The 57671-nt window shown below is 37.4% G+C and carries 50 protein-coding genes and 1 tRNA gene (1 of these 51 running past the window's edge); 15 read left to right on the forward strand and 36 right to left on the reverse strand.

Annotated features, from left to right (window positions below; genetic code table 11):
• Positions 1-105 precede the first annotated feature (105 nt).
• Positions 106-747: a hypothetical protein gene (locus tag ACXAGS_RS08510; RefSeq protein ID WP_474906133.1), complete on the reverse strand. Its 642-nt coding sequence runs from the start codon at positions 745-747 to the stop codon at positions 106-108.
• Positions 748-871: 124 nt separating this feature from the next.
• Between ACXAGS_RS08510 and ACXAGS_RS08515 the strand changes: the two genes are divergently transcribed.
• The 4 genes from ACXAGS_RS08515 (at position 872) to ACXAGS_RS08530 (ending at position 4441) form a co-directional block, all read left to right on the forward strand.
• Positions 872-1348, forward strand: a complete 477-nt coding sequence (locus ACXAGS_RS08515; RefSeq protein ID WP_474906134.1) for an OsmC family protein — start codon at positions 872-874, stop codon at positions 1346-1348.
• A gap of 51 nt (positions 1349-1399) precedes the next feature.
• A complete protein-coding gene (locus ACXAGS_RS08520; RefSeq protein ID WP_474906135.1) occupies positions 1400-2086 on the forward strand; it encodes an NUDIX hydrolase in 687 nt (228 codons plus the stop codon).
• A 64-nt stretch (positions 2087-2150) separates the two neighbouring features.
• Positions 2151-2981, forward strand: a complete 831-nt coding sequence (gene prs / locus ACXAGS_RS08525) for a ribose-phosphate diphosphokinase (RefSeq protein ID WP_474906136.1) — start codon at positions 2151-2153, stop codon at positions 2979-2981.
• A gap of 11 nt (positions 2982-2992) precedes the next feature.
• Positions 2993-4441, forward strand: coding sequence for a nicotinate phosphoribosyltransferase (locus ACXAGS_RS08530; RefSeq protein WP_474906137.1), 1449 nt, complete (start codon positions 2993-2995; stop codon positions 4439-4441).
• A 50-nt stretch (positions 4442-4491) separates the two neighbouring features.
• Here ACXAGS_RS08530 and ACXAGS_RS08535 read toward each other — a convergent pair whose 3' ends face one another.
• The 7 genes from ACXAGS_RS08535 to ACXAGS_RS08565 form a co-directional block, all read right to left on the reverse strand.
• Positions 4492-5289, reverse strand: coding sequence for a metallophosphoesterase family protein (locus ACXAGS_RS08535; protein ID WP_474906138.1), 798 nt, complete (start codon positions 5287-5289; stop codon positions 4492-4494).
• 108 nt (positions 5290-5397) lie between these two features.
• Positions 5398-5703 (reverse strand): metallophosphoesterase, encoded by a 306-nt coding sequence (locus tag ACXAGS_RS08540; protein WP_474906139.1) that lies wholly within the window; start codon positions 5701-5703, stop codon positions 5398-5400.
• A 50-nt stretch (positions 5704-5753) separates the two neighbouring features.
• On the reverse strand, positions 5754-8159 hold the full coding sequence (locus tag ACXAGS_RS08545) for a glycoside hydrolase family 2 TIM barrel-domain containing protein (RefSeq protein ID WP_474906140.1): 2406 nt from the start codon (positions 8157-8159) through the stop codon (positions 5754-5756).
• A 7-nt stretch (positions 8160-8166) separates the two neighbouring features.
• On the reverse strand, positions 8167-9789 hold the full coding sequence (locus ACXAGS_RS08550; protein ID WP_474906141.1) for a glycoside hydrolase: 1623 nt from the start codon (positions 9787-9789) through the stop codon (positions 8167-8169).
• Positions 9790-9793: 4 nt separating this feature from the next.
• Complete coding sequence (locus tag ACXAGS_RS08555) at positions 9794-13102, reverse strand: VCBS repeat-containing protein (RefSeq protein WP_474906142.1); 3309 nt, start codon at positions 13100-13102, stop codon at positions 9794-9796.
• A 234-nt stretch (positions 13103-13336) separates the two neighbouring features.
• On the reverse strand, positions 13337-15049 hold the full coding sequence (locus ACXAGS_RS08560) for a RagB/SusD family nutrient uptake outer membrane protein (RefSeq protein WP_474906143.1): 1713 nt from the start codon (positions 15047-15049) through the stop codon (positions 13337-13339).
• A gap of 5 nt (positions 15050-15054) precedes the next feature.
• The gene (locus tag ACXAGS_RS08565) at positions 15055-18162 is read right to left on the reverse strand and encodes a SusC/RagA family TonB-linked outer membrane protein (RefSeq protein ID WP_474906144.1); all 3108 of its coding nucleotides are present in this window, start codon (positions 18160-18162) and stop codon (positions 15055-15057) included.
• Positions 18163-18550: 388 nt separating this feature from the next.
• On the opposite strand from ACXAGS_RS08565, the gene ACXAGS_RS08570 reads away from it, so the two are divergent.
• The 4 genes from ACXAGS_RS08570 (at position 18551) to ACXAGS_RS08585 (ending at position 24805) form a co-directional block, all read left to right on the forward strand.
• Complete coding sequence (locus ACXAGS_RS08570) at positions 18551-22657, forward strand: two-component regulator propeller domain-containing protein (RefSeq protein WP_474906145.1); 4107 nt, start codon at positions 18551-18553, stop codon at positions 22655-22657.
• Between the two features lie 94 nt (positions 22658-22751).
• Positions 22752-23183: an META domain-containing protein gene (locus ACXAGS_RS08575; RefSeq protein WP_474906146.1), complete on the forward strand. Its 432-nt coding sequence runs from the start codon at positions 22752-22754 to the stop codon at positions 23181-23183.
• 1 nt (position 23184) lies between these two features.
• Positions 23185-23679 (forward strand): META domain-containing protein, encoded by a 495-nt coding sequence (locus tag ACXAGS_RS08580; RefSeq protein WP_474906147.1) that lies wholly within the window; start codon positions 23185-23187, stop codon positions 23677-23679.
• Between the two features lie 166 nt (positions 23680-23845).
• A complete protein-coding gene (locus ACXAGS_RS08585; RefSeq protein WP_474906148.1) occupies positions 23846-24805 on the forward strand; it encodes a sugar kinase in 960 nt (319 codons plus the stop codon).
• Positions 24806-24906: 101 nt separating this feature from the next.
• Here the strand turns inward: ACXAGS_RS08585 and ACXAGS_RS08590 are convergent.
• The 15 genes from ACXAGS_RS08590 to ACXAGS_RS08660 all read right to left on the reverse strand — a co-directional run bounded on the left by ACXAGS_RS08590 (position 24907) and on the right by ACXAGS_RS08660 (position 40976).
• Positions 24907-24980, reverse strand: a tRNA-Arg gene (locus tag ACXAGS_RS08590).
• A 10-nt stretch (positions 24981-24990) separates the two neighbouring features.
• Entirely contained in the window at positions 24991-25443 is a 453-nt protein-coding gene (locus ACXAGS_RS08595) for a GatB/YqeY domain-containing protein (RefSeq protein ID WP_474906149.1), read from the reverse strand.
• A gap of 87 nt (positions 25444-25530) precedes the next feature.
• Positions 25531-27540 (reverse strand): cell division protein FtsZ, encoded by a 2010-nt coding sequence (gene ftsZ / locus ACXAGS_RS08600; protein ID WP_474906150.1) that lies wholly within the window; start codon positions 27538-27540, stop codon positions 25531-25533.
• A 23-nt stretch (positions 27541-27563) separates the two neighbouring features.
• Positions 27564-28925, reverse strand: a complete 1362-nt coding sequence (gene ftsA, locus ACXAGS_RS08605) for a cell division protein FtsA (protein ID WP_474906151.1) — start codon at positions 28923-28925, stop codon at positions 27564-27566.
• Between the two features lie 3 nt (positions 28926-28928).
• A complete protein-coding gene (locus tag ACXAGS_RS08610) occupies positions 28929-29648 on the reverse strand; it encodes a cell division protein FtsQ/DivIB (protein WP_474906152.1) in 720 nt (239 codons plus the stop codon).
• Positions 29638-30990, reverse strand: coding sequence for a UDP-N-acetylmuramate--L-alanine ligase (murC, locus tag ACXAGS_RS08615; RefSeq protein ID WP_474906153.1), 1353 nt, complete (start codon positions 30988-30990; stop codon positions 29638-29640). Before murC ends, ACXAGS_RS08610 begins: the two co-directional genes overlap by 11 nt.
• The gene (gene murG, locus ACXAGS_RS08620; RefSeq protein ID WP_474906154.1) at positions 30987-32075 is read right to left on the reverse strand and encodes an undecaprenyldiphospho-muramoylpentapeptide beta-N-acetylglucosaminyltransferase; all 1089 of its coding nucleotides are present in this window, start codon (positions 32073-32075) and stop codon (positions 30987-30989) included. The genes murC and murG overlap by 4 nt, the downstream gene beginning before the upstream one ends.
• Positions 32062-33261, reverse strand: coding sequence for an FtsW/RodA/SpoVE family cell cycle protein (locus tag ACXAGS_RS08625; protein WP_474906155.1), 1200 nt, complete (start codon positions 33259-33261; stop codon positions 32062-32064). Before ACXAGS_RS08625 ends, murG begins: the two co-directional genes overlap by 14 nt.
• A gap of 11 nt (positions 33262-33272) precedes the next feature.
• Positions 33273-34607, reverse strand: coding sequence for a UDP-N-acetylmuramoyl-L-alanine--D-glutamate ligase (gene murD / locus ACXAGS_RS08630; protein ID WP_474906156.1), 1335 nt, complete (start codon positions 34605-34607; stop codon positions 33273-33275).
• Positions 34608-34609: 2 nt separating this feature from the next.
• Positions 34610-35830, reverse strand: a complete 1221-nt coding sequence (gene mraY / locus ACXAGS_RS08635) for a phospho-N-acetylmuramoyl-pentapeptide-transferase (RefSeq protein ID WP_474906157.1) — start codon at positions 35828-35830, stop codon at positions 34610-34612.
• Complete coding sequence (locus ACXAGS_RS08640) at positions 35830-37293, reverse strand: UDP-N-acetylmuramoyl-L-alanyl-D-glutamate--2,6-diaminopimelate ligase (protein ID WP_474906158.1); 1464 nt, start codon at positions 37291-37293, stop codon at positions 35830-35832. Before ACXAGS_RS08640 ends, mraY begins: the two co-directional genes overlap by 1 nt.
• The gene (locus ACXAGS_RS08645) at positions 37290-39299 is read right to left on the reverse strand and encodes a penicillin-binding protein (RefSeq protein ID WP_474906159.1); all 2010 of its coding nucleotides are present in this window, start codon (positions 39297-39299) and stop codon (positions 37290-37292) included. The genes ACXAGS_RS08640 and ACXAGS_RS08645 overlap by 4 nt, the downstream gene beginning before the upstream one ends.
• Complete coding sequence (locus ACXAGS_RS08650; protein ID WP_474906160.1) at positions 39299-39616, reverse strand: FtsL-like putative cell division protein; 318 nt, start codon at positions 39614-39616, stop codon at positions 39299-39301. Before ACXAGS_RS08650 ends, ACXAGS_RS08645 begins: the two co-directional genes overlap by 1 nt.
• A 3-nt stretch (positions 39617-39619) precedes the next feature.
• On the reverse strand, positions 39620-40513 hold the full coding sequence (gene rsmH / locus ACXAGS_RS08655; RefSeq protein ID WP_474906161.1) for a 16S rRNA (cytosine(1402)-N(4))-methyltransferase RsmH: 894 nt from the start codon (positions 40511-40513) through the stop codon (positions 39620-39622).
• Positions 40503-40976 carry a division/cell wall cluster transcriptional repressor MraZ gene (locus ACXAGS_RS08660; RefSeq protein WP_474906162.1) on the reverse strand — a complete coding sequence of 158 codons (474 nt, stop codon included), beginning with the start codon at positions 40974-40976 and terminating at the stop codon, positions 40503-40505. The genes rsmH and ACXAGS_RS08660 overlap by 11 nt, the downstream gene beginning before the upstream one ends.
• 259 nt (positions 40977-41235) lie before the next feature.
• On the opposite strand from ACXAGS_RS08660, the gene ACXAGS_RS08665 reads away from it, so the two are divergent.
• From ACXAGS_RS08665 to ACXAGS_RS08675, 3 genes are all read left to right on the forward strand, one after another.
• Complete coding sequence (locus ACXAGS_RS08665; RefSeq protein ID WP_474906163.1) at positions 41236-42000, forward strand: alpha/beta fold hydrolase; 765 nt, start codon at positions 41236-41238, stop codon at positions 41998-42000.
• Between the two features lie 50 nt (positions 42001-42050).
• Positions 42051-42671 carry a ribosome biogenesis GTP-binding protein YihA/YsxC gene (gene yihA / locus ACXAGS_RS08670; RefSeq protein WP_474906164.1) on the forward strand — a complete coding sequence of 207 codons (621 nt, stop codon included), beginning with the start codon at positions 42051-42053 and terminating at the stop codon, positions 42669-42671.
• A 92-nt stretch (positions 42672-42763) separates the two neighbouring features.
• Positions 42764-43261: a hypothetical protein gene (locus ACXAGS_RS08675; RefSeq protein ID WP_474906165.1), complete on the forward strand. Its 498-nt coding sequence runs from the start codon at positions 42764-42766 to the stop codon at positions 43259-43261.
• 8 nt (positions 43262-43269) lie between these two features.
• Here ACXAGS_RS08675 and gldC read toward each other — a convergent pair whose 3' ends face one another.
• Both gldC and gldB read right to left on the reverse strand, forming a co-directional pair.
• Positions 43270-43605, reverse strand: a complete 336-nt coding sequence (gene gldC, locus ACXAGS_RS08680; protein ID WP_010519126.1) for a gliding motility protein GldC — start codon at positions 43603-43605, stop codon at positions 43270-43272.
• Positions 43605-44573 carry a gliding motility lipoprotein GldB gene (gldB, locus tag ACXAGS_RS08685; protein WP_474906166.1) on the reverse strand — a complete coding sequence of 323 codons (969 nt, stop codon included), beginning with the start codon at positions 44571-44573 and terminating at the stop codon, positions 43605-43607. Before gldB ends, gldC begins: the two co-directional genes overlap by 1 nt.
• A gap of 66 nt (positions 44574-44639) precedes the next feature.
• On the opposite strand from gldB, the gene nadE reads away from it, so the two are divergent.
• Positions 44640-45437, forward strand: a complete 798-nt coding sequence (gene nadE, locus ACXAGS_RS08690; protein WP_474906167.1) for an NAD(+) synthase — start codon at positions 44640-44642, stop codon at positions 45435-45437.
• 165 nt (positions 45438-45602) lie between these two features.
• Positions 45603-46232, forward strand: a complete 630-nt coding sequence (locus ACXAGS_RS08695; RefSeq protein ID WP_474906168.1) for a response regulator — start codon at positions 45603-45605, stop codon at positions 46230-46232.
• A 55-nt stretch (positions 46233-46287) separates the two neighbouring features.
• Here ACXAGS_RS08695 and dnaG read toward each other — a convergent pair whose 3' ends face one another.
• Positions 46288-48261: a DNA primase gene (gene dnaG, locus ACXAGS_RS08700; RefSeq protein WP_474906169.1), complete on the reverse strand. Its 1974-nt coding sequence runs from the start codon at positions 48259-48261 to the stop codon at positions 46288-46290.
• A 69-nt stretch (positions 48262-48330) separates the two neighbouring features.
• On the opposite strand from dnaG, the gene ACXAGS_RS08705 reads away from it, so the two are divergent.
• Positions 48331-48576, forward strand: coding sequence for a zinc-ribbon domain-containing protein (locus ACXAGS_RS08705; protein ID WP_474906170.1), 246 nt, complete (start codon positions 48331-48333; stop codon positions 48574-48576).
• A gap of 2 nt (positions 48577-48578) precedes the next feature.
• Here ACXAGS_RS08705 and ACXAGS_RS08710 read toward each other — a convergent pair whose 3' ends face one another.
• From ACXAGS_RS08710 to rsgA, 10 genes are all read right to left on the reverse strand, one after another.
• A complete protein-coding gene (locus ACXAGS_RS08710) occupies positions 48579-49658 on the reverse strand; it encodes a hypothetical protein (RefSeq protein ID WP_474906171.1) in 1080 nt (359 codons plus the stop codon).
• Between the two features lie 83 nt (positions 49659-49741).
• Positions 49742-50476 (reverse strand): hypothetical protein, encoded by a 735-nt coding sequence (locus ACXAGS_RS08715; protein WP_474906172.1) that lies wholly within the window; start codon positions 50474-50476, stop codon positions 49742-49744.
• Between the two features lie 11 nt (positions 50477-50487).
• Positions 50488-51054 (reverse strand): RNA polymerase sigma factor, encoded by a 567-nt coding sequence (locus ACXAGS_RS08720; RefSeq protein WP_474906173.1) that lies wholly within the window; start codon positions 51052-51054, stop codon positions 50488-50490.
• A 115-nt stretch (positions 51055-51169) separates the two neighbouring features.
• Positions 51170-52147 (reverse strand): polyprenyl synthetase family protein, encoded by a 978-nt coding sequence (locus tag ACXAGS_RS08725; RefSeq protein ID WP_474906174.1) that lies wholly within the window; start codon positions 52145-52147, stop codon positions 51170-51172.
• A gap of 116 nt (positions 52148-52263) precedes the next feature.
• A complete protein-coding gene (gene rlmN, locus ACXAGS_RS08730) occupies positions 52264-53301 on the reverse strand; it encodes a dual-specificity RNA methyltransferase RlmN (RefSeq protein ID WP_474906175.1) in 1038 nt (345 codons plus the stop codon).
• Positions 53302-53384: 83 nt separating this feature from the next.
• Positions 53385-54434: a tRNA preQ1(34) S-adenosylmethionine ribosyltransferase-isomerase QueA gene (gene queA / locus ACXAGS_RS08735; protein ID WP_474906176.1), complete on the reverse strand. Its 1050-nt coding sequence runs from the start codon at positions 54432-54434 to the stop codon at positions 53385-53387.
• A 77-nt stretch (positions 54435-54511) separates the two neighbouring features.
• Complete coding sequence (locus ACXAGS_RS08740; RefSeq protein ID WP_474906177.1) at positions 54512-55741, reverse strand: 3-phosphoshikimate 1-carboxyvinyltransferase; 1230 nt, start codon at positions 55739-55741, stop codon at positions 54512-54514.
• 44 nt (positions 55742-55785) lie between these two features.
• Positions 55786-56112: a nucleotide pyrophosphohydrolase gene (locus ACXAGS_RS08745; RefSeq protein ID WP_474906178.1), complete on the reverse strand. Its 327-nt coding sequence runs from the start codon at positions 56110-56112 to the stop codon at positions 55786-55788.
• Between the two features lie 7 nt (positions 56113-56119).
• Positions 56120-56572 (reverse strand): D-aminoacyl-tRNA deacylase, encoded by a 453-nt coding sequence (gene dtd / locus ACXAGS_RS08750; protein WP_474906179.1) that lies wholly within the window; start codon positions 56570-56572, stop codon positions 56120-56122.
• The gene (gene rsgA / locus ACXAGS_RS08755) at positions 56572-57525 is read right to left on the reverse strand and encodes a ribosome small subunit-dependent GTPase A (protein ID WP_474906180.1); all 954 of its coding nucleotides are present in this window, start codon (positions 57523-57525) and stop codon (positions 56572-56574) included. The genes dtd and rsgA overlap by 1 nt, the downstream gene beginning before the upstream one ends.
• A 104-nt stretch (positions 57526-57629) precedes the next feature.
• On the opposite strand from rsgA, the gene ACXAGS_RS08760 reads away from it, so the two are divergent.
• Positions 57630-57671, forward strand: partial view of a hypothetical protein gene (locus ACXAGS_RS08760; RefSeq protein ID WP_474906181.1) — the start only. The gene runs 399 nt beyond the window's last position; 42 of the gene's 441 nt are visible here — the first part of the coding sequence; its start codon is at positions 57630-57632; its stop codon lies off the right edge, out of view.

Consider the following 57671-nt stretch of genomic DNA (forward strand, 5'->3'; position numbering starts at 1 on the left):
TTTGCCATTGCAAAATCCGGAATTCCTTATGATGAGAAATATGTGTCGAAATTGAACTAAAAGAACTTGTTTTTTAACTCAGTTCTTTGTTACCTGCTGGCTTTTTTATTTATTCATTTTTAATAATCCACTTTTAAAGTAGATTTTCATATTATTTCTTGTCTTTTTTCTTTTTGGTTCTTCTCCTTCAAGAAAAGCTCCTGATGCTGAATAGAAATCATTACTCTTAAATTCCACAAGTCCATAAATAATCTGGTTTTTTGTCGAATCAGGAATTTCGGATAGCACAATTTTTGTATCAGAACAAGGAACTTCCAATCTCATTATCAAGCTGTCATTTTCTTTATAGGCATAAGTTGGAAAATCATCCGAACTCAACATATGAAATAATTCCGCTTTTTTATCGGCTATTTTTATATAAAATCCTGTTCCTCCAAAAAGTCCATATGCGCCATTAATTCCGAGTGTATCTTTATCCCACAAGTAGAATGATTTGAAAGGAAGTTTTTTTGAAAAGTCCGTACTTGAAACTACAAGACTGTCATTTTCATAACTATCCACATATAGACTATTCCCATAAACTTGCATAAAGTCGCCAAATCTTTCAAATTCAGGTTGTTCAACTATATATTTTTCTACTTCACTTTTTATGTTTGGGTTTATTGTCAGTCCGTCAATATCGCTTTTCTTTTGTCCATTTGAACAAGAGCATAATGTTAAGACCAAAATTAAAGTTAAGTACTTCATTTTTTCAGCTTGCAGGTAACAATTCAATATCCGCCCTATAACGCATATCTGTTTTGTATAAAACTACTAAAACTTTGTTTAAGTTAACCGCTTTTAATACGCATACTTATAGTAGCTTTAGCATATGAAAATGCACAACTACACCCTTTTTCTAGAATGGACCGGTAACAAAGGTGAAGGCACCAAAAATTACCGCAGCTATGAACGCAGCCACCGTATAAGTACTGCCGTGACCAACCAAGTAATAGAAGGCAGCTCTGATCCCGCTTTTTTAGGAGACAAAACCAAATACAACCCAGAAGAATTGTTCGTGGCCTCATTGGCCTCTTGCCATATGCTCTGGTACCTGCATTTATGTGCCAGCAACAACATTGTGGTACTAGAATACACAGACGAACCACAGGGAAAAATGGTAGAAGAAAAAGATGGTAGCGGCCATTTTACGGAGGTTATTTTAAAACCTACGGTTATCATAAAACATAAGACCAACAAGCAGATGGCCAAAAGCCTACATGCCGAAGCGCAAAAGATGTGCTTTATAGCCAATAGCTGTAATTTTCCGGTACTGCACCAACCGGAGATTTTAACGGCCAAGTTGTAAGCATAGAATTCTTAACAGAAAGTGTAATTTTGTGTTGTTTAAACGCAAAATATGATTTCGCAAAACATAAAAGTAGCCGTAGACGCTGTGGTATTTGGGTACGTAGAAAGGCAATTGCAATTACTGCTCATAAAACAGAAATACGGAAGCGAGAAAAACAAATGGGCCTTGCCGGGTGGTTTTGTCCTGGACCATGAAGATTTAGATACAGCAGTAACAAGGGAACTACAAGAAGAAACCGGTATAACTGTAGCTTACCTAGAGCAATTGTACACCTTTGGTGCCGTAAAAAGAGACAACAGGCAACGAGTAGTAAGTATTGCCTATTTGGGATTGATAAATCCTAAAAAATTTAAGCTCACCGCCAGTACGGATGCGCTAGAAGTAGGCTGGTTTGCCATAGATGCCCTGCCCCAGTTAGCATTTGACCATCAAGAAATAGTAGCCAAAGGTCTAGAGCGACTACAAAACAAAATAAGCTACAAACCCATAGGATTTGAATTGTTGAATACGGAATTCCCCTTTTCTGATATAGAAAACTTATACCAGACCATTCTAAACAAACCCATAGACCGTAGAAACTTTAGAAAAAAGCTGATGAGTTTTGGAATACTAGAAGAAACCGATAAGATTAGTAAACCAGAAAGTGGCAGACCGGCTAAGTTATTTCGCTTTAACACTAAAAAATACAAGTCCTTGGAACAAAAGGGTTTTCATTTTGAAATTAAGTTTGCGTAAAATAAACACAAAATAATTTTGTTTACCGAATTCAATATCGTACTTTGCGTAAAAATAACGCAATATGAATTTAAATCTCGACCCAACTTTTGGCCCTAAAGCGCACCAAATTGCATTTGAGGCATTTACTTTTAATGGCGGCGAGCCCCACATAAAAATTAAAAGTAATATTCCTAAGAACCAAGAGGTAGTTATTTACCACAGGATCAATTCGTTCAACGATCTAGGATTGCTTTTGGTAGCTACTGATGCCCTAAGACAAATGGGCGTAAAAGACATAGCTTTGTTTTTGCCCTACTTACCAGGTGCTAGACAAGACCGTTTAATGATTCCCGGAGAACCATTGACCGTAAAAGTATACACCCAACTGATTAACGCACAACAATACAGCAGCGTAACCCTTTTTGACGCACATTCTGAGGTAGGCCCCGCTTTATTGAACAATTGTATTGCAGTTAACAACCATGCGTTTATCCAAAAGGTTTGTGAGGAAATAGAAAAAGATGCTTTTTTGATTTCCCCAGATGGTGGCGCACTAAAGAAGATATATAAATTGGCCGCGCATCTGCAAGATTACCCTGTGGTAGAGTGTTCCAAATCTAGAGATGTAAAAACCGGACAACTTACCGGGTTTAAAGTATATACAGATACGCTTGAAAACAAATCTTGCCTTGTGGTAGATGATATTTGTGATGGTGGCGGCACCTTTATTGGCCTAGCCGAAAAATTAAAAGAAAAACAGGCAGGTAAATTATACTTGGCCGTTAGTCATGGTATTTTTAGTAAAGGTTTTGATACATTATTAAAACACTATGACAAAATATTCGTTACCAATGCAGTTAAAGACGTACAACACCCCAATATAGTACAAATTAACCTACTAGATTTAAACTAAAACCCAACAGTATGAACCCACTTTTATATACAGATGGCTACAAAGTAGACCATAGAAGACAATATCCAGAAAACACCACCTTGGTCTATAGTAATTGGACCCCTAGAAAAAGTAGGATTCCCAATGTGGACAAAGTAGTTTTCTTTGGGCTACAGTATTTTATTAAAAAGTACATTTTAGAGGATTTTCAAAACAACTTTTTTACCCAGCCAAAAGAAGAGGTATGTGCTAAGTATTCTAGAAGAATAAATAATTATTTAGGACCAAATTCCGTTGGTATAAAACATATTGAGGCCTTGCATGATTTGGGTTATATACCCATGGCCATAAAGGCGCTTCCAGAAGGGGTTTCCGTACCTATACGCGTTCCTATGTTTACCATGTACAACACCCTACCCAATTTCTTTTGGTTAACCAATTATTTTGAAACCTTATTGTCTACTACCATTTGGTTACCTTGTAATTCTGCCACCATAGCCAAGCAATACAGAAGCTTGTTAGATGATTATGCGGCGAAAACCTCAAGTATTCCTGAATTTGTAGATTGGCAAGGCCACGACTTTTCCATGCGTGGTATGGCTGGTTTAGAGGCCGCTTTATTGAGTGCGGCTGGGCATTTACTTAGTTTTAGCGGTACAGATACCATACCTGCGGTAGATTTTTTGGAAACGTATTACAATGCCAATAGCGATGAAGAACTTATAGGTGGCTCCGTAGCCGCTACGGAGCACTCCGTAATGTGTATGGGCACCAATTCTGGTGAGCAAGAAACCTTTAAGCGATTAATTACCGAAATTTATCCTAAAGGTATTGTTTCCATAGTATCAGACACTTGGGATTTATGGAAAGTATTGACCGAATACCTTCCTAATCTAAAAGACGAAGTTTTAGCTAGGGAGGGCAAAGTGGTAATTCGCCCAGATAGCGGGGACCCGGTAGCCATAATCTGTGGCGACCCAGAGGCTGATAGTAGTGTAGCGCAAAAAGGTGTTGTACAGTTACTTTGGGAAACTTTTGGGGGAAGCATCAACGCGAAAGGCTTTAAAGAATTAGACCCACATATTGGAGCCATTTATGGCGATAGTATTACTTTGGAACGAGCAGAAAACATCTGTAAACGATTGGAAGAAAATGGTTTTGCTTCAACCAACGTTGTGCTCGGGATAGGTTCTTTTACCTATCAATATAATACTAGAGATACCTTTGGCTTTGCCATGAAGGCCACCTATGGTGAAGTAAACGGCGAAGGCCGGGAAATCTACAAAGACCCTATAACGGACGACGGTACTAAAAAATCAGCTAAAGGACTTATAAAAATCGAAAAAGTAGATAATACCTACTCCCTAATAGACCAAGTCTCTTGGGAAGAAGAAGCTACGGGCGAATTACAACTAGTTTTCAAGGACGGAAAACTTTTAATAGACGATAATTTAAAAGCTATCAGAGCCCGTGTAAAATAAGACGCTAAAAAACTGAATTACAAAGCCCCTTTTGTAGGGGCTTTTTCTTTTTATTTGGTGGCAAAATTAGCCATTTTAGACCATCCACTCCAATTTAAAAATTGGTCTCTGTAGCGTACCCGCCAATAGTAAGTGGTATTGGGTTTTAAACGCGTAGATACCTCATCGGTTAAATCGTCTCCTTTTTGCCTATTTTCTTTGTAATACCAGTTTTCAAATTGTTTCCAACTATCAAAAACCGGTTTATCAAAAGTACTATCCGTTGCAATTTGCCACTGGCTAGCCGCATGGAAAGCCCCTTTACGACCACCAGAAAAAGTACCGGCTTTAAGGGTAACAAATAGTTTGTTTACCGTAGCATTTTTAGGAGCGATTACCTCTGGGATATCAGGTTCTTTTTTAAAACGATAGACCGTTACCCGGTCTGTTTCTTCGTTATCTTTTAGGCCATCTGCGTTATTGCCCCTGGAAATACGTTTCAGGGTCATTTTAGGGTCGTTTTTATCAGGATCTATGGTAACCATGACAAATCCGTATTCGTCTTCCGTTTTGGTAAACTCCTCATAATCCCTTCCTTCAAATTCGCCCCAATTGTCTAACGCGCCTCCTGCAGAGGCCACGTTTACCCATAGATGGTCGTGCTCCTTACTTTGCCCCCTAGAATAACCATGGGTATGCCCAAAAAAATGTAGTGTTGGTTTCCCAGTTTTATCGGAAAATTGCTCCAATAGTTTTACCACCTTACCGGTAGAAGCTTCCTCTCCCGGTATCCATAGTTCTGATTTATGTGGATGGTGCAACTGCGCAAAAACAAAGTCTATATTGGCATTGCTTGCCGTTTCTTCCAATACCTTCTCTAGCCATTCAAATTGGTATTTAGAATCGCGATAGCCTTCATTGGAATTTAAACCTATTATACGAATGTTGCCATAATCTTTAAACCACCAATGCTCTGCTTAGGCAGGGGTTCCGTTTTTTGGTAACTCAAAATATTTGAAATAGAAGACCGAGTTCTGCTCATGGTTACCCAATACCGGATATACGGGCACCTGTGAAAACAAATTAGCAGATTGCTTAAAAAAATGCTGGGTCCAATGGTCGTAATTAGACCCCGTAGAAACCAAATCGCCCGGAATCATGACCAAGGCTAAATTATCCGGTACACTACCATCAAACTCATTTTTAAGGTATTTGATAACCCCTTCGTTTACTATTTCTTCAAACTTCTCCGGATACTGCCAATCGTATTGCATATCGCTCATGGCCACTAAATTGAATGGTTCTGCTTGCTCCTTTTAATAAATGTATACGGCTAATAATCTATCTCCTTGGTCAACACATTTAAATAAGCACTTTCTATTTTTAACCTTATTTTTCCGGTATCTTTTGTAGCCCTTACATAGATAATAGCCTTACCATTGTTCAGTTCATGCACGTTATCCAAATAGTTTTCGGCAACATAGTTAGAACCGTTTTCAATACCCATTAATTCACCGTCTCCTTTTATGGTTACTTTTATTTTGTTGGCTGCCAATTGACAAATGTTTTCTTTGGCATCTACAACGGTAACTTCATAGATGGCAACATCATATGCCTTTGACAAGGTATTTTGTATAGGTTTTAACTTTAGTTTATCTGGTTTACCGGAAGTTATCAAGGTCATTTCCGCTACGGGCTTTCCGTTGGTAAAGCCAACCGCTTTTAATTGACCCTCCGTAAAAGGTAACTGCCAAGTAATTATTCCGGTTTCATCATCGTATTGTTTGGTTTTACCCACTTTGGCACCATTTAAATACAAGTCTACCTTTTCCGTATTGGTGTAACAAGCTACGGTCATATCTTCACCCCTTTCAAAATTCCAAATGGCAGGTGCATCCATAGAAAGTTTGCCATTTTTTCTGGCTGGGTAAGCCCCAATATACAACATAGGCTCTTTAGCCCATAATGATTTTCTAAAATAGCCTTTGGGCTTAATATAGTTGGCCATATCTACCATTCCAGAGTTGAAACCACGAGATGGCCATACCCCAGATTCTCCCAAATAATCTATACCTGTCCATAAAAATTGAGCAAAAATAAAATCCTTATCCCTAACAGCTTTCCACGCATTTAAATCGTGCCTGTTTTCGCTACCATAAAAAATACGCTTTGGGTATTTTTTATGATCTTCATCATATTGATATTCTGTGTAATTGTACCCAACCACATCCAATGTTTCTGGAAATTCTGTTTCATTACTCATTACCGAGCCTGCCAAAGCCGCGGTAACTGGTCTAGAAGTATCCAAGGCTTTTACCACAGGGACCAACTCCTTTGCAATATCCCCCAAGCGGTCTGCATGGGGTTGACTGGTTAAATAACCTCTAGTAAATTTCTGTCCAATTTCACCAGTTTCCAGAACTGGATGGCTATAGGGGTCGTTAGGGTAATCTACTTCATTACCTATACTCCACATTATAATAGAAGGATGGTTTCGGTCTCGCTTTACCATACTTGCCAAATCTATCTTATTCCACTCTCTAAAGTAAGAGGCATAACCTTGAAATCCTGGCTCACCATGATTCCAGCCTGTTAGCCATTTCTTTTTAGGGTATTCCCATTCGTCAAAAGCCTCGTCTATTACCAAAAACCCTAATTCATCGCATAGCTCATATAAATCTGTGCTTTGTGGATTATGGCTCATTCTAATTGCATTAACGCCAATATCCTTTAACTTAACCAAGCGTTCTCTCCAAACTACTTTGGGTACAGCAGCCCCAAGAACTCCTGCATCATGATGCAAGCAGACCCCTTTCAAGTTTGTATTTTGTCCGTTTAGAAAAAATCCGTTGTCCGCGTCAAAATTTATGGTTCTTATACCTACTGTAGTATACGTTACATCTGTTATCTTACCCTTTTTAAGCAAGGTAGATTTGAGTTGGTATAAATATGGATTGTCTAATTGCCAAAGGATAGGTTGTTCTATGTTAAGCAACTGCTCATTCTTGTTTTGATTTTGCGGCACTTGGGTATTGGTGGTAGCCACAACCTTTCCATTAGCATCTAAAAACTCGTGTAAAATACTAAAATCAGCGCTAGCCGGTCCATCGTTAAGTGTTGCGTTAACCTTTAGCATAGCTTTATTGGCATCTACCGTGGTGGTGTATTGTATGCCCCATAAATCAAAATGTGTTTTGGGTGCCGTTATTAGCTGCACATCTCTATATATACCAGAACCGGTATACCAACGGCTATCTGCTTGCTCACTATGATCTACACGAACGGCTACTACATTCTCTTGCCCTGGTTTTACAAAAGGGGTTATCTCATAAGCAAAAGAAACGTATCCGTTAGGTCTTTTACCCAACCATTTTCCGTTTATAAAAACTTCACTATTGCGGTAAACACCTCCAAAATACAAGTAATATCTGTTCTCTTTATCACCTACCGGAATGTTTATGTTTGTTCTATACCAACCCACGCCTCCTGGCAAATATCCTGTGCAACTAAATAAATCTGGGCTAGCCGGAAAGGTTACGGACCAATCATGCGGTACGGTTACTTGTTGCCAACCACTATGATCAAGAGTTTGCCTGCCACCAAGATGCACGTCTCCGTAATTAAAAAACCATTTTTTAAGGTATTCTGATTTGCCAAATCCTTGTGCACCAAGATTAACTGTACACAAAAAACTGAACAAAAGAAAACAAATACCTCGGGTAAAATTAGTTATTATCATTTTGTACTTAACTTGTCTTATTTACAATAAGGGTTACTATAGATTTTGCAGGGAGTGTAAAAATGCCGTTAGATTCAATATTGGTCAATTCTAAATCTTTGCTAGCATCCGTTATATAAGTTGCAGCCCCTGTTACAACCTCATCATCTAAGGCAATACCAACCGGCATACTCCCGGCATTGGAATTGATTACAACAATTACATGATTTTTACCATTTTTGCTTTGATAAGAAGAAAACAGTAAGTTTTCATTTAAACTTCCCGTATTATCCGGATTATTGTTTGCCCGAATGTGTGTTCTTTGGTACCCTGGACGAATAAAACGACTATAGTTACCTAGTGCCCAGAGCAATTTACTTTCGTAGTACTCTCCGTCTTGTTTATTCTTATCTATATAGATGAGACCATCTTTGTAATTGTAAGGCGATATAGCCAACCACCAATGCCAAGCACTGGCATTACCTACTGCCAAATCTGTATGTATAACCTTTGCCGTATATATAGCCGGGGCCATGCCCAAGTCTCTACCAACTCCTTTGATTTTATCATTATCCTCTAGAATACAGTATTCAGACATCCAAAATGATAAATTGGGAATGCTAGCAGTTTTTTCTGCAACGGCACTCCTGTGTCTCTTTAAATTGTCAAACGGATGAGTGGTAAAATAACTATGACCAGATATGGTAGGACTAACATGACTTAAATTGCCTATATAATTTTCAGAATCAACAGTAAAAAAAGCTTCTATTTGGTTTCCCCTATGCCCTTTATCTCCATTTTCATATAAAAAATTAAGCTGGCCAGCTTCTGCAATATCAATTTTAGTTTGAAGGCTTTTCTGAGCTATTGCTGAATTTAATTCTTTAACAATACCTGCGATATCAGAGTTAAAAAAAGGAGTTCCTTCTTGCCCATCGTTCCAATCCCATTGTGGTTCGTTGACAGGGCTTATGTAGTCTACTTTTAAACCCTGCTGTTCCATGCCTTGAATAACCGTAGCCAAATATTTGGCATAATCCGAAAATTTATCTGATTCTAAATTGGGTACGGCATTGTCCGTATTAGCTCTACCATTTTTTGTCATGGTTACTGGCGGACTGTTTGGAAAAACCAGTAGGTTTTCTACTGCTGCGGCTTTTGCTTGTTGCGCAAACCACATTTGCCCAGCTTGCTTGTTCCAATTGTATGTGCCATCTTCCTGTAAAAAAGATTCTGCCCTGCGCCACTCATCACTAATATTACTTGATATTCCTTGGGCCGCACTACCTGCACCAATGTTAAAGCGCCACATAGACAGGCCAATACCCTTGGGGTTATCATTAGCATCCATTTCCTTGCTAAATAACAAATCTGCAATTGCTGTTTTTTTGGCTAAAGGCCAGTTACCCACAAACTGGCAAGACCATGCATCTGATGCTCCAAAATGAGCTATTGTTTGGTAGGTATTTGAAGTGGAAACCTCTAAAATTATACCAGGGTTTGTATGACCAGGCACAACATTTTCTTCAGAAATTTCTTCAGACTTTTCCTTTTCTGAGCAAGCAGATAAACTATAAAGAAGTGTTAGAGTAAAGAGTATTAACCAAAATTGGCCTTTAGAATTTAAGTAAGGAGTATTAATTGTTGGCATTTTTTTATTTATTAGAACCTATAACTGATATGTATTGAAGTGGACCGTTATTTTTGGCCACTAATACAGAAAGACCATTGGCAGTTTTTACCAAATCTGAATTTCTTACGTCTCCCGAAACATAGAGACCACTTTTAAAAGCTGGTAGTATGGTAAAAAATCCTTCCCCATTGCCTTTTAAATAAACGCCAAACGATGCATCGTTTCTTGGGGTTTCTACTTCTGCCACGTACCAATTACCACTTAATAACGCATCTAAATGGCCATCTAGGTCAAAATCATGGATAGTTATACTATTTATTGAAGATAATTGGGCGTTAAAACCTAATGGAATCTTTGTAAAAGTGCCGTTTCCATTATTTCTAAAATAAGCACTGGCAAAAGTACTTGCCGCATAATGTGTTGCTTTTTTTAGTTTATTCTCTCCATAAACATCTACCAAAGTAGCCTGCGCAAAAGCATCGTATGTTTTAAACTTTTCTTTGATACTAGGAACCTGGTTACTAGAACATTCCCTACCGCGTAGTGGATATAAATCACCAGTTTCATAATACCCTAGTGCAATGTCTCTTGTGCCATTATTGTCAAAATCTGTTTGAAAAATTTCAAAAGGAGCTTCTGTAGTAGCTTTATACTTGTAATTAAGGCCTAAGTTGCCAGCAATAAAATCTTCGTCTCCATCTCCATCAAAGTCAGCCGCGGCCACACTAAACCACCAACCATTTTCTTTGGCTATTTGGGTGTTTTCTGAAACATCTACAAAGGTTCCATTCGTATTTTTAAATATTCGAGGAGCCATCCATTCCCCTACCAAAAGCAAATCTTTTTTCCCATCAGAGTCATAATTAAACCAAACCGCGTCTGTAACCATACCCAAGTTTTCTAAACCTGGTGCAATAACAGTAGTTACATCTGTAAACTTAGGTTTACCTAATTGGCTATCATTTCGTAAAATCTTGCTACTTACAGCTTCTGGGTACTGACCCGGTTTTTGGCGGCCACCAATGAATAAATCCAAATCACCATCATTATCATAATCTGATGCTTTTACACAAGCCCCGCTCAAACCCCATTGCGGCAAGGCGGCCGTTTCCGTAAAACTACCTTCTATATTCAGATATAACCTATCTTGTAATAATTTGTTTCCATGCTGGTATTCATTCCCTCCACTTACCACATACAGGTCTTTGTTTCCGTCTCCATCTGCATCTAAAAATAGGGCCGCAACATCTTCAAATTGCAAATCCGCCGCAAAAGCAGGTTGGTTGGAACGAACAAAAGAACCGTTCTGCTTTTGAATATATAAGGCGCCTGAGTAACCAAGAGCCCCGCCAATATAAAAATCATCCAAACCATCTTTATTGATATCATCAACAGCTAACGCTGGCCCCATTTGAGACATTCGATGTGGCAGAAGACTTTCTCTTTCAAAATCATTATACTTGTTTTCTTTATGTATATGTTGCAATCCGTAATTTTGGGTAACATCCTTAAAAATTCGGGGATTTTCCCTATTTTCTTTTAAACTATTTTGGGCATTTTTATAAGATAACAAAAGTGTTTGATTGGCTTTAATATCCCGTAATTCTTGAGTTTTGCCATCTGGCCAAATAACGGTAAGCAGTTTAATATTTTGTTGCCCACCTAAACCAAAATGTAATGGGGCTGCTGCCGCAGATTGAAATCCTCTGCTATTGTATTTTTCCTTTATCTGCTGTTGCTGATTTAAGGTTATTTTTACGCGTACGCCAATGCCTTGAGGGTTTTGAGAGGGACCTTCCAAATTAATTTTTAGGTAATTATTGGAATTTAATTCATTGGCTTTATTTTCATACACAAAGGCCAAATCATCCATATTGTTTACCACTATATCCAAATCTCCATCGTTATCCAAATCGCCATAAGCCGCTCCATTGGAACTAGTTTCAACATCTTTAACCCAAAGATTGTTGGTTTTTGTAAAGCCGTGACCTTTGTTATTTTGGAAAAAATAATTGGGCTTGCTCCTATTGGGCATTTCATTTACCAGTTGTAGCGTTAATTGCCTTGCGCGTTTTTTGTTTTCCGGTGTTTGTCTGCCGTATTGAGAAAAGAAACGGTCAAACTTATTTTGTTTGTATTTTAAAAAATCGTTGTTCCTGAAATCTTTTTTAATTCCGTTAGAAACAAAAAGGTCTTGGTATCCATCATTATCCATATCAAAAAACAAGGGTCCCCAGCTCCAATCTGTATTAGAAACACCGGCAATTTGGGCAGCATCTGAAAATACGGGAATATTATTTTTAGTTTGTGCCACACCGTTGTTCAATTGTAGAGCGTTGTACATGTATTGATGGTGTAAACCTTTTTCTGTTAAGGCGTAAAACCGCTCTGGATTCATACCACTCATAGAGGTTTTAATGTCATAGTTATTTTCTGACATCATATCTAACGACAAGAAATCCAACCAACCATCGTTATTGATATCTGCTATATCATTACCCATACTAAAATAAGAGATGTGATTAGCGGCTTGGTCCATAACCTCTTTAAAAGTACCATCTTGTTGATTTAAATAAAGATGATCCTTCTCTGAAAAATCATGCCCAACCAGAACGTCTGGCCAGCCATCGTTATTTAAATCTCCAATAGCAACACCTAGCCCAAAACTAATACTGTTGTTTATGATACCGCTTTCACTGGAAACATCTATAAACGATTGATTTTGATTTTGAAACAATCTAGAACTTTGGAACGGTGCCTCTTTCCGCATTAGATCAGGAAGCATCTCATCTTCATAAGGTCTAGTTCCATGGTTGATCAGAAATAAATCTAAATCGCCATCACGATCATAATCAAAGAAAGCTGCTTGCGTGGAAAAATGAGGTAGGTCCAATCCGTATTTTTTAGCATCTTCCTTAAAGACAGGATTTCCCTTTTCATCGTTCTTAACGTTAATAAATAATTGGTTTCTACGATCGTCAGGATTATTGTATTTTCCAGATTTACATACATAAATATCTGGTCTACCATCCAAATTTATGTCTACTATAGAAACACCAGTGGTAAACCCACTGTTTGCTCTTAAACTGCTTTTACCCGTTATGTCTAAAAAATTTAGGTTTCCTTTGTTAATATATAGTGCATTATTCTCTAAAGAAGAAGCAAAGTAAATATCCAATAATCCATCAAGGTTAAAATCTGCCAAGGCAACACCTGCACCGTTATACAAATACTCATATAAAATACCGTTTAAGTTGGAAGTTTCCTTAATGGTATTTTTAAAGTTTATACCCGTTACTTTTTCTTTTTGAATAACAAATAATCTTTCCAATTCGCTTTGTTGCGCCTTCTCTGTTTTATTAGTTGTTTCTTTACAATGAAAAAAAAGCATACAGCAACAAACAAGCATTAAAAATTTAAATCTGCACATAACTTTGGACAAGAAATATTACGAAGTAAAAAATAGGAGGTGATACTTACCACCTCCCATTTTTGGTTTAATCCACTATAAAATGTTTATTTTAAACCCAACTAAACTTAAAACTCAAACTTATCTTATAATATCTTAATAACCTGGGTTCTGCTCTAAAACTCCATTAGAGGCCGTTATGTCTTCTAATGGAATTGGGAACCAATAATGCTTTGGATCAAAGGATTTACCCTCTAAAGCAATCTTAGAGAAGTCATAGGTAAAAGAACCGTCTTCTTCTTTTGTGATTAAAACACCTCTTGCTGGCTCATTTTCTACTTCTTCTGCAATTAACCATCTACGAACATCAAAATAGCGGTGTTCTTCAAAGGCTAACTCTACCCTACGTTCGTTCCTTATTTTTTCTCTTAGCTGTTCTTGTGATAAACCAGACAATTCTGGCATACCCGCTCTTTCCCTAACGGCATTTATCGCAGCATAAACCTCATCTGTTGGTCCAGTAGCTTCATTTTGTGCTTCTGCAAAATTTAGTAAAACTTCTGCGTAACGAAAATAACGCCAAGGAGAAGACCCCATATCATTCCAATCGTTCAAGGTAATGTCTTCCCTAATAAACTTTCTCATCAAATAACCGGTTCTAGAAGTATTCCAAGGTTCGTTACCATCCGGACTATCTAAACCTCCAGGAAGAAAAGATTCATAAGGCCTGTCTCTAAACATTAGGCCATTGTAAACTACAGTTGCATAAAAACGAGGGTCGCGGTCTGTATAGGGATCTTGCGCATCATAACCAGAGCCTGGTTCATCTATTGCCATACCGTTAGACATTTCAAAATCGTCCACAAAGTTTTGCATTGGGCCATTACCGCCCCAACCCCCAGAGCCGTTTGGCCCGTTCATACGTTCAATAGGAATAGCCCTACCACCAGAACTACTGGTAGAAACATAAAAACGCATAAAAATGTCTTCGCTAGTCATATTCTGGTTTACAAAGTACTTTCTAAAGTTTTCCACTGGATCAGAATCTAGATTGGTTACCAAACTATATTTGTTCAAATCCATGATGTCTTTTGCAGCATTTGCTGCTGTCTGCCATTTCTGCGCATCATTAGCACCTCCCGTATACAACGGGCTGGCAGCATATAACAATACTCTAGCCTTTAAAGCCATAGCGGCCCCAGAGGTTGCCCTAGCACCGTTGTCTAATGGCAGCCCTTCAATTGCCATATCCAACTCTGCTAATATGTAATCTACCACCTCTGGTATTTCCTTACGATCGTACAATGGAGTAAAATCACTATTTAGCTCATAAACTTCATCACCAATAATTGGAGTTTTACCAAAACCTCGCAACAATTCAAAATACCTAAAGGCTCTTATGAAATGTAATTCTGCCGTTAATTTGGATTTAACATCATCATCGAACGGAGAAGCATCTGTATCTATTTGACGTAGAGCAATATTAACCTCTCTAATATTACGAAAGCTTCTCCCCCAAGTGGTACTCATAAACCCATAATTACTTGGAGACAATTGCCCCCTCTGAACCAAATAAGTAGCATCGTCATTACTATAAATAGTCTCATCCGATACGGAATTCCACATTGCCCAGTGAAAACCTCTACCAAAACCGGCAGGAGTATCTCCTCCATTATGCCCTGGTTCTTTATCAGCAATACGTACACTAGTATATAGACCTCTAATAAAAGCATCTGCCAGCGCTGGGTCTGCAAATACGGCCTGATCCGTTAAATTGGTACTTTCTGTTTCCAGAAAATCTTTCTCACATGATACCGCGGTAAATACCATGGCCGCTATCAGTGAATACCTAAATAATTTAGTTTTCATAACAATTAAAAGTTAACATTTAATCCTATATTATATATTTTTTGCTGTGGATAGAACTGACCAGAAGTAGTATCACCCTCTGGATCAATATCCTCTGCTTTAGTAAAAGTGGCCAAGTTAAATCCGCTCAAATACAATCTAGCAGAACTAAGGCCTATAGACTCAATTACGTTGGTTGGGAAATTATACCCAACTTCTACATTTTTTAATCTTAAAAAAGCGGTATTTATTAGCCAGAAATCATTTCTGAACAATCCTTCGTTAATACTTGCAGAAGTTCTGGTGTCTACTCTTGGATATGTACCGTTTGGATTATTGGGGCTCCACCTATTATCTGCCCAACTACTAAAGAAGTTACCTACAGAACCAGACTCCGCAACAACATATCTTCTAGATTTAGCCTGACCTTGGAACAGTACGTTCACATCAAAGTTCTTAAATTCCGCACCTAGAGAGAAACCATAGATTATTTGCGGTACGTTGGTCACATCTTGCCTTACCCTATCTAATGCTGTAATTTCCCCATCGCCATCTACATCTCTGTAAATTAAATCGCCCAATTGCTGACCTGGAAGGGTAACATTATTATCCAAATCTGCTTGAGTCCTAAAAATACCAATTGCATCATATAACAATTCAGAACCAAGTGGCTTTCCTTTTGATAATTGATAATCTGGTAAACCTTCGGCATCATCTAAGAAAACTACTTCATTTTTATTATAAGTAAAATTTGCATTTGCAAAAAATCTTAGATTATTGAAGGTGTGATTATAATCTAAAACAGCCTCTAAACCTTGGTTTTTAACTTCGCCTATATTTTCTTGTGGTATTATGGCATCCAATCCAAATTCATTAACAATTCCAGAAACCAATGGTAAAGAACCAGACCTTGGAGTTAACAAATCTTCTCTAATCTCATTAAAATAATTCAATTCTAAATTCAACTCGTTGAACAAACCAATATCTAAACCAACATCTAATTTCTTGGCCTTTTCCCAAGTAATGTCCGGGTTTGCCAATTGATCAATAATAAAAATTGGCAAGGGACTTAAAGTGTTATCCACAAAATCTGTTGGTCTTAAATTAAATGTGTTTAAATATTGAAAAGGATTTATACGGTCATTACCCAACAAACCATAGGTTGCTTTTAACTTTAAACTGGTAATCTTATCACTTTTAAACCAATCTTCTTCAGAAACCCTCCAACCTGTAGAAATACTTGGAAAAAACCCAAACCTATTGCCTTTTGCAAAGCGAGAGGAACCATCATACCTAGCTTGCAGTTCCAAAAGATATTTTTGGGCATAATCATAAGAAAACCTACCAAAATAATTTTCTCTTGTGAATTCTTGACTGTAACCTGCATTGGTACTATTTGTTGGGTCCCCGCCCCCAAGATTAAATTCAGGAATCTCTGCAGAAAGGAATCCGTTGCGGAAAGCTTCGAACCTATCAAACCTGCGTTGCTGCCTTTCCATAGCAACAAATGCACTCACATTATGATCACCAAATTTTTGAGTATATTCTAAACGTATGTTACCAGTTTGCAATGTTGTCTTGTCTTGTCTTTGAAAAAGTTCTGGTGTACGACTACTAGGACCTCCAATTACTTCATTATACGTTGGCGGATCGTCATTTCCATTTATTTGATAAACTGTAAATGGTACGCTGAAACGTTTTATGGCATACAAGTTCCTATCTTCTGAATAAAACCCTTTTAAAGATAGACCTTCTAAAAACGGAAGCTTGTATTCAAAATTTAACGTAGTATTTATAACCGTAGCTTCTTGATCATCTGTACCGGGTGTATCTGTTGGTAAAATAATGGGATTTTGTCCATTTTCCACTCCTGCAGAAGGCAACCCGTTAGAATAACGAGCAGGAATTGTTGGATATGTTCTATAAATTGCCCTAAAAATATTACCAGCCCCTGTTGTTGGGTAATACCTATTTTCTTTTCTCACATTAAGATCCACACCCAAACTTAATCTTTCTGAAATATCTATATCCAGATTACTTCTAAGGTTTATTTGGTTGTACTTGTTGATACCGTTTTTATAGATACCTTCTTGGTGGGTTCTACCCAATGAGGTGAAGTAAGAAACATTATCGCCACCCCCCCTTATACTAATGTTCTCACTATCCTGTAAAGAAAAATCACTAATAGATTCACTTATCCAGTCTGTATTAGGGTATAAATCTGGGTTGGCCCCACTTTGAAACAAAGCAATCTCTTCTTGAGAATAAATCTGATTTAAACCTCCATCTGGGTTATTATAAAAATTAATCTCATTAAGTATTTGCGCATAAGTGGGTGCATCTGCCAATTCTGGTAGTTTAGTTGGGGTTACAAAGCCTTGATTGTAACTTAAACTTACTACTGGAGCTCCTTTTTTTCCACGTTTGGTAGTAATTAAAATTACACCATTGGCAGCCTGCGCCCCATAAATTGCCGCAGACGCATCTTTAAGTACCGTCATACTTTCAATATCATTAGGGTTTAATCTTTCTAACCCTCCTAATCTATTAGCAATACCATCTATTACCACTAATGGATTGTTATCTCCGGTAGTACTTATACCTCTAATTCTGATTGCTGCACCATCTGCTCCCGGTTCACCAGACCGGTTTAGAGCAATTACACCAGACAACCTACCAGCCAACGAGTTTGATACGTTGGGTTGTGGGCTTCTAGCAATTTCTTCACCAGTGGTGGTTGAAACGGCACCAGTCAACGTTGCCCTAGACTTTTGACCGTACCCTACAATTACCACCTCGTCTAACTGCGATACATCTTCCTTAAGACTTATGTTAATGGTTGTTTGGCCACCCACGGCAACTTCTTGTGCGGAAAACCCGATGTACGAAAAAACCAAAATATCTGTTGCCGACGCTTTAATGGTATAATTACCATCAAAATCCGTTGCTACACCATTGGCGGTCCCCTTTACCAAAATATTGGCCCCAGGTATGGGTTGCCCCAAATCATCGGTAACCTTACCGGATACAGAGCTACTTTGTCCAAACGAAGCTATTGCTCCCAGCATAAAAAAGAAGCTCAAAAAGCTCAACTTCTTCATTTGCAAAAATGAATACTTAATAGCATTAATCATACTTTTTAAATTTGTTAGTTATTATTCAGTAGCGGACGTTTGTTTGACTTATTTATGGTTAATTGAATGTAAGTACAGGAACAAACGGCTTCTACATCACTACAATGTTATTTATACACTTATAAAATTAAGAGGGTAAATTCGGTAAAAAAAGGGGTAATATTTGTTTAAATTGAAAATTCAACTCCTTGAAAATTATGAATTTGATAAATTCTAGTGAAATATTTAATTTTCTAATAAACCATTTTAATTGGCAACATAATGCTAATGAATTGTTTATAAATTGTTAGACCAAGATTTATAAGCAATACGTTTTTGTATAACAAGATTAAGTTTTTTAATTAGCTAGAACTGCATTAAATTAACTAGGAATCTGAGCAAGTTAACCATGAACACCAAATTAAATTATCTCTGGATATTACTCTACTTAATTGTAGGTAAAACCGCATCTTATTCTCAGAATTCTTTTGTAAAAAAACAACCCGGCGAACTACTTACCTTTTATCTGTTAGATGTTGAAGACGGGCTTTCCCATAATTACATCAATAGTATTGAACAAGATAATACCGGGTTTATTTGGATAGCAACGGCAGATGGAATTAACAAATACAATGGCTCGCGCTTTATAAGCTTCAAGAAAAATTTTAGTAATGTTGGCAATAGTTTGTTAAGCAACCATGTACAACAGCTATTATTGGACAACCATAATAATATTTTGATTGCTACAGATGAAGGTTTAAATTCTTTCAATAACACTACTGATCAACTTACAGAAATTACCGCTAATCATAAGTTCAACCGTAGTGCCATCAATTGTATTGCCATTGGCCCAAATAATGACCTCTTTATAGGCCTAAATAGGACGCAAAAAGGTTTATACCGAGTGAATAAGGATGATTCGCATTCTAGCTATTCTTATGACCCTAATAACCAAAATTCGCTTTCTTCCAACAATGTTTCTAGCTTGGCTATCCAAGGTGATAGTATTTTATGGATTGGCACTCGGGACAAAGGATTAAATAAATTAAACCTCAAAACCAACACCATACATCGTATTCCATACACCAAAACTAGCGCGATACCTTCGGTTATAAATACACTATATATAGACGAGAATAATAATTTATGGATTGGCACCAATGATGGTATACGTACGATTACCAAGAACTCAGACACTATATCTTTGACCGCGGATAGAAATGTAAACACAAAATTAAGCGATGCAAAAGTACTGGCTTTTGAAAGTGATGGGTTGGGCAGAATGTGGATTGGCACAAGAAATGGAGGCTTAAATATTGTCGATACATTTAAACATTTGAATCAAGCCAATCCTTTGGTACTTAAATTTCTTCCTAAAACAGATGGGACCAGCGTTTTTAACAGAACGGTATCTACTATCAAAAGAGATAGAGACGGCAACATGTGGTTGGGCACTAGTACTGGTGTTAATTTTGTGGATCCAAGAGGAGAACCCGTACAGTTACTACAGCGTAACGAGGCTAACCTACAAACCCTTAGCCACAACAGAATAGGTTCTTTAGCTAAAAGCTATACGGGCAATTTATGGGTTGGAACAGATGGTGGTGGTTTGGATTTCTATAATAAATCCAATAATACCATTAAAAATTACCGACACGAACCAAACAATCCTACAAGCTTAAGCAATGATTACATTATATCCTTATTTGAAGACAGCCAACATAGATTGTGGGCAGGCACTTATCAAGGTGGACTTAACAAGAAAAATCCAGGCGAAATTCATTTCACACGCTACCTACAAGGTCCTGTTAGGAACGGTAGCGATGTACGAGTAATCTTTGAAGACAAGAATAAAGTAATTTGGGTAGGCACCAATAGGGGCGGTCTATATAGATACGATGAAAAGAAAGATCAATTTATCTATATAGATATGCTAGAAAAAATTGATATACGAGATATAACCCAAATTAAACCCAATGAACTATGGCTAGCAACCTATGGAGAGGGTATTTTAAAATACAACTATAGTAAAAATAGCTTTGAAAACTATAATTCTAAGACTGTGAAAGGCTTTCCCACAGATGTAATTTTTTGCATCGAAAGTCTTCCTAATGGTAATTTATTAATTGGTACTAGATATGGTGGCTTAGTAGAATTAGAACCAGAGAGTAAAAAAATAAATATATACACAGAAAAAGACGGATTAAGCAACAACACCATAAGTAGTATTACATTGACCAATGATGGTAAAGCGTGGTTGGGCACATTTAATGGTATAAGCAATTTTAATATTGAAAAGCATTCCATATCCAGTTTAAAAAATAAATACAATATTCAACAAGGTGAGTTTAATATCGGAGCGGCTGTCTTTGACACATCTAACCTACTTTATTTTGGCGGAAATAAAGGACTCAACATTATAAATCCTATTGAGCTAAACACTAACCCTACTTCTTATAAAATTGTTTTAGAAAACCTATCGGTTTTAGGTGAAGCGGTTGTTCCTGAAATAGCCAATTCAAAAGCTACATTAAGCTCGCCTTTAAGGTTAACAGAAAAGATAAGACTAAAACACAACCAAAACTTCTTGTCTATTGGCTTTAGCTTATTAAAATACCCGGAAGCAAAAGATATATCGTATTCCTACAAATTAGAAAATTATCATAACCATTGGATAGATGCAAAAAACGCAGGTATTGCCAACCTTAGCAACATACCTCCAGGAGAATATTTATTACGATTAAAAGCCAATAGTGACAGCCTAAAAGACATAACCAAAACCTTACAAATTACTATAACTCCTCCTTTTTGGAAAACATGGCCCGCTTATACCCTGTACACCCTATTGATTGCGATTTTGGCATTTACCTTTGTTAAATATTTTGAGGAGAGAATTAAACTTAAAAATTCATTGCTATTTGAAAAAAAGCAACGCCAATTAGAGCATGACCTTAATGAAGAACGGATTCGATTCTTCACTAATTTTTCTCATGAGTTAAAAACCCCGCTCACCTTAATTTTAGCACCCTTACAAGATTTAATTAATAATTTGAACAACAAAAAACAATTAGATACTCTTAAGTTAATTCAAAAAAATGCTAAATATTTATCCAGAACTATCCATAAACTTTTAGAGTTCCGAAAATCTGAGGTGGGTTTAAACGAATTTTCAATAGGCCGGTATAACCTTATTAAATTCCTAAACCAAATTGTAGAAAACTATAGACCTTTAGCCGAACATAGAAATATATCCTTGAGATTTGAAAATTCGGAAAAAGACATAATGGTTTGGTTTGATTTGGAAAAAATGCAAATCATATTAAATAATTTATTATCCAATGCTTTTAAATTTTGCCCAGAGAATGGCATAATAAAGGTTTTAATAAGACTAGAACAAAACAATTTTCAAATAAGCGTACAGGATAATGGCCCCGGCATTGCCGCAGAAGATGTTCACCATATTTTTGAGTGGTACTACCAATCTGGATCTGGGAAAAAGACCAAAGGTTCTGGAATTGGCCTAGCACTTTGTAAGAATTATGTAGAATTACATAATGGTCACATTACCGTGTTTTCAGAACATGGGAAAGGAGCTTGTTTTACAGTTGAAATTCCATTTGATAAAAGCCGAAATACCTTCGATAATACCGTAGTTCCTAATATTAATGTAATCAAAGAAACCTCCGCATCTGCCAGCTGGGGACCAACAGAAATTGAAGAATCAATCACAAAAATCCATAGTACTGTAGATTTAGAAAAAAGTAAGGAATTACTGCTTTTAATAGATGATAACAATGATATTTTACAGTATCTAAAAAGTTTACTACAAGTTGAATATGATTTGATTTTTGCAAATAATGGAAAAATGGGTGTGGAAAAAGCTTTTAAATACATTCCAGATTTAATTATTTCCGACATCATGATGCCCAAGAAAGATGGTATAGATTTATGCAATGAAATAAAAACAAATCTTGCAACCACACACGTACCAATAATTTTATTGACCGCTAAAGAAAATACGGAAAGCATTATCACAAGCTACCAAGAAGGTGCAGATGACTTCATAACTAAGCCTTTTATGGGTGAAATATTAAAAAGTAGAATAAAGAACCTATTAGAAAATAGAAAAAAACTTAAAAAGTATTTTATAGATAATGAGAGTCCAAATAGTAATTTAAATATTAGTGACTCAACGGTTTTGAAGCGCGAAAAGGAGTTTATTAAAACTTTAGAGAGCATTATATTAGAACATCTTCAAGTCAATAACATTAAGGTAGATTCAATTGCTAAGGCTATGGGCATGAGTAGGAGCTCACTTTTTTTAAAACTAAAAGCAATTACCGGAAGAAATATTAATGAACACGTTAGAATTGTAAGAATTAATAAAGCTGCATCTTTAATTAAAAACGACGGATTAACGGTTACCCAAGCAGCATATGAGGTTGGTTTCAATAGCCCAAAGTACTTTAGAAAATTATTTAAGGAGCAGTTTGGGGTACTTCCATCGAAAATTTAATCTTTATAGGTTCAAGGTGAATAGTCCTATAGTTTTCTTAATTACTTCAATTTCATAAACATTTTCAGTTATTTTAGGATAAACCACTTGCTAAATGGGTAAAATAAATATTTTAAAATTCGCATCTTTTATTTTAATGATTATTAGTATGTCCTGTACCAGCACAAAAGCTATTAACCAAGATATGCTCTATAAACATAAATGGGAATTGGAATATATTACAGGTCCAAAAATTGCATTTAATGCGCTTTACCCAGATAAAAAACCATCAATCTATTTTGATAAAGAAAAAGAACATGTAAAGGGCTCTAATAGTTGTAATGGTTACAATGCGCCTATTGAAGTATTAAACGGAAAAATATCTTTTGGGCAACCTGGCCCAACTACTATGCGTTACTGCGGAGAAGGCGAACAGGTATTTTTAAAAACCATTAAAGAAGTTAATGCTTTTAGCATAACAGAAAACGCTATACTTGAGTTATATAAGGATGATATAGTACTCATGAAATTTCATAAAACAGATTAACATGAAAAATTACATAAAAGCTTTTCTAGTTTTTTGTGTTTACACGGCGGTTTCCTGTAAAGGAGACAATGTAACCGACAAGAAAGCCAGCCAAAAAACACAAAAAAAGGAAATTGACACTAAAAAGAAAGCGATTAAAACTGACGCTACAACAGCTAGCATTCATGATATTTGGGTCTTAGAGCGAATTAATAATGTTGCCGCAAATGACGTTTTTATCAATAAAGAAGCGCCTTTTTTAGAGGTAAACACTAAAACGAAACGATTAATGGGAACAACGGGCTGTTATGAGTATTATAGTAACGTGAAGCTTGAGGGGCAGAAAATTTACCTTTCAGAATTCATAAGCATGGAAAAGGCATGTAATCAAGAATTATCCATAGAAAAAGAGTTTTTAAATCGATTAAAGCAAATAGATTCATTTTCCGTTGCTCCGTTGAAACTCACTTTTAGCACCAAAGGAGAAACTATTCTTGAGTTTAAAAAAGCGGACTAATTTCTTCTTTAAAGTACAAAGCACGGATAGCAATCCCCACGTACTAAATTGCCTTATCCATAATTAGGAACTAACAAAATAACTTGCTTTTAAAACACAATAAAACAAGTATACCCGCCTATTAAACAAAATTTATCTTTTATTTTTATCTACCTAAAATCAAAAGATGAGCACGCCATTAGATGTGATAACATTTGGAGAATCCATGGTACTTTTTAGCCCAGACTCCAAAGGTCCATTAAGACACATACATACTTTTACAAAAGCCATTGCAGGGGCAGAATCTAACGTAGCCATAGCGCTTAGTAGACTAGGGCACCAGGTGGGTTGGTTCAGTAAAGTAGGAGACGATGAATTTGGTAGGTATCTAGAATTTATAGTTCGGGGAGAAGGGGTAGACGTTTCTAGACTTATTAAAGATTCCAAACACAATACGGGATTACTATTTAAAGAGCTTTTTGCCCATGTAAATCCTAATGTCTACTACTACAGAAAAAATAGTGCCGCAAGTTATTTTAAGCCAGAAGACCTAGACTTAGATTATATTAAAACCGCTAAAATTTTACATATTACCGGCATTACACCTGCCATTAGCGAATCTGCAAAAGAAACGGCCTTAACTGCAATAAAAGCTGCAAAGGAAGCTGGGGTAAAAATCTCTTTTGACCCAAATATTAGATTAAAACTATGGTCGTTAGAAGAAGCAAAAGAGACGCTTTTAGAGTTCTGTAGTCTTGCAGATATCTTGTTTCCCGGTATTGATGAATCTGAATTGTTACTAGGTTTAAACAAACCCGAAGAAATAATAACCGCTTTTCATAAATTGGGTGCCCAGGAAATTGCATTAAAAATGGGTAAGGAAGGTTGTATGGTTTCTAATGGCACTACCAAAGAATTTATACCGGGATACGTTGTAGACCGCACGGAAGATACCGTTGGCGCAGGTGACGGCTTTGCTGCCGGCTTTCTAAGTTCTAGATTAAAAGGGTATTCCATACAAGAAGCTGGCGATTTTGCAAACGGTGTTGGGGCCATGGCCACTTTGGTAAAGGGTGATAGCGAAGGATACCCTACATTTAAACAATTACAAGTCTTTATGGGTAAAGAAAAATCTATAGACCGTTAACCGACACTGCAGATTAGCATCCCTTTTATTATGCTTTAAATTGATGGAATAAAAAAACGCCAAGCGAGCTTGGCGTTTTTTCTTTTCGAAGTATTTGGTTGTGACCCAGGGAGGATTCGAACCCCCAACCCTCAGAGCCGAAATCTGATATTCTATCCAGTTGAACTACTGGGCCCCTTGATTTTTTATTCGCTTAATTTTGCTTTTACAATACTAGAAATGGTTTTTCCGTCTGCTTGCCCTGCAAGCTCTTTGGATACCATACCCATTACTTTTCCCATATCTTTCATACCCGTTGCACCAACAGCATCTATGGTTTGTACCACTACGCTTTCTATCTCCTCTTCTGATAATTGTTCTGGTAAAAACTTTTCAATCACTGCTACCTGGGCCAATTCTGGCTCTGCCAGATCTTCTCTTCCCTGTTCTAAAAAAATAGCGGCACTATCCTTTCTTTGTTTTACCAACTTTTGAACTAGTTTAATCTCTTCTTCTTCAGATAATTCCGCACCGGCTCCTTTATCCGTTTTTGCCAATAATATAGCAGATTTTATAGCGCGCAAGGCTTCCAAAGCAACCGTGTCTTTAGCTTTCATTGCTGCTTTCATCTCTGTCATTACGTTTTCTTGTAATCCCATATCTTGGTAGTTTTAGGCCTGCGAAGATAAAAAATAAACCCGAAAATTATGGAATTTTCGGGTTCATACTTAGTAAAGTGATAGGTGTTAATCTACATTATCGTGCAAGAAAGAATTATTACTTCTTAATTGAATTTCATCATTGCTATCTTCTCCCAAACTCATTCTTGAAACTTTCTGCTCTTTTGGACCTTCTTCGAATTCTATACCTTGTCTTTTATAGGCAGGTACTTTCTCATACTCATCCAAACTAGAACGGCTGTTCTTAAATTTATGGTTAAAGCTTTTTAATTTTCTTTTACGTTCTTCTGCACGGTCTTTTAACATATCGCTAATAGAACTGTTCATTGGATCTAATTCTCCCTTTGGTTCTTCTGCACCACCAGAATTAGGTTCTGGCGTAGGCTTAACCGTTTTCTTTTCAAATACCAACTCATCTTCTACAATAACTGGATCGTGAGTTTCTGCTTTGCTTTGGGCTCCGGTTAATTTAGTTTCCAACTCCATGTATTCTTGCAAGTCATACCTGGTTTCTTCCTTTTTATTGTATTCCAAAACCGGACTTACCTCTACATACTCCTCCACCTCCATGTCTTTGATCTCGTCATTCAAATCAAAAACAATGGTATTCGCTGTTTCTTCCTCTTCCTTTTTGGTGTCGTTTAAAGGCATATCAAAAGAAAGGGTAAATTGCTCTTCTTCTTGTTTATTAGAGGCAACCAATTCAGCATCTATAACATCTATCTCTGCCAATACATCCTTAGCCTCTATGATTATAAAATCGTCATCAGAAGTGCTTGCAACTGTTTGTTTTACCGGCTCTGCAACTACCTCCTCATAAAAAATATTAAAGTTTCTTATGAAATTTGTAGTTGGTATTAAATCAGATTCTGGAGCTGGTGCCTTTGGCTCTTCTAAATTATGCTTTACCACTTGCTCCAATTGTTGCCTTTTTTCCTGAATCGGTTTAGGCTTCACTGGCTCCTCTAAAGGTTCTTCTAACGTAAATCTCTTTACGGGTCCACTACCTCCCAAATTTTGAACAGCTTTTTGTTCATCCTCTAAAGTGTGGATAATTTTTTTTGTTTCCGTATTAACAATTTCGTCTTGTTGATCAACGGCAAAACCTGTTGCTATTACAGTTACGGCAATAGCATCTCCTAGATTTTCGTCTTCACCAACACCCATAATTATATTGGCACCATGGCCTGCCTCTATCTGAATGTGGTCATTGATTTCTCCAATTTCATCAATTGTAATTTCTTGAGCACCAGAAACGATAAGCAACAGTACGTTTTTGGCTCCCCTAATCTTATTATCGTTTAGCAAAGGAGAATCCAATGCTTTCATTATAGCCTCATTTGCCCTACCAGAACCAGAAGCCATAGCAGAACCCATAATAGCCGTACCACTATTAGAAAGTACGGTCTTGGCATCCCTAAGGTCAATATTCTGTGTATAGTGGTGGGTAATAACTTCTGCAATACCCCTAGCCGCGGTAGCTAATACTTCATCTGCTTTTGAAAAGCCGGCCTTAAACCCAAGATTACCGTAAACCTCCCTTAGCTTATTGTTGTTTATAACAATCAAGGAATCAACGTTGGCACGCAATTTTTCTATTCCAAGTTGTGCTTGCTTGTTTCGCATTGCCCCTTCAAATTGAAAAGGAATGGTTACAATACCAACGGTAAGCACATCTAACTCTCTGGCAATTTTAGCAATTACAGGAGCGGCTCCCGTTCCCGTACCACCACCCATACCAGCAGTAATAAAAACCATTTTGGTTGTACTCTCCAACATGCTTTTTAATTCTTCCATGCTCTCTAAGGCCGCTTGCTCCCCAATTTCTGGATTAGCACCTGCACCTAGACCCTCTGTTAAGGAGACCCCTAATTGTATTTTATTGGGTACAGCACTATTTTCCAAAGCTTGTGAATCTGTGTTACAGATTACAAAATCTACTCCGTTAATACCAGCCTGGAACATGTGATTTATGGCGTTGCTACCGCCACCACCAACTCCAATGACCTTAATAACGTTGCTTTTATGCTTGGGCATATCAAAGGCAATATTATCCATCTCGTTGCTATTACTCATGTTGTTTATTTTTCTTGGGGGTGTTATTCTGCGTTATCTAAAAAATCTTTCAACTTCTCTGACCATTTATCAAAAATGGACTTGCGTTCTCTAGTTTGGGTGCTTGTATGCTGCTGGGTAGCTACTTGCTCTTCTCCAGTATCACTAACCAAAACTTTTTCTGGCACACCCATATCTTCTTGCTGTTCTTGCGTTACAGCATCTTCTTCTATATAGTTTTTATTATCTGTTTTTAAGGCGTTCATTAATAGCCCAACCGCAGTTGCATACAACGGGCTAGCAACACTTTCATCAGAATCACCTGCAAGATGTTCGTTAGGATAACCAATACGGGTATCCATACCTGTTATATACTCTACCAACTGCTTTAAATGCTTAAGTTGGCTACCACCACCTGTAAGCACAATACCTGCAATTAGTTTCTTTTTCTGATCCTCATGACCATAATTTCTAATCTCTACATATACCTGCTCTATAATTTCTACCACACGGGCATGTATGATTTTAGATAGGTTTTTGAGGGTAATTTCTTTTGGTTCCCTACCCCTTAAACCTGGAATGGATACAATTTCATTATCCTTATTTTCTCCTGGCCAAGCGGAACCGAATTTTATTTTCAACAATTCGGCCTGCTTTTCTATAATAGAACAGCCTTCTTTAATATCTTCCGTAATTACATTACCACCAAATGGTATAACCGCCGTATGACGAATAATTCCATCTTTAAAAATGGCTAAATCCGTAGTACCACCACCTATATCAATTAAGGCAACACCTGCCTCCTTTTCTTCTTGACTTAAAACGGCTTCTGCAGATGCTAGTGGCTCTAGGGTAATATTTCCTAAATCAAGACCAGCGCTTTTAATACATCTACCTATGTTTTTAATGGAAGAGACCTGACCTACTACCACATGGAAGTTTGCTTCTAGCCTACCCCCGTACATACCCATTGGCTCCTTAATTTCGGACTGGCCATCTACCTTATATTCTTGTGGCAATACGTGGATTATTTCTTCTCCTGGTAACATAACCAGTTTGTAGACTTGGTTACACAACATATCCAAATCATCTTCATCTATAACCTCTTCTGCATTATTACGGGTTATGTAATCGCTATGCTGTAAACTTCTAATGTGTTGCCCTGCAATACCAACTACCACAGACCCTATCTTTAGACCAGAATTTAGCTCTGCCTGTTCTACTGCTTGTTGTATAGAGGCAATGGTTTGGGTAATGTTATTTACCACGCCTCTGTGCACACCCAGACTTTTAGATTTACCCGAACCTAAAATCTCGATTTTGCCGTATTCATTTTCCCTACCAATCATTGCCACGATTTTGGTAGTACCAATGTCCAAACCAACAGAATATTTACCTTGTCCCATAACTTATATTTTGGTGCAAACCACTTGATTATCAAATTTTAAACTCACTTCCGCATACGTGCCTAAGCTATTATCTTTGGCCGCTTTAACATAAAAAGCCATAAACTTTTTAAACTTTTCGTCAAGGTTATCCACGCTTCCTAAATTCACTACAAACTCTTCTACCCTTAACTTAAGTAAGTATGCATCTTCGTCTTTAATATGTATGCCAATAACATTTTTCCTTAAAAAATCATCTTGGCTTATATACTCAAGAATAACATAGGCATCTTCCAATGTTTTCTCGGTTATTTTTCCAGATATTATAGGCACTCTTGCAGAATGATATCTGGACAAGGGCATACGCTTGCCCTCGGTATCCAAATAAAATCTGGAATTTCCTTCAATCCTGCCTATTGGTTTTCGCTGTATTATCTTGGAAATAAGTTTACCGTCTACCGTTCGGTAAACCTGGGCGGTTTTTACCATAGGACTAGATTGCACGATCTTCTCTATGGAATCCAAAACTACCGCATCTTTTGCCCTATTTTCCAAGGGCCCCAATTTTTGTATTAACAATTTATTAACCGCCTCTTCTGTTAAATACAAGTTTTCATCACCTACAAATTTAATGGCGATGTTCCCCATAGGCCTTTTAGCATTTCTAACACCGGCAAAACCATATAACCCTATTACCAAAAGCAATAGGAACCCCAATTTTATATAGGCCATACTAATACGCATGTTGTAGTGCTTTTTTAATTTTTACAACCTCTAATCCTATATCACCCGCTCCTAGCGTTAACAAAACCCCTTGGTCCAAGTTCTGCAGCTCTTGTATTAAATCTGTTTTATCTATTAAGCTTTTATTTTCTTGGGTAATTTTTTCTAACAACACGCCAGAATCTACCCCCGAAATAGGTTCTTCTCTTGCAGGATAAATATCTAGCAACAACACCCTGTCAAATTTTGACAAGCTTGAAGCAAACCCTTCCATAAAGTCTTGTGTTCTAGAAAACAAGTGCGGTTGAAAAACCACGGTTACCAATAAATTAGGGTGCATTTCCCTAACCGCCTGGTGTACTGCTTCTATTTCTGTAGGATGATGCGCATAGTCATCTATAAAAAAGAAATCCTTTGTTTTAATTTGATATGAAAACCTTCTTTGTACCCCTTTAAACGTAGCCAGGCCTTTTGCTAATTCTTTAGCATTAAAACCAGCCTCTACCGCCATGGCCAAAGCTGCCAGCGCATTATTTAGATTATGCCTGCCCGGTTTTGAAAACGAAACCGAACTGATAATTTCCTTTGGGGTTTTAATATTGAATTGATAGGCGCCATCTTTAATTTCCAAATTATTTATCTCATAATCCGAAGCATCTTCAATTCCGTACGAAATACCTTTTAAATCTACGCCTTGTGGTTTTAGCAAACTTCCATTTTTGGCAACTATTCCCGCAAATTGGGCAAATGTTTGTTTTAAGTTATCCGAGTCCCCATAAATATCCAAATGATCGGCATCCATAGATGTTACACAAGCCATATTAGGATGCAAATGCAAGAAAGAACGGTCATACTCGTCTGCCTCTACAACTGTAAATTCTTGACCCTTACAAACATAATTGGAATTAAAATCTTCTGAAATACCCCCTAAAAATGCTGAAAACGGCGCATTAACTTCGTTTAACAAATGGGCCAGAATACTGCTAGTAGTAGTTTTACCGTGGGTACCAGCAACTGCAAAGCAATAGGTACCTTTTGTAATAAGACCTAGTACTTGGGCTCTTTTTTGAACCTTAAATTCGTTGGCGATAAAATAATTCAATTCTGAATGATGCTTTGGAATAGCGGGTGTATAAACTACTAAAGTATTCTCCTTTGTTTTAAAACACTCAGGCACCAAAGTCAAATCATCCGTATAGTGAATGGCCATTCCACTTGCTGCCAATTCTTCAGTTAAAGGCGTGCTAGTCTTATCATAACCCCCAACTTGCTTTCCAATAAATTGAAAATATCTGGCCAATGCGGACATACCGATACCTCCAATACCGATAAAATATACGTTATGTATGTCCGTCATATTCATTTTAATAATTTTTCTATTTCATCTACAATTGCGGTGGTTGCACGCGGCATCCCTAATTGTTTTATATTTCTAGAGAGTATTTCTTGCTGCTCTTTTGAATCTAACAAACCCTTGAACACCGTCTCAAACTGGCTCTCTAGCTCCGTTTCTTTCAACATTAATGCTGCGTTCTTATTTACCAATGCTTCCGCATTTTTAGTCTGATGATCTTCTGCCACATTTGGAGAAGGCACAAACAAAACCGGCTTACCTACCAAACATAATTCTGAAACCGAACCGGCACCTGCCCTAGATATAATAATATCCGCCATGGCATAAGCCTTATCCATTTCATTTATAAAAGCCTGTACTTTTACATCCTGGCTATTGTATTTTTTATACTCTTGTTCATATAGTTTACCGCACTGCCAAAAAACCTGAGCATTGTTGGCTCTAAAAAACGAAAGCTCGGCCTCTATCAATTGATTTATTCGTCTTGCTCCTAAACTACCGCCCAAAACCAAAACAACAGGCTTGGTTTCCTGTAATCCATAAGCAGCCTTTACGGCATTAGTGTCATGCTTAATAGCCACCAAATCTTTACGAACAGGGTTACCCGTTATTACGATTTTGTCTTTTGGAAAAAACTTTTCCATACCAGAATAGGCCACACAAATTTTCTCTGCTTTGGCTGCCAAAAGTTTATTGGTAATTCCTGCAAAAGAATTTTGCTCTTGAAGCACGCAGGGAATACCTGCCCGTTCTGCCATTTTAAGCAAAGGTCCACTAGCAAAACCTCCCGTACCAATGGCCACATCCGGTTTAAATTGCTTTACAATGTTCCTAGACTTTAACAAACTACTAATCACTTTAATAGGAAATAGCAAATTTTTAAACGTTAGCTTACGCTGCAACCCACTAATCCACAAACCTTCTATTTTATAACCGGCATTTGGCACTTTTTCCATTTCCATTTTATCCTTTGCACCTACAAACAAAAACTCCGCATTTGGATAGCGTTGTTTTAGCTCATTAGCAATGGATATGGCCGGATAAATATGACCGCCTGTACCGCCTCCGGATAATATGAATTTATATTTGCCCACTCAATACTTCTAAAGGGTTCATATCATCCACTTCCTCTGCTGGTTCTTCCGTCTTTTTATTACTCGCACTCAACACTATACCTATGGCCAAACACGTCATCCATATAGACGTACCACCCATACTGATCAAGGGTAGTGGTTGACCTGTTGTTGGAAACAACTGAACCACAACCGCCATATTTATCAACGCCTGAAAAACAATAGGCACACCTACCCCAATAACCAACAACTTGGTAAAGATGGTTTCGGCACTATTGGCCACAACCACAATTCTAAACAAGAGCAGCAAGTAAAAAAACAACAACCCCAGACCTCCTATTAAGCCATATTCTTCTATTATAATTGCGAAAATGAAATCTGATGTACTTTGGGATAAAATGTTCTTCATTACGCTTTTACCAGCTCCTTTACCTACAATACCGCCCTGTGCTACCGCCATTTTTGCATAATTTACCTGCCTATTGGCATCCGCAGAGGCTTCGTCCGGATTTAAAAAAGTCTCTATCCTTGATTTCCATGTGCCAGCCCTGTCTGGTAACACTTCTGGAGCTTTAAATAAGACAAATAAGAACATACTAGCCATTAAACCGCCAGTAATTACCATAACGGTTAAGTACTTTAATGGGTAACCCCCTAAAAAGCAAAGTAAAAAAGCCAATGCACCTACAATTGCCGCCGTAGAAAAGTTGGCGGGTAAAATTAACCCCACCACCAAGGCTATTGGCAACCACAAGGGCAAAATACTTTCTTGAAAAGTAACCTGCCGATCTCTTATTTTACTTAAATACCTAGCAACCCATATCATTAAAACTACAGAAGCCAGGGTAGACGTTTGAAAAGGGATACCTACAACCGGAATGGTAATCCACCTATTGGCGCTTACCCCTCCAATATTGGTTTCTACGGTTAGCGTATACCCCAATAAACATAAAATAATGGGCAATCCAATTAAGGACAGGCCTTTAAAGTAATGCGCAGGAATGCGATGTACGGCAAAGATAATCATGAAGCCTAAAAACAATAGCACCCCATGTTTTACCAAATGCCCTAATGCCGTACCCGAATCTTTAACGTAAACCAAATTGGTACTGGCACTGTACACCGGCAAAAATGAAAAAATAGCCAACAAGGCAACAATGCCCCATATGGCACGATCTCCCCGTAAGTTTTTCATTAATGCTTTCATTTACCTTATTTTTATAAATTTCTTACCGCATCTTTAAATTGGTCCCCGCGATCTTCATAGTTTTTGAACAAATCAAAACTTGCACACGCTGGCGACAATAAAACAGCATCACCACGTTCTGCAACCTTGTAAGCAATCTTCACGGCTTCTTCCATAGAATAGGTCTCAACTAGTGGTTCTACAACCTTACCAAAAGTGGCAACCAACTTACTATTATCCATTCCCAAGCAAATAATGGCTTTAACCTTTTCCCTTACCAAAGGCATAAGGTCTGTATAATCATTACCCTTATCTGTACCACCTACTATCCAAACTATAGGTTTTTTTATACCATCTAATGCGTAGTAAGTAGCGTTTACATTAGTTGCCTTAGAGTCGTTAATATATTCTACATGGTTAATTTTCAACACTTTTTCCAATCTATGGGGAGCTCCCTGAAACGATTGTATGCTATCCCTAATAGCTTCTTTCCTCACTCGCACCAACATAGCGGCCATACTGGCTGCCATTGCGTTTTTTGTATTGTGCTTTCCTTCTAGCGTTAAAAAATCTGTACTCATCTCCAAATAATTAGTGTCTACGTTTATTTTAATTAGGTTGTTGTCTATATATGCCCCTTCTTCTAGTTCTCGCTCCAAAGAAAAAGGCAATAGTTTTGATTGAACTGGGTTTTGCGTTAGCCAATCAGTAATCACAGGATCGTCCGCATCATAGATTAAATAATCTTCGGCCGTCTGATTCATTGCAATCCTGAATTTAGATGCGATATAATTTTCAAATTTGTAATCATATCGATCTAAATGGTCTGGTGTTATATTGGTTATTATGGCAATGTTTGGCTTAAAATCAACGATACCGTCAAGCTGAAAGCTGCTTATTTCCAGAACATAGCAATCAAAATGCTGCTCTGCTACCATTTTAGCATAGCTATCGCCTATATTACCGGCCATCCCCACGTGCACACCACCGTTTTTTATTAGATGATAAGCCAACATGGTAGTGGTTGTTTTACCATTGCTACCGGTAATACCGATTAATTCTGCATCCGTATAATTGGTCGCAAATTCAATTTCCGATATTACTGGAATGCCATTTGCCACCAATTGCTTTACCAATGGTACCTTATCTGGAATTCCAGGACTTTTCATTACCACGTCCGCATTTAGAATCTTAGATTCCGTATGCTTTTGCTCTTCCCATTCAATTTCAAACTGTTCAAGAACGTTTTTATAGTTTGGCTTAATGCTTCCATAATCAGAAACAAAAACCGCATATCCTTTTTGTTTTGCCAAAATGGCGGTTCCCACACCACTTTCTCCACCACCAAGCACCACCAATCTTTTCACCTTTATCTAATTTTTAAGGTCACAATACTTACTATGGCCAAAAGAATTCCAATAATCCAAAAGCGGGTTACAATCTTACTTTCGTGATACAATTTCTTTTGGTAATGATGGTGTAAAGGAGCCATGAGAAAAATCCGTTTTCCTTCTCCATATTTTTTCTTAGTATGTTTAAAGTATCCTACCTGAATCATCACAGAAAGTGACTCGGCAAAAAAGATTCCGCACAAAAGTGGAATCAACAATTCTTTTCTAACGATTATAGCTATTACCGCAATTACACCACCAATGGTTAAGCTACCGGTATCTCCCATAAATACTTGTGCAGGAAAGGTGTTGTACCACAAAAAGCCTATTAAACCACCCACAAAGGCCGCTATAAAAACTACAGTTTCACCAACCCTTGGTATGTAAAAAATATCTAAGTAATCTGAAAAAAGAATATTACCAGAAACCCAAGCAAAAATGCCCAAGGTTAATACGATTATAGCAGAAGACCCAGCGGCCAGACCATCTATACCATCGGTTAAATTAGCACCATTGGATACCGCAGTAACAATTAAAATAACTACCGGAATAAAGATGAGCCATGCATACGCTTCCATACCATCTCCCATCCAAGAAATAAAATCTGCATAGTTAAGTTCATTGTTCTTAAAAAATGGAATATTGGTGCGTACGGTATTTAGTTCCTCACCATAAACACGTTCTACCTTAAAATCTTCCGTAATTCTGGAGCCATCTTTCTCCTTTATGGTTACTTGCGGATGAAAGTAAAGCACGGCACCGACAACTAGACCTAGACCTACTTGGCCAATTACTTTGAACCTTCCTTTTAAGCCTTCTTTGTTTTTCTTGAAAATCTTTATGTAATCGTCTACAAAACCAATAATACCCATCCATACCATGGTAACAATAAGCAAGATGATATAGATATTCTTTAAATCGCACACCAGTAGTACCGGAATCAAAGTAGACAAGATAATGATGATACCCCCCATTGTAGGCGTGCCTGCCTTTTGTTTTTGACCTTGCAAACCTAAATCACGGACGGTTTCCCCTATTTGTTGCTTCTGAAGAAAAAGGATTATACGCTTACCATACACCATGGCGATTAGCAAGGATAGGATTACCGCAAAACCAGCTCTAAAAGAGAGGAATTGAAATAAGGAAGCTCCAGGAATCTGGTATTGTTCTTCTAAAAATTGAAACAAATAATACAACATTAGCCTTCTATTTCTTTTAATGCGATTTTTAATTCTTTAAAATCATCGAACTCCGTGCGTACACCATTAGTTTCTTGATAGGTCTCATGTCCTTTGCCGGCCACCAAAATAATATCATTGGCAACCGCCAGTTTACAAGCCGTACGTATGGCTTGCTTCCTGTTCTCAATAGCTAGTACCTTTCGCGTATTTTGGGGCTCTACTCCCGCTTCCATTTCTTGAATTATAGTTGCGGGTAATTCTGTTCTTGGATTGTCTGATGTAAATATGGCTTGTTGACTCATTTCTGATGCGATATGACCCATAACCGGACGCTTAGACTTATCTCTATCACCACCACACCCCACTACGGTGATGACTTTTTCATTTCCAGTCCTTAAAGTGTTTATAGTGTTCAACACGTTTTTTAACGCATCCGGCGTATGGGCATAATCAACAATAGCAGTTATTTTACTTTTTGAAACAAAATATTGAAACCTTCCATCTACGGTTTGCAGTTCACTAATTAAACGAAGCACCTCTAAGCGTTCTAAACCTAATTCTATCGCAACCGCATAAATGGCCAAAATATTATAAGCATTAAAGTCTCCTATCAACTTGGTCCACAGCTCACTATCATCTACTTTTAACAATTGCCCATCTAATTGACGTTCTAGGATTTGCCCCCTATAATCCGTCATACTCTTTAAGGAATAACTAAGTTTTTTAGCTTTGGTATTCTGCAGCATAATAGCTCCATTCTTATCGTCTAGATTAGTTAAGGCAAATGCGGATTTTGTTAATCCATCAAATAATAGCTTTTTAGTATCCCTATATTCTGCAAAAGTCTTGTGATAATCTAGGTGATCGTGACTTAAGTTGGTAAATACCGCCCCTTGAAAATGAAGTCCTTCCGCTCTTTTTTGATGCAAACCGTGACTACTCACTTCCATAAAACAGAACTCAACCCCAGCCTGGCTCATTAAATCCAAATGCTTGTTAATGGTTAGGGAATCTGGCGTAGTATGGGTGGTAGCAAATTCTTTATTATCTACCATTATCTTAATAGTAGAGATCAAACCAACTTTAAAACCCGCACTTTTAAATAGATTATATAATAAGGTAGAAATAGTAGTTTTACCATTGGTACCCGTTATCCCTACTAACTTTAGGTTTTTAGAAGGGTTATCATAAAAATTAGCGGCCATAACCGCCAAAGCCTGTTGGGAGTCTTTAACTTGAATGTAAGTAATACCATTTATTACCATCTCTGGCATTACCTCACAGACTACTGCCTTAACACCAGCATTGATAGCCTTTGCAATAAATTGATGCCCATCTACCTGCAGCCCTTTAATAGCAACAAATACATCGTCCATACCAATTTGCCTAGAATCAAAATGTACTTGATTCACCAAGACATTGGTATCTCCGCTCACGGCATTAAGCCCCACTCCATATAATATATCCTTCAACAACTTCATGAAAGCTCCAGTATTATATATTCAACTTCTTTTACGGCCGTACCCGCCTTTACCGATTGCTTTTTAACCTTACCATTACCTCTCACTTGTACTTTTACCCCCATATTCTCCAATAGGGATACAGCATCCATACCACTCATTCCTGAAAGATTTGGAATTGCTGTTTTTACCTTTTGTGATAAAGCATAATAGTTTTTATACGATTCTTCTAAAATCGCTTCTTTTGGACTTGCCGGATCAACCTTATCAATAACCGGTGAATTGGTGTATATTTTTTGTGCCAAAGATTTAAAGACCGGCCCAGAAACATCTGCTCCATAATAACCCACACTCTTATCTGGCTCATGAATTACCACGATGCAGCTATATTTTGGATTATCCGCAGGAAAATAACCTACAAAAGAAGATATATATGCTAATTTATCTGGGTCTTTGGCCACATAGTTTTTTTGGCACGTACCTGTTTTGCCTGCCATTGAAAAAGTAGGGCTATACAAACCATGCCCCGTTCCCTTTTTCTTTTCCACTACATCTTTTAGAATACGTTGAGCCTTTTTTACGGTAGCATCTGAACAAATAGACGGATTCAAAACCTCTTTTTCAAATGCTTTTACCACCCTATTACCTATCCTAGCTTCCTTTATGAATCTTGGCTTTACCAACTCACCATTATTAGCAATAGCATTATAAAACGCTAAGGTTTGCAAAGGCGTCATGGAAACCTCATAACCATGAGACATCCAAGCCAAAGAAATACCAGACCAACCTTTATCACCCGGGTAGCGAATTACCGGACTACCTTCTCCAATTATGGGAAGTCCTAAACTTTTATGAAGCCCCATATTCATAAGACGATTTACGAACTTCTCTGGGTTCTCCTTATAATTCTCATGTATAATTTTAGCAAAGGCCGTATTGGATGAAACAGCAAAAGCATCTGCAACCGACACCTTACCGTAACCACCCCATTTGGAATCACGAACAACGCGATCATAAACTTTATAACGCCCTTTTTCCGTATCTACAACCGTATTGGTATCTACCATGTTATCTTCCATGGCAGCCACTAAAGACATTAGCTTAAAGGTAGAGCCAGGTTCATGAGACTCACCAACAGCATAATTTAAACGCTCATAATAGTTTCCCTCTTCGGTTCTACCAAGATTGGAAATGGCTTTTATCTCGCCAGTTTCTACCTCCATAACCACAACACAACCGTGATCTGCTTTATATTTCTCTAACTGGCCAAGCAAAGCATGATGTGCAATATCTTGTATATTGGAGTTTATGGTAGTTACCACATCCATACCGTCTTGCGGCTCTATGGTATTATTAAAACCAACGGGTTTCCAATGACTTCCAGCACTTTTCTGCTTTAAACGCTTACCTTCCCTACCTCTTAAATAAGTAGCACCAAAAGCACCATCTAACCCAACTCTAGTATAATAGCCTTTATCATCTACACGCTCATAACCAATACTGCGTGCTCCCATTTTCCCTAGTGGATATTCCCTAACCACCCTATGTTTTTCTATAAAACCACCCCTATGCGGACCCAACTTAAATAGCGGAAAACCCCTAAGACGTTGATAATCTAAATACCCGACATTACGTGCAATTAACTTATAACCATTCTTATTAGCCCTTGCTTTTCTCAACATTTGACGGTAATGAGAGGACGGCTTATTGAACAGCACACCTAAAGAATCACACAGCGGACCAATATTTTCTTGCCAATCGTTCTCTGTTACCGTGTTGGTATCAAATCTAATTTCGTACTTAGCCACAGAAGCCGCCAACAAACTACCATCATCTGCATAAATATTACCTCTGTTGGGCTGTATGGTGAACATTTTTTCGGTTTTGGCTTGCGCCATTTCCTTGTAGGTATCACCATTTACCATTTGTATATCTACCAGTTTCCATACAACGGCCACGGCAAACAAGAACATCCCTGCTGCCACCAAATACAGTCTATGCATTATGGTTTTCTCCTTTACGGCCATTATTTATTGGATTTTACTATAATTTTTTGAGGCGGATTTAAGGACTGTTTCAACCCTCTACTTGCCACTTCTTCCTTTAAAAAGGATTCCATTTTCAACTCTTGCAACATTCTACGGTTAGCCACAAACTCTGAGCGCAACGAACGCACCTCTTCATTTAACCTAGAAATTTCGTGCACTTTTTTATCTGCCTGATGCCCACTCGAAATCATAATTGCTGCCAAAAAGGAAGCAAACAACAAGAAAAGCCAATTCTTAGGAGCATCTCCACTTACCAAAAATTTACCTTTTAATATGTCTAACAATCCCTTTTTCATTAATTACAACCGTTCTGCTATTCTCAATTTGGCGCTACGCGCTCTATTATTTCTTGCTATTTCTTCTGCCGTTGGCACAATTAAACCACCAACCTTTTTAAGCGGCACATCTACATTCCCATAAAAATCCTTCTCCGCCTCACCTACAAATTTTCCATCTCTTATAAATCGTTTCACCAACCGATCCTCCAAAGAATGATAGCTGATCACACTTAACCTTCCGCCCGTTTTTAAAACCTCTGGAATTTGAATCAAAAAATCTTTTAAAACAGCTATTTCCTCATTAACCTCTATGCGAACCGCCTGATAGATTTGCGCTAAAATTTTGTTTTCTTTCGCCTTAGGCAAAAATTTACCCAAAACCCCTTTGAGCTGCTCTGTTGTTTTAATTTCGCCCTCTATCCTAGCATTTACAATAGCAGCAGCAATTCCGTAGGCATTCCTTAACTCTCCATACTCCTTTAGAACCCGCGTCAATTCCTTTACATCATATTCGTTTACTACCTCAAAAGCAGAAATAGACTTTCTACGGTCCATTCGCATATCCAAATCACCATCAAAGCGAATAGAAAATCCCCTATCGGCCTCATCAAACTGATGCGATGACACACCAAAATCCGCCAAAACACCATCAACTTGTTTTACACCATGAAAACGCAAATACTGTTTTAAGAACCTAAAATTCTCATTGATCAACACAAACCTTTCATCATCCAAAGCATTAGCCAACGCATCTTCATCTTGATCAAAAGCAAACAACCTTCCAGAAGGCCCAAGCCTTGACAATATCTCTTTTGAGTGGCCACCACCACCAAAGGTGACATCTACATAAACACCATTTTCTTTAATGGCCAAACCATCCACGGTTTCTTTAAGCAACACAGGATCATGATACATTGTCTCCACTTTTATTAGGACTCATAACCCTTTTTGCCAAAGCCTTCTTTTCTTCTTTGGTAGCCGTAATTGCCTTCTCATAGGTGTCTTTATCCCAAATTTCCAAATGCTTACCAATTGGCGCTATTACAATTTCCTTAGTAATACCTACCATACCAATAACATCTTTAGGGATTAACAACCTACCATTTGCATCTACCTCTATTTGACGCAAACCAGCTGTATACATCCTTATAAAATCAAGGTTTTCTTCGTCAAACCTGCTTTTCTGGTTTAATTCAGACATAACCCTGTTCCATTCATAAGCAGGATACAACTCCAAACAATCACTGTAATACGCCTTTTTAATAAAAAACCCATCTTTTAACACAGGGGCCATCTGGTTGCGCAACGCAACAGGTAGCATTACCCTACCCTTGGCATCGGCCTTACAGTTAAATACCCCAAAGAAAAAAATGTCCAAAATCGGCGTGTTTCTTATTACAACTCAAAAATATAAAATTTATTACCACATTTTACCACAAAACCCCACATTGTTAATAAAATGCGAACATTCTAACCACTTTTTGACACTTTAGCCCAAAATTTGAGACACTTTTTACCACTCGGTTTACAAAAAGCTTTTTAAAAAAGCTTTTAACATTTTTAGGAAAACCAAAAAAAAGTGTGTTATTGCATTCTTTTGAAATCCCTATATTTGCCCACATTCGTAACCAACTTAAATGGAGGAGAAAATTGTACAGGACGGCAAGTACCGTTACATAGAGCTAGGAGAAGGCACTCCTATCATTATCTTACATGGATTAATGGGCGGCCTAAGTAATTTCCACGGCGTAACCGAGTATTTTCCAACAAAAGGCTATAAAGTTCTAGTTCCTGAGCTACCCATTTATGATATGCCGGTAATTAAGACGACAGTAAAGAATTTTGCTAAATTTCTTAAGGAATTTATTGAGCATAAAGGTTTAAAGGATGTTATTCTACTGGGCAACTCCCTAGGCGGCCATATTGGCTTGTTACACACCAAATTATATCCTGAGATGGTCAAAGCTTTGGTCATAACCGGAAGTTCCGGGTTATACGAAAGTGCCATGGGCGATGGATACCCAAAACGGGGAGACTACGAGTTTATCAAGAAAAAAGCACAAGATGTTTTTTATGATCCAGAAGTGGCTACAAAAGAAATTGTAGACGAGGTTTTTGCTACCGTAAACGACAGGATGAAATTGGTAAAAACATTAGCCATTGCCAAGAGTGCCATACGCCACAATATGGCAAAGGATTTACCCAATATGAATACACCAACCTGTATAATTTGGGGAAAACAGGACAACGTTACACCACCAAATGTGGCCGAAGAATTTCATCAATTATTACCCGATTCAGATTTATTCTGGATAGACAAATGTGGGCACGCACCAATGATGGAACATCCTGAAGATTTTAACCAAATCTTAGACAACTGGCTACAGAAAAGAGCGTTTTAAACAAGCGTTCTTTTGACTTACCGTATCTTTGAGTTCCAAAAGGAACCTAAATGAAAATTACCGCTGCAGAGTTTGTGATGAGCAACTCAGACGTTGCTAAATGCCCTAAAGAACCACTACCGGAATATGCTTTTATTGGACGTTCTAACGTAGGTAAATCCTCGCTGATAAATATGCTGGTAGACCGCAAGAGTTTGGCAAAAACTTCTGGCAGACCGGGTAAGACGCAGCTAATCAACCACTTTAAAATTAATAAGAATTGGTTTTTGGTAGATTTACCAGGGTATGGTTATGCCCGTGTTTCCAAAAAAGACAAGAAGACGTTTCAAAAATACATTACCGAGTATTTTTTAAAACGTAAACAACTAGTCTGTGCTTTTGTTTTAGTTGATATACGCCATGAACCACAACCAATAGACATGGAGTTTATGGAATGGTTGGGCAGTAACGGTATTCCCTTTGCTATTATTTTTACCAAAGCAGACAAACTTAAGCCCGGAGCAATAGAAAAAAATGTAAAAGCTTATTTAACGGAGTTATTAGCTTCGGTTTGGGAAGAAACACCACCTTACTTCATCACCTCTTCTAGCAAACATTTGGGTAAGGAGGAGTTACTTAATTATATAGCAGAGATCAATCAAAATCTAAACCCTAAAGATTTAATGGTCTAATTTTTTAAGATTAAGAACCATCTATATTTCTAACGGTTTCCAAACTACATTTCTCAATTAATCCGTATCTTTTAATTCATAAAAGACCATAAATGACACAGCAAAACGGACCACAAAGAACGCCCAAAAACTTTCTAAAAACCGCAAAAATTATTCATCTAGCACTAGCCATGGGTTGTTTGGCCATATGCGCCTATTTCTACTATAATACCCAAATGAATTTTACTGATGAATTGAACTTAACAGACCCTATGATTTACATCTTACCCGTTATAGGTGCCATTGCCTTTTTTGCCAGCTCTGTTATGTATAAAAATCTATTAGACAAAGCTAAAACACAACCTTCTTTACTTAATAAGTTGAACGGGTTTTTAAGTGCTAACATTGTTAGATACGCCATAATTGAAGGCGCAACCTTACTTAATATTATTTGGTTTAGCACCACGGGTACCCCACTCTACATTACTGTAGCCGGAACTTTATTGATTTATCTATTTTGGTTAAGACCTACAAAAGATAAAGTAATAGAAGACCTTGCGCTAAGAGGCAAAGACAAAGCCAAATTTGAAGCCTTTGACCAAGATTTATAGCAACCTAGCTATTTTTTTAGGTCAAGTTTGTCCGCAAAATACTCACAAAAGTCTTTCATGGTGGCTGTCATTTTTTCATCCTGAGTGGCGCGCATAAAAGTATCTGCCATAGTAACTAAGGTTTGATGAAAAAACACTTTCATCTCGTCTACAGGCATATCCTTTGTCCACAAATCAATTTTTAAGGATTCTTGCTTAGCGCTATCCCAAACGGAAAGCATCATTGCTTTTGCCTCTTCATTATCTACTCCACCATCTTGAGCAGACCAGCTTAATTCTTCTGGAACCCTATTTTCATCTAATCCCACCTTCAACTTTATCTCAGAAGTATGTACTACAGCCATTATTTTCTTGGTTTATAATTTGAATTTTTAAATATATCATCTGCCGGTAAATCCAATAATTCAATTACAGAAACCTCCGGGTTTTTATCCATGTATTTTTTTACAATTTGCCAACCAATGTACCTACCTAACCGTCCGGGAGATTCACGATCTAATTCAAGGCCAAATTTTGAAAACGGGGCTGGGTCTAAAAAACGCCTGTCTAAAGCACTGTCCGTACTATATAACAATTGCTCTTCTATAAAATAGCGCCAAATTTGCTCCTCATTGTTCTGTGCCCATGCTATCTCTTCCGCAGTGAAACCTATTTTTTGCGCATCTGTATTATTAGGTAATAAAAGGTCTTTTAAATACAACTCCTTTCCATGGTAAACCATGCGAGACAAAAAAGTTCTATTTCTGGGTAGTGCGTTAACCTTTTTAGCAAAAGCACTGGCAACATCTGAAAGTAGAAATTGTTTATCCAAACCATTGGCAATATACTTGGACATACCCTCATAGAAGAAGTGATCAGCACCTAAATAATTGTCCAATCCAATTAGCAAAAGAGAATCCGTAAGCACCACTCGTGTATCATATTGTACTTCTGAAATCAGAGTAACTATTTTTGGTGCTTTAAAACGTGGAAAGTAATAAGTAATATGTTTAAAAAAAGATTCTAAACCTGTTTGTTGCGTCTCAAAATCTCCAAAAGTTTTGTCTACTTCTTCTTTTAGCTGCCGTTGCAGGGTGTCTTTAAGCTTATGTGCCCAAATACTATCTGGAACAACTTTTGGAAACAAATAAGGAAATTCTGCTTTTAAACTAGGAATATCTTCTACAGTGGAATTTGCAAACAATTCATCAAAACGCTTAACGGTGATATCAACGGGAACTTTTGCTATTTCCTGTTCTATTTTAGACTCTTCTTTGCAGGAAAAGAGTAAAATCACCAAAAAGAATGACAAGAAATACGGATACAACTTCATTTTTAAAGCTACAGCGTTTAAATTTACAAGGTGCAAAGGTAATTTTTTGATAGTAAAAACAATAGTATGCAAACAGAAAAGGTAGTAGACCACATTGTTAATTGGTTAAAAACATACGCTAACAATGCCAATATAAAAGGATTTGTAATAGGTATTTCTGGCGGAATTGACTCTGCCGTCACTTCTACGCTATGCGCAAGAACAGGGCTAGACCTTATGTGTATAGAAATGCCAATACACCAAGCAGAAAGCCAGGTAACACGTGCAGACCGCCATATTGACTGGCTTATGAAAAACTATCCTAATGTAAGCAGACAACCAGTAAACCTAACTCCCGTTTTTGATAGTTTGGTAGCGGCACTCCCTAAGGTAAAAAACGAAGAGGAACGTTTTATGTCTTTAGCAAATACAAGAGCAAGACTTAGAATGACCACCTTATACTACTTTGCCGCTTTACACGGGTATTTGGTAGCCGGTACCGGAAACAAGGTAGAAGATTTTGGGGTTGGATTTTATACCAAATATGGTGATGGCGGTGTAGACTTAAGCCCAATTGCAGATTTAGTAAAAACCGAAGTATACCAAATAGGAAGTTTCTTGGGCGTAAACCAAGATATTTTAGAAGCAGCACCAACAGATGGTCTTTGGGGAGACGACAGAACAGATGAAGACCAAATTGGAGCATCCTACCCAGAATTGGAATGGGCTATGGAAATGGCGGATGCCGGTAAAACCGCGAATGATTTTGAGGGGCGCAAAAAAGAGGTGTTTACCATTTACAAGCGTTTTAATACCGCAAACAAACATAAAATGGTACCAATACCGGTTTGCGAAATCCCTAAAGCGTTAAAATCAGCAGATTAACCACTTTATACCGACTTAAAACGAATAAAACCCTAGAAATTCTGTGTTTTTTATGAAAAAACGCAAATTTGTCGTGTTTATTGGTTAACTTGCCTGTCAGTATTTGTAATCTTTTATTTATTAAATACTACCAACAGGCCTTAATTTTAAAGATTTACTACCACAATGATCAAAGTTCTTATAGCGGACAGCCACCCAATTGTTCGTTTAGGTATAAAGGATGTTTTAAACTCCGAGACTGGATTTGAAGTTATTGCAGATGTAGCTTCTACAAGCGAACTGTTTGAAACCCTTAAAAGCGTTTCTCCTGACGTAGTTATGCTAGAAATGGATATACCTGAAATTAACGGTATTGCCACCCTAAGAAAACTAAAACAAGATTTCCCAAAAACAAAAGTGCTAATGTATAGTGGCCAATCTGAAGATGTTTACGCTTTGAGTACCATTAGAGCAGGGGCGTTTGGCTATCTATCTAAAACTGCGGATGTTAATTATATTATTTCTGCCGTTAAAAAGGTAGCAGAAGGAAACATGTTCATTACCAACGAACTAGCGCAACGATTAGCGTTTGATGAGGGCACCCAAAAACCAAGAAGATTCTTTAGAAAATTATCTACTAGAGAAATCGAGGTTTTAAAATTATTGGCAAGTGGTAAGCGAAACAAGGAAGTTGCAGAAGGCCTTAACCTAAACGAAAAAACAGTTAGTACCTACAAAGCCCGTTTAATGCGTAAATTAAACGTAGATAACCTAGTAGACCTGTTACAGCAAGCAAAAGCTTTGGAACTATACTAGCCTATAAAATAAAATGACTATAAATATAAAACCCTAGTTATTCTAGGGTTTTTCTTTATCCCAATACTCGGTTTAGTTTAGAATTCAATAATTTACTAAGCTGTATATAATTCATTATTTCTTCCAACACTTCGGTATTAACCTCCATAGAGTTTTCGGTCTCTTTTTGAAGTTGGTTTATTCTATTTTTAATCAAATTACAACGCAAAGACAATATGGTTTCACTTACCAATTGGGCTACCCCTATCTCTTTGTCTTTTGGATATATATCCTTTCGTTCCCAATTATGCAATACATACTTTTCTTCATCCATTAAAATAGAGCTTACTTGCTGCATCTCTTCTTGCCCCAAGGTTGGTAGAAATTTTTTGATATCAAATTCGGCAGTTGCATTCAAATGCTCAATTAGTTGGGTATATATAGCCCTGAAGCTTTCGTTAGACAATTCCACTTCATCTTCCTGTAAATCCAAAAAAATCTTCTCATATACTCTAGCTTCCAGTGCTTCTGGCTGTAAAACCAAATCTCCCTTATCGTTCTCCTTAAGCACTAAATCCTCAAAAGTTTCCAACTTACTACCATAAATCAATAGCAGCTCAATTATTTTGTGCTCAAGTATAAATTGCACATCAACTTTTTCAGGTTTGGGTTCTGGCCGTACTACATCAAAAGCTTTTTGATCTGTCTTTTGTTTTTTAGCAGCATCCGTAACCAACTTTTTATTAATTTGCGCCAAGGTGTTGTATAAAACAGCCTCGGATACATTCATCAATTTAGCGCATTCCTGTACATATATTTCACGCTTAATTTGATCCGGTATTTTAGAAATACTATTTACAATATCCCTTACGGTATCTGCTCTTTTTAACGGATCGTTGGCCGCCTCTTTAGCCAATAGCGAAGTTTTAAACTGAATAAAATCTTGAGCATTTTCTTTTAGGTAATGAGCTATTTCTTCCTCTGTATTGTTCTTAGCAAAACTATCTGGATCTTCGCCCTCTGGAAACGTACAAATCTTAACATTCATACCTTGCTCTAGAATAAGGTCTACACCACGTAAAGAGGCACGCAAACCAGCCGCATCACCATCAAATAAAACCGTAATATTTTTAGTTAACCTGTGTATTAAACGTATTTGTTCCGGGGTTAGAGCCGTACCACTAGATGCAACTACATTCGCTATTCCAGATTGGTTCATCTGAATTACATCTGTATACCCTTCAACCAAAAAACAATTGTCTTCTTTTGCTATAGCTTGCTTGGCATGGTAAATTCCATATAAGACCTTGCTTTTATGATAAATTTCACTCTCTGGAGAATTTAGGTATTTGGCCGCCTTTTTATCATTGGTTAAAATTCGCCCACCAAAACCCAAAACCCTACCACTCATAGAATGAATTGGAAACATTACCCTACCTTTAAAACGATCAAACGTTTTGCGTTCTTGACCTTGTTGCTCCTTAACAATGGTTAAACCGGTTTTCTCCAAATAGTCTAGCTTGTAACCTTCTCCTAAGGCCGCTTTGGTAAATGCTTCCCACTGATCCGGATTGTAACCCAAACCAAACTTTTTAATGGTTTGATCAGTAAAACCACGCTCTTTAAAATAACTTAAACCAATAGCTTTACCCGGCTCTGTATTCCATAAGGTTTTTTCGTAGAACTTTTGGGCATATTCTGAAACCAAAAACATGCTCTCCCGTTCATTGGCCTGTTCTTTTTGCTCATTGGTCTGCTCTGTTTCTTCTATATCTATGTTGTACTTTTTGGCCAAGTACTTAATAGCCTCTGGATAACTAAAATGTTCGTGCTCCATGATAAAAGCCACTACATTACCACCTTTGCCGCTACTAAAATCTTTCCATATTTGTTTAACCGGGCTTACCATAAAACTAGGGGTACGCTCATCTGTAAATGGGCTAAGCCCTTTGTAGTTTGTTCCCGATTTTTTAAGCTGAACAAAATCGCCTATTACCTCTTCTACCCTTGCGGTTTCATATACTTGGTCTATGGTAGATTTTGATATCATTTAAAATGAAAAAATTTAGCGCGTTAGATTACTACCTTTGTAGTAGAATTCAAAGATAATTAATCGGCAATGATTCTATTCTTCGGCACTAAAAAAGGAAAAGAAAATAGCAACAAAATGCCTAGCGTGGTTTGTGGGCATTGTGGACAAAAAGGAACGGTAACGCTTTATTCCCAAGAAACCTTAGTACATGTATTTTGGTTGCCCATTACTAAAATAGGAACAAACCACTATGCGGAATGTTCCCATTGTAATCGCGTGTACTATAAAAACGACTTTTCTGCTGATATGCTTAAAATCATAAATGAAAGATAGTACTACAAATCAAACCGAAGGCCTACGGATATATTTCTTTGCGTTATAGCGGCATCTTTAAAAATAGGGTTTAAATCGTACTTTACATACAACAACATACCATCTACCCCTGCGTATGCACTTAAACCATAAATTAGATTGCTTGTATTGTAATCTCGCTTAAGCTTATCTTTTATCCTATCCCCGTCCATTTGGTATTTTAACTTTTGGCGCGTACCTATATTAAAACCTCCGTAACCCCCAAATCCTAATCTAAACTGATCTTGTAGGCTGTATCTAATTTTTTCCTCGGTCTTGTATGTTTTAGACGGTCCAATCTCAAAATGGATTGGAAAAACCAAGTTATCCATTCTTAATTTTGATTTATCTAGCTCAACATCAAATTCTTGTAACTCGGTCTGATTACCATTCATCACAAAATATTGATTGTTTTCTGGTTTTAAGCCATTAAATTGAAAAGAGAACCCGTAATTAAACCGCAACCAATTGCTATTCTTAAATACCCTGGTTCGCCATTGCCAACCCATTTCAAAAAAGCGACTGCCCGCTAGTTTATATGGTGTATCCGAAAAGGATTCCCCTTCTATGATGGCATTGTTAAACCCAATGGCCATAACAAAATCTGAATAGGTACGGCGGTCATATTTTGTTTCTGACCTGTGAGGATTATTATTGATTCTAATACCAAATAAATTGCCATTATCCCCATCTTCATTACCAAAACCAATTTCTATGGCACGTAGGTAATTAAGAGTATCTACTTCTAAAACTTTACCTTTATTACGCTCAATTAACGCTATCTTATTTTCTAGAATTGCAATTCTATTTTCAATATTTAAGGCTCTTTTTTTAGCTGCTTCGGCTTTAAGTTCCTCTGCTTCTTTTTTGGTAATGAGTTTTGCTTCTAGCTTTTCGTTTATAGCCTCTACCTCTTCCTTAAGTTCTTGCTTTTCTTGCTGGGTTATTTCCGTTTTTAATGCTTTTAATTTCTCAATTTCCTTTTGTGTTTGTTCCGCTTGTGCATAGGTACAAAACGTTCCTAATAGCACTAAAAACATACTTACAATAACTTTGTTTTTCATGATTTTTGTTAATTTAAACCCGTATTTGCCCACCCTCCCAATTAAGAGAGGGCAGCGAATACAGATGATTGATTGATGAATAATTACTGATTACGTTCGGCAACGGCAGTACGCACCTTAAAAAAGCCGTCTTTTAATTTATCAAAAACTTTGTCCCTAAAACTTTGGTCTAGCTCGGTTTCTACCGCTGCCAATAAAGCCATGGCATCTACATTACCGTTTGGACGCACTATTTTTTCTTGTAAGATTTCCTTCTGGGCATTCAACAGCAATGAGTCTATCTCAGAATCTAACAAACTAGCGTTTTTGGATTTCTCCAAGGCTGTAACCTCTGCCAATACTTGCTCTAACTTTCCGTTAACCAAACTATCTAGTTGTTGGTCTTTTACCGGTATAGCTTGCGCTAATTCTTCTTTTTTGGGCGGCATTACTTGTGCTAATTTGGGCAATTGTTTCTTTACCACTATTTCATTTCCACCTTTTACTTCTTTTTTAGATTCTTGAGCAACGGCAGTAGCCTCAATTGCCTGTTTAGTTGTTGAAGTTTTAAACTGCTCCTCCTGCTTTATATTTTCATTGGAAGTGTCTTCCACTTCAACAAGTTGTATTGGATCAGGAACAGCCACGTTAGTTGTATTAAAAAATGCAAAAAGACCCAACACTACCAAAATAGTTGCCGCTACAGCCCACCAAATAGTTATTGGTTTTTTCTTGGCAGGAACATCTAATTGCGATGCAATTTTATCCCAACTTGATGCTGCAGGTTCTATTTTTCGCTGCTCCAAGGTGTTTTTAATATGTTTTTCTAACTTTTCCATCTCTCTTTCTTTTATCGCTGCATTGTTCTGTTATCAAATTCTTTCTGCAACTTAAGATTCTCTTGCAATTGTTTACGTGCTTTAGATAATTGGGATTTAGAAGTACCAACGGTAATATCCAATAATTCTGCAATTTCCTGATGTTTGTACCCCTCTACCGCATACAAAACAAAAACCATTTTATACCCTTCTGGTAAAGCATCTATTAATTGCTGTACATATTCCACGTCTAATTCCGTATTGGAATGGTAAGAAGGTTGTTGTTTTTCAAACACCTCATCGTCATATACTACAAACTGTTTTTTACGCAAATAGGTAATGCTTTCCCTAACCATAATTCTACGAACCCAGCCCTCAAAACTTCCTTTAAACTCAAAAGATTGCAACCCTTTAAAAACCTTTACAAACGCTGTTACCATAACATCTTCTGCAAAATGAGCATCTTTAACATATTGCCTGCACACACTCAACATCTTTGGCGCAAATTGTTCATAGATAGCCTGTTGGGCGTCTCTACTTCCTTTTTGTGCCTTTTTTATGAGCAACTTTTCGTTATTGTAAAAAGGTATAATCTTCAATGTGTTTAGATTGTCTTCTATAGCTATAGACGCTGAAACAATAAAAAGGGTTGCCTAAAAATAATATTTAGGCTACTTATTTTTACAAAACACTGAAAAATAGCGAAGTAATTACTTATTTTTTTCGCTCTACTACGTAATTAACCATTAAGGTTAGTGCCTCTTTATAGGGAGAATCAGGGTAGTCTTTTAGTAGGCCAAGCGCTTCGTCTTTAAATTCCATCATCTTAGTAATAGCATATTCCAGACCGCCAGCTTCTTTTACGTAGGCAATGACTTCTTTTACACGCTTCTTGTTCTTATTATGATTTTTGATGGAATTGATTAACCAGCGCTTTTTTTCTTTTGAACTTTGGTTGAGCGCATATATCAAAGGCAAGGTCATTTTTTGCTCCTTTATATCGATACCTGTTGGTTTACCGATGCGTTCCTCACCGTAATCAAACAAATCGTCTTTAATTTGAAACGCCATTCCACATAACTCACCAAACCGTTTAAATATAGCAACTTCTTTAGATTCTGGCCGTACCGAAGCTGCACCCATACTGCAACAGGCGGCAATTAATGTTGCCGTTTTTTGACGAATAATCTCGTAATAAACCTCCTCTGTAATATCTAGTTTACGGGCCTTTTCTATTTGTAGCAACTCACCCTCACTCATAGAACGTACAGAACCTGAAATTATCTGCAATAAATCATAATCACCACGCTCTAAAGAAACCAATAAGCCTTTAGAAAAAAGATAATCGCCCACTAAAACGGCAATCTTATTTTTCCATAAGGCATTAATGGAAAAGAAGCCACGGCGTTTGTTGCTATCATCTACTACATCGTCATGCACCAAACTGGCCGTGTGTATAAGTTCAATTATAGAAGCCCCGGTATACGTACGCTCTACAACTTCACCATTGTTAAGCATTTTGGCCGTTAAAAACACAAACATAGGCCGCATTTGCTTCCCCTTCCTATTTACAATGTAGTAGGTAATTCTATTGAGCAATGCAACTTTAGAAGACATGGATTCATGGAACTTTTTTTCAAAAAGTTCCATTTCTTGCTCTATAGGTTCACGTATTTGTGCTGCTACCTTCAATGAATTGAAATATAGTTGTCTTTGAGCCTTCAAAAGTAACGAAAATGGGAGACCTCCGCACTATTGTTTCAAGAATTAAGACGGGGAACAATAATTGTAGGATGAAGCGTAAAATTTTAGCTCTTATTTGCCAATTGCCCACAAGCGGCATCAATATCTTTTCCGCGAGAACGCCTAACCGTAACCGTGATGCCATTTTTCTCTAAAGTGGTAATATATCTATTTAAAGCCTCATCAGAAGCCTGTTGAAACTCACCATCATCTATAGGGTTGTATTCTATTAAGTTTACTTTAGAAGGGGCAAATTTGCAGAACTTAACCAAGGCATCTACATCTTTCTGCGTATCGTTAATGCCACGCCAGACCACATACTCATAGGTAATTCTGTTTTTGGTTTTGGCATACCAATATTCTAATGCCTCTCGTAAATCTTTTAGTGGAAAAGTGCTATTAAAAGGCATTATAGCGGTTCTAACCTCATCTATTGCAGAGTGCAATGAAACCGCTAGCTTGAAACGGACTTCTTCATCTGCCATTTTTTTAATCATCTTGGGCACACCGGAGGTTGAAACGGTAATCCGTTTTGGAGACATCCCTAAACCCTCTTCTGAAGTAATCATATTAATAGCCTTAAGAACATTATTATAGTTCATTAAAGGCTCTCCCATACCCATAAAAACAATATTACTTAAAGGCCTATCATGGTACAACCTGCTTTGGTTGTCTATAGCCACTACTTGGTCATATATTTCATCTGGATTTAAGTTGCGCATGCGCTTTAGACGGGCAGTAGCACAAAAACGGCAATCCAAACTGCACCCAACCTGACTAGAAACACAAGCTGTAGTTCTGGTTTCCGTAGGGATTAAAACGGATTCTACCACCAAATCATCATGCAATTTTACTGCATTTTTAATAGTACCATCCGTACTCCTTTGCATCTGGTCTACACGGATATTATTGATGGTAAAATTAGTTTCGAGCATTTCTCTAGTTTCCTTAGAGATATTGGTCATGGCCTCAAAAGAATGCGCAGACTTTTTCCAGAGCCATTCATAAACTTGATTGCCCCTAAAAGCTTTATCGCCTTGCGCTACAAAAAAATTACGCAATTGCTCTTTGGTTAATGCCCTTATATCCTTTTTATCTGCCATCGGTGCAAAGGTAAGAAAGTAAAATTCCTGCCCAGACATGCATCCAGACAGGAATTGTATATTTTAAATTTAATCCTGTTAACTTAGATAATTAACATAGCATCACCATAAGAATAGAAACGGTAATTTTCTAAAATGGCCTGCTTGTAAGATTTCTTCATTAAATCGTGCCCCATAAAGGCAGATATCATCATTAATAAAGTAGATTTTGGCAAGTGGAAATTAGTAATCATACAATCCGCAATGCTAAAATCATATGGTGGAAAAATGAATTTGTTGGTCCAACCTTCAAACGTATTCAATGTTCTTTCAGAAGAAACAGCACTCTCTAAACCACGCATAACCGTTGTACCAACTGCACAAACTTTCTTTTTATTGGCCTTGGCATTATTTACAATTTCAGTAGCCTTTTCATCAATTACCAATTCTTCGCTATCCATCTTGTGCTTAGATAGGTCTTCTACTTCTACTGGGTTAAACGTACCTAAACCAACGTGCAAAGTTACCTCGGCAAAATCTACACCTTTAATTTCCAAACGCTTTAACAAGTGTTTGCTAAAATGTAGACCGGCAGTTGGTGCCGCAACTGCACCTTCGTGCTTGGCATAAATAGTTTGGTAACGGTCTTCATCTTCTGCCGTAACCTCTCTTTTTATGTATTTTGGAAGTGGCGTTTCTCCCAATTCCCTTAATTTTCTTCTAAAATCCGTATAGGAGCCATCGTATAAAAAACGAAGGGTTCTACCTCTAGAAGTTGTATTATCTATAACTTCTGCAACCAAACTTTCATCGTCTCCAAAATACAATTTGTTACCTATACGTATTTTTCTTGCAGGATCTACCAATACGTCCCAAAGACGCTGCTCCTCGTTAAGCTCTCTTAACAAAAACACCTCTATTCTAGCTCCTGTCTTCTCTTTGTTACCAAATAATCTAGCCGGAAAAACTTTGGTATTGTTCAATACCATAACATCCCCCTCGTCAAAGTACTCAATCATGTCTTTGAACATTCGGTGTTCTATTTTACCGGTATCTTTATGGATAACCATTAATTTGGATTCGTCCCTGTTTTCTGCAGGATACTCGGCCAATAATTCTTTTGGAAGATCAAAATTGAAGTTAGATAATTTCATCTGGGCGTTTTGAATTTTTAGGATGGCAAATATACAATCTACAACGAGGGGTTGTCAAGTAAATTATCGATTATTCCTTAAACTGTTGCTACATTAAAGCCAACAAGCTCCATATCTTTCCAAAAATCCGGATAAGATTTGGACACAACACCCGCATCATTAACAAAGAAATTGGTTTTCATAGCCAAAGGAGCAAAAGCCATAGCCATTCTGTGATCGTTGTACGTATCTACGGCTACATCGCTTCCAATTAAATTATTACATTCCAATGTTAGACTTTCTTCTGTTATAGTAACCACGGCCCCAAATTTTTCCAATTCAGTTTTCATAGCTGCTAGACGATCTGTTTCTTTGATTGGCAAGGTGTGTAGGCCGGTTAAATGACAAACCATACCCAACCCGTAACACGTTACTGCAATGGTTTGTGCAATATCTGGTGCATTGGCTAAATCCAATTCAACGCTATCCGCCAGCTGCTCTCCATTTTTTTCTAACACTATGGTATTCTCGGAATACGTTGTACTTACTCCAAATTGCTGATAAATGGATGCCAGAACGCTATCGCCCTGCAAGGAATGCTCTTTATAACTAGACAACTTAATTTTACTACCTATTTCTGCAAGTGCCACAATACTATAAAAATAGCTTGCCGCACTCCAGTCAGATTCTACTGTCATGGTTTTAGAGGTAACCTCCTCTTTGGGCATTACCTCAATAGTGTTATCTTTAAAAGTAGCGACGATACCAATTTCATCTAACAACCCTAAGGTCATTTTTATATAGGGCACAGAGGTAATTTTACCTACCAATTCAATTTCTAGTCCGTCTGGCAAACTTGGTGCTACAAGAATTAGGGACGAAATGTATTGACTACTAATATTGGCCGGTAAACTAACTTTGTTTCGGTTTAGCTTTTTTCCTGTAATTTTTAAGGGAGGATACCCCTCTTCTTCAACATATTCTATTGCTGCACCAAGAGACCTGAGCGCCTCTACCAATATTTTAATAGGGCGTTCTTTCATACGTTTAGAACCCGTAAGAACAACTGTCTTACCTTCTTGCGTGGCAAAATAAGACGTTAAAAAACGCATGGCAGTACCAGCATGATGAATATCTACCGTGCCATTGGCTATTGCCAATCCTTTTTGCATTACTTCCGCATCATCAGAATTGGACAGGTTATCTATTTTAAGATTAGGAAAAAGTGCTTGCAATAATAACAATCTATTGGTCTCACTCTTTGACCCTGTAATTTGAATTTCTTTATCCAGTAACAAATTTTCTGGAGCGCTTAAAGCTAATTTCAATTTATTAGAAATTTAATACCGATTAGTAAGCGACAAAGATAGGCTTATTTAAGTTTTTGGTTGTTGTGATGGCGGTCATGATCCCGCTTGGTTTTCAAATCCAACTTTTTTTCAAAAGCTTGTTGTAAATCCACTCCTGTTTGGTTGGCTAAACACAATACTACAAAGACTACGTCTGCCAGTTCTTCTCCTAAATCTTTGTTTTTATCAGATTCTTTTTCGCTCTGCTCTCCATACCTGCGAGCAATTATACGAGCCACCTCACCAACTTCTTCAGTAAGTTGTGCCATGTTGGTTAATTCGTTAAAATAACGAACCCCGTGCGTTTTTATCCACTCGTCTACGGCTTGTTGTGCGTTTTGTATGTTCATTATACTATTATTCCTTATTCTTGGTATCGATTATAATTGTTACTGGACCATCATTCAATAGTTCTACTTTCATATCCGCTCCAAATTTACCTATTCCTATCTCTTTACCTAGTTCTTTTTGAAACTGATGAACAAACGCTTCATATAAAGGTATGGCCACGGAGGGTTTTGAAGCTTTTAAATATGATGGTCTATTCCCTTTTTTGGTACTAGCGTGTAGGGTAAATTGACTCACGACTATTGCATCACCTTCACTTTCTTTTAACGATAAGTTCATTACTCCGTCAGCGTCATTAAAAATGCGAAGGTTTACTACCTTACGACACAACCAATCTATATCTTCTTTGGTATCTGCATCTTCTATGCCAACCAATACCAGTACACCTTTACCTATTTTACTTAAAACAACCCCTTCTACCGTAACCGAAGCATAAGCAACACGCTGTACAACAACCTTCATTATTTTTCTTTGTAAATATCTTGTCTGTAACTTGAGTCTACATCTTCCGTTAACATTTGCACATAACTACGGTAGCGACTCCATGAAACCTCATCGTTGTCCAATGCCTCCTTTACCGCACATTTAGGCTCATCTAAGTGCAGGCAATTATTAAATTTACATTCTGATTTTAATTCAAAAAACTCTGGAAAATAATCGCCTATTTCATCTTTTTCCATCTCTACTATTCCAAATCCACGAATTCCTGGTGTATCAATGATTTGGGCATTGAAGCTTAAATCGTACATCTCTGCAAAAGTAGTTGTGTGTTGGCCTTGTGCATGCTGTTCAGAAATTTCTGCGGTTTTTAGTTTTAATCCTGGCTCTAAAGCATTTACCAAAGTAGATTTACCAACCCCTGAATGACCAGAAAACATACTAACCTTGTTCAACATCAGTTCTTTAACCAAGTGCGTATTTTTACCTTCCTTGGCAGAAATTTCTAAAACCTTGTAACCAATATTCTTATACAAATCCATTAGATATGCTACTTCTGCCCGTTCTTCAAGGGCGTAAGCATCTACCTTGTTAAAAAGCAGTATTGCGGGTATATCATAAGCCTCTGCGGTAACTAAAAATCGGTCTATAAAACTGGTAAATGTTGTAGGATTATTTAAGGTTATCATTAAAAACACTTGATCTAAATTGGCCGCGATAATATGTACTTGTTTAGACAGGTTAACCGATTTACGGATGATATAGTTTTGTCTTTCTTCTATTTTATGGATTACACCAACCGTTTCATCTCCTTTTGTTTCTAACTTAAAATGTACTTTATCCCCTACCGCTATTGGATTGGTACTTTTAATACCCTTAATACGGAATTTACCCTTAATTCTACATTCATAAAACTTACCGTCCTCTGCCTTTACGGTATACCAACTGCCGGTAGATTTATAAACGGTACCTATCATAGACTGTTCTTTGAAAATAGTTCTTTTAACAAAGAAACAATTTTATACCTAATTCGTCCGTTGTGTATAACATCAAATTTAAAATCAACATTAAAAACAAAAACATGAAAAAACTAGTAGTATTTGCCTTATTTGCATTGGTAGCA

The organism is Croceivirga sp. ABH4_376 (assembly GCF_056160685.1).

Coding starts and splice junctions, on each gene's coding strand:
- ACXAGS_RS08710 (WP_474906171.1), bottom strand. CDS start 49,658: ATGAAAAACAAAGTTATTGTAAGTATGTTTTTAGTGCTATTAGGAACG.
- queA (WP_474906176.1), bottom strand. CDS start 54,434: ATGAAATTATCTAACTTCAATTTTGATCTTCCAAAAGAATTATTGGCC.
- rsgA (WP_474906180.1), bottom strand. CDS start 57,525: ATGATAGGTACCGTTTATAAATCTACCGGCAGTTGGTATACCGTAAAG.
- rlmN (WP_474906175.1), bottom strand. CDS start 53,301: ATGGCAGATAAAAAGGATATAAGGGCATTAACCAAAGAGCAATTGCGT.
- ACXAGS_RS08595 (WP_474906149.1), bottom strand. CDS start 25,443: ATGGGATTACAAGAAAACGTAATGACAGAGATGAAAGCAGCAATGAAA.
- ACXAGS_RS08705 (WP_474906170.1), top strand. CDS start 48,331: ATGATTCTATTCTTCGGCACTAAAAAAGGAAAAGAAAATAGCAACAAA.
- dtd (WP_474906179.1), bottom strand. CDS start 56,572: ATGAAGGTTGTTGTACAGCGTGTTGCTTATGCTTCGGTTACGGTAGAA.
- ACXAGS_RS08580 (WP_474906147.1), top strand. CDS start 23,185: ATGAAAAATTACATAAAAGCTTTTCTAGTTTTTTGTGTTTACACGGCG.
- ACXAGS_RS08610 (WP_474906152.1), bottom strand. CDS start 29,648: ATGCGTATTAGTATGGCCTATATAAAATTGGGGTTCCTATTGCTTTTG.
- gldB (WP_474906166.1), bottom strand. CDS start 44,573: ATGAAGTTGTATCCGTATTTCTTGTCATTCTTTTTGGTGATTTTACTC.
- prs (WP_474906136.1), top strand. CDS start 2,151: ATGAATTTAAATCTCGACCCAACTTTTGGCCCTAAAGCGCACCAAATT.
- ACXAGS_RS08515 (WP_474906134.1), top strand. CDS start 872: ATGAAAATGCACAACTACACCCTTTTTCTAGAATGGACCGGTAACAAA.
- ACXAGS_RS08570 (WP_474906145.1), top strand. CDS start 18,551: ATGAACACCAAATTAAATTATCTCTGGATATTACTCTACTTAATTGTA.
- ftsZ (WP_474906150.1), bottom strand. CDS start 27,540: ATGAGTAATAGCAACGAGATGGATAATATTGCCTTTGATATGCCCAAG.
- ACXAGS_RS08715 (WP_474906172.1), bottom strand. CDS start 50,476: ATGGAAAAGTTAGAAAAACATATTAAAAACACCTTGGAGCAGCGAAAA.
- dnaG (WP_474906169.1), bottom strand. CDS start 48,261: ATGATATCAAAATCTACCATAGACCAAGTATATGAAACCGCAAGGGTA.
- mraY (WP_474906157.1), bottom strand. CDS start 35,830: ATGTTGTATTATTTGTTTCAATTTTTAGAAGAACAATACCAGATTCCT.
- ACXAGS_RS08510 (WP_474906133.1), bottom strand. CDS start 747: ATGAAGTACTTAACTTTAATTTTGGTCTTAACATTATGCTCTTGTTCA.
- ACXAGS_RS08575 (WP_474906146.1), top strand. CDS start 22,752: ATGGGTAAAATAAATATTTTAAAATTCGCATCTTTTATTTTAATGATT.
- ACXAGS_RS08745 (WP_474906178.1), bottom strand. CDS start 56,112: ATGAACATACAAAACGCACAACAAGCCGTAGACGAGTGGATAAAAACG.
- ACXAGS_RS08550 (WP_474906141.1), bottom strand. CDS start 9,789: ATGCCAACAATTAATACTCCTTACTTAAATTCTAAAGGCCAATTTTGG.
- ACXAGS_RS08565 (WP_474906144.1), bottom strand. CDS start 18,162: ATGATTAATGCTATTAAGTATTCATTTTTGCAAATGAAGAAGTTGAGC.
- ACXAGS_RS08675 (WP_474906165.1), top strand. CDS start 42,764: ATGACACAGCAAAACGGACCACAAAGAACGCCCAAAAACTTTCTAAAA.
- murC (WP_474906153.1), bottom strand. CDS start 30,990: ATGAATATGACGGACATACATAACGTATATTTTATCGGTATTGGAGGT.
- ACXAGS_RS08545 (WP_474906140.1), bottom strand. CDS start 8,159: ATGATAATAACTAATTTTACCCGAGGTATTTGTTTTCTTTTGTTCAGT.
- ACXAGS_RS08585 (WP_474906148.1), top strand. CDS start 23,846: ATGAGCACGCCATTAGATGTGATAACATTTGGAGAATCCATGGTACTT.
- yihA (WP_474906164.1), top strand. CDS start 42,051: ATGAAAATTACCGCTGCAGAGTTTGTGATGAGCAACTCAGACGTTGCT.
- ACXAGS_RS08650 (WP_474906160.1), bottom strand. CDS start 39,616: ATGAAAAAGGGATTGTTAGACATATTAAAAGGTAAATTTTTGGTAAGT.
- nadE (WP_474906167.1), top strand. CDS start 44,640: ATGCAAACAGAAAAGGTAGTAGACCACATTGTTAATTGGTTAAAAACA.
- ACXAGS_RS08640 (WP_474906158.1), bottom strand. CDS start 37,293: ATGAAGTTGTTGAAGGATATATTATATGGAGTGGGGCTTAATGCCGTG.
- ftsA (WP_474906151.1), bottom strand. CDS start 28,925: ATGGGACAAGGTAAATATTCTGTTGGTTTGGACATTGGTACTACCAAA.
- gldC (WP_010519126.1), bottom strand. CDS start 43,605: ATGGCTGTAGTACATACTTCTGAGATAAAGTTGAAGGTGGGATTAGAT.
- ACXAGS_RS08540 (WP_474906139.1), bottom strand. CDS start 5,703: ATGAGCGATATGCAATACGATTGGCAGTATCCGGAGAAGTTTGAAGAA.
- ACXAGS_RS08520 (WP_474906135.1), top strand. CDS start 1,400: ATGATTTCGCAAAACATAAAAGTAGCCGTAGACGCTGTGGTATTTGGG.
- ACXAGS_RS08530 (WP_474906137.1), top strand. CDS start 2,993: ATGAACCCACTTTTATATACAGATGGCTACAAAGTAGACCATAGAAGA.
- ACXAGS_RS08695 (WP_474906168.1), top strand. CDS start 45,603: ATGATCAAAGTTCTTATAGCGGACAGCCACCCAATTGTTCGTTTAGGT.
- ACXAGS_RS08665 (WP_474906163.1), top strand. CDS start 41,236: ATGGAGGAGAAAATTGTACAGGACGGCAAGTACCGTTACATAGAGCTA.
- rsmH (WP_474906161.1), bottom strand. CDS start 40,513: ATGTATCATGATCCTGTGTTGCTTAAAGAAACCGTGGATGGTTTGGCC.
- ACXAGS_RS08560 (WP_474906143.1), bottom strand. CDS start 15,049: ATGAAAACTAAATTATTTAGGTATTCACTGATAGCGGCCATGGTATTT.
- ACXAGS_RS08645 (WP_474906159.1), bottom strand. CDS start 39,299: ATGGCCGTAAAGGAGAAAACCATAATGCATAGACTGTATTTGGTGGCA.
- ACXAGS_RS08625 (WP_474906155.1), bottom strand. CDS start 33,261: ATGAAAGCATTAATGAAAAACTTACGGGGAGATCGTGCCATATGGGGC.